Origin of the sequence: Sabulicella rubraurantiaca, from assembly GCF_017355885.1 — a bacterium.
Classification (GTDB): domain Bacteria; phylum Pseudomonadota; class Alphaproteobacteria; order Acetobacterales; family Acetobacteraceae; genus Roseococcus; species Roseococcus rubraurantiacus.
Window position 1 is genome coordinate 56126 of sequence record NZ_JAFEUU010000011.1, and the last position, 57122, is coordinate 113247.

The window sequence follows — 57122 nt, forward strand, 5'->3', positions numbered from 1 at the left end:
TCCGGCGCCTGCCGCCCCGGCCGCTGCCCCCGTCGTCGTGGCCGAGGCCCCGCGCCCAGTGCCAGCGCGCCCCGCGCCAGAGGCGCCACGCGCCGATGCCCCGGCCGCGCCCGTGCTGGCCGCCGCGCCGGCCCCCGCCCCCGCTCCGGTTCCGGCCGCTGCTCCGGCCCCCGCGCCCGCCCCGATGGTGATCGCCGCCACGCCGGAGGCACCCCGCGCCGCGCCGCGCGTGGCTGATCCGATCCGCCCCGTCCGCGCCGAGATGCCGGTCGCCGAGGCGCCGCGCGCCGCCCCGCGCCGCGCCCGCACGGAGATCGCCCGCACGGATGTCGCCTCCCTGCCATCCGTCACCAGCGCCAGCCAGCCGCCGCGCCCGGCGCAGCCGCCGGTCATCCACACCCCGGCCTCGCCGAACTCGGCCATTCCGCAGCCCGCGTTCCGCACCGCCATGGCCGCTCCGGTCCAGGCCAGCGGCTCGCTGATCGGTGGCGGGATGGCCCTGCCCCCGCCGGTGCCCTTCGGCCGGTAAACCGTGACGCACCTCCCCCCACCTTCGCCGGACGCCGCCCCCCGGGGCCGCCCGGAGGCGCCCCTGCCACCGCAGGAGAGCGCCTCGCGGGCCCTGGTGCGCGTCGCCCCGGGCGAGGCGCTCATGCGCACGCGCATGAAGGGGAGGCTGTTCGTCGCCGCCGCAGGCTTCGGCCTGCTGTTCACCGCGGTCGGGCTGAAGCTGACCGACGCCACCGTGCTGGACCCGGCGGCCTCGCGCATCGCCACCGCCCCTCGCTCCGCCCCCGTGTCCGAAGCACCAGTCGCGCGGGCCGAGATCACCGACCGCAACGGTGAAGTGCTGGCGGTGACAGTGCGCGGCACCGCGCTCTACGCCCGCCCGCCGCAGATCGACGACCCGCGCGCCGTGGCGGACCAGCTTGTCCGCATCCTGCCGCACCTGGACCGGGATCGCCTGGTGCAGCGCCTCTCCCCGCCCCGGCAGTTCGCCTACATCGATCGCTTCATCACGCCGCGCCAGGAACAGGCGATCAACAACCTCGGCATCCTCGGCCTCTACTTCGAGACCGCCGAGCGCCGCACCTATCCGCGCGGCCGCGATGCGGCCCACGTGCTGGGCGTGGTGGACGTGGACGGGGTGGGCATCGCCGGCGTCGAGAAGTGGTTCGACGAGCGGCTGCGCGTGTCCCGCGCGCCCCTGCGCCTGTCCATCGACATCCGCATCCAGCGCGAGGTGCGCGAGGCGCTGGACTGGGCGATCGGCCGGTTCAACGGCATCGGCGGCGCGGCCATCATGATGGATGTCCACACCGCCGAGGTGCTGGGCATGGTGTCGCTGCCGGACTTCGCCGCCTCCGACCTCGCCCAGGCCCCGGCGGAGCAGCGCTTCAACCGCGCCGTCACCGGCGTCTACGAGCCCGGCTCGACCTTCAAGCTGCTTACCTCCGCCATGGCGCTCGACCTCGGGACGGTGCAGCTGCATTCAGGCTTCGACGCCTCGCGCCCCATCCGGATCGGGCGGCACACGATCAACGACTTCCGCGGCAAGAATCGCTGGCTCGCCCTGCCGGAGATCATCGCCTACTCCTCGAACCTCGCCACTGCCCACATGGCGATGACAGTCGGGCCGACCCGGCACCGCGAGTTCATCGGGCGGATGGGGCTGCTGCAGCGCCTCACGGTGGAACTGCCCGAGGCGGCGGTTCCCCTCGCGCCCTCTCAGCGCAACTGGCGCGACGTCAACACCATGACGATCGGCTTCGGCCACGGCATCTCGGTCACGCCGCTGCATGTCATCACCGCGACCAGCGCCCTGGCCAATGGCGGCATCCTTCGCCAGCCGACCGTCCTCGCCCAGCCCGAGGGGGCGGAGCGCGAGGGGGTGCGCGTGATCTCCGAGCGCACCTCGGAGCAGATGCGCCGCCTGATGCGCGTGGCGGTGACGGATGGCTCCGCCCGCTCCGCCGAAAGCCCCGGCTACTTCATCGGCGGCAAGACCGGCACGGCGCAGAAGACCAATGACCGCGGCGTCTATATCGAGAACCGCCGTATCTCCGCCTTCGTCGGGGCCTTCCCGATGAATGCGCCGCGCTATTCCATGTACCTCATGGTGGATGAGCCGAAGCCCCGCGCCGACACGGGCGGCTTCGCGACGGCGGGCGTCGTCGCTGCCCCGACCGCGCGCCGCGTGCTGGAGCGCACGGCCCCCATCCTTGGCATGGTGCCTGAGATCGAACGGCAGCAGCAGATCCAGTCCACCATCGCCCTTCCCCTCCAGCCGGGCCGTCCGGCGGCGCCGCGCATCCAGCCGGCCGCGCAGTCCACACCCACACCTCGCCCAGCTCCGACCCTGGCGCCCCGCCCCGCCGTGCCGCCGGGCTTCGAGCCCGGCCAGGCCCCGCTGCGCCGCACCGATGCCGGCGAAGGGGTGGCGATGCCACGCCTCGTCATTCACGGGCTCAGCCCCGAGTCCGGCCGTGCGGCTCGATGATCTGCTCGGCTGCGGTGTCGCGGTTCCCGAAGCGGCGGCGGATGCGCGCTTCGCCCGCCTGACGGCCGATAGCCGAGACGCCGGACCCGAGACCGTCTTCTTCGCCCTGCCCGGCAGCCGCCATGACGGCCGCGCCCATATCGGCGGCGCGGTGGAGCGCGGCGCCGTCGCCGTGGTCGCACCGGAGGGAACCACCTGGCCTAAAGGCGTCCCGGCGCGCCCGCTGCTCCTCGCCGCTGATCCGCGCCGGGCACTCGCGCTTGCAGCCGCGCGGCTGACGCCGGGCCAGCCAGAGTATGCGGTCGCCGTCACGGGCACCAACGGCAAGACCAGCACCGCCGACTTCCTGCGGCAGATGGCGGAGCTGGCCGGGCACAAGGCCGCGTCGCTCGGCACGCTCGGCCTCGTCGCGCCCGCCTTCCCGCCGGGTCCTTCGCTCACCACGCCCGACCCGGTCACGCTGCACGCGACGCTCGCTGCCCTCGATGGTGCCGGGGTGACGCGGCTCGCCATGGAAGCCTCGTCGCACGGGCTGGACCAGCGGCGCCTGGACGGGGTGCGGCTTGCGGGAGCCGGCTTCACCAACCTGACGCGTGACCACCTCGATTATCACGGCTCCCTGGAGGCCTATCGCGACGCCAAGCTGCGGCTGTTCGACGCCCTGCTGCCGCAAGGCGCCATCGCCGCTGCCGGCGCGGGCATGGACGCGGAAACGCGCGAGGCGCTGCGGGCGGTCGCCACGCGCCGCCGCCTCGAATGGCGGGAAGCGGCCGTGGAGGATTGGCGCCCCCTGCCGGATGGGCAGGTGGCTCGCATCGCGGGGCGCGAGGTGGAGCTTCGCATCCCTGGCCGCTTCCAGGCGGAGAATGCGGCGCTGGCCGTTGCCCTCGCGCCGGCCCTGGGTCTCTCGGATCCCCTCGGCTTGCTGCCGCGCCTCACGGGGGTGCGGGGGCGGATGGAACTGGCCGCCACCCTGCCCAATGGCGCCGCCATCTTCGTGGACTACGCCCACACCCCCGACGCGCTGACCCGCCTCCTCGCCGCGCTGCGCCCGCACGTGGCTAAGGGCGCGCGTCTGCATGTGCTGTTCGGCGCTGGCGGCGACCGCGACCCCGGCAAGCGCCCCCTGATGGGCGAGGCTGCCGCGCGCGGCGCCGACCGCGTCTGGATCACCGACGACAATCCGCGCTCGGAGGACCCGGCCACCATCCGTCGTGCCGTGCTGGAAGGCGCGCCCGGCGCCGTCGATGCCGGCGCGCGGGAAGCGGCGATCGCCCGCGCCCTCGAAGCCCTCGGCCCCGGCGATGTCCTGGCCGTGGCCGGCAAGGGGCATGAGCAGGGCCAGACCATCGCGGGCGTCACCCTTCCCTTCGACGATGCCGAGGTGGTGCGCCGCCTTGCCGGAGCACCCACATGACCCCCCTCTGGACCGCCGCCGAACTGCGCGAGGCGACGGGCGGGGCGTGCGACGACACGCTCTCCGCGACCGGCATCTCCATCGACACCCGCACCGTCCAACCGGGCGATCTCTTCGTGGCGCTGCGGGCGGAGCGCGACGGGCACGACTTCGTCGCCCAGGCCTTCGCCGCGGGCGCCTCCGCCATGGTGGATCGCGACGTGCCGACCGGGCCCACGCTGCGCGTGGCCGACACCCTGGCCGGGCTGACGGCACTGGGCGCGGCCGGGCGGGTTCGCTCCTCCGCGCGGGTGATCGGCGTCACGGGCAGCGTGGGCAAGACCACCACGAAGGAGATGCTGCGCCGCGCCTGCGCCGGCCTCGGCCCGGCCCATGCGAGCGCGGCGAGCCACAACAACCACTGGGGCGTTCCCCTCACCCTGGCCCGGATGCCGCGCGAGACGGCATGGGCGGCGGTGGAGATGGGGATGAACCACCGTGGAGAGATCGCGCCGCTGTCGCGCCTCGCCCGGCCGCATGTCGCGGTGGTGACCAATGTGGGCACGGCACATATCGGCCACCTCGGCAGCCAGGAGGCCATCGCGGAGGAGAAGGCCGACATCGCCGCCGGCCTCGTGCCCGGCGGCGTGGCGGTGTTGCCGGCCGAGAGCTTGCATTTCGCACGCATGTCCGAGGTCGCAGGCGGGCACGGCGCCCGCGTCATCGGCTTCGGTGAGGGGCCGGAATGCGAGGCGCGGCTGCTGGACTTCAAGGGCGAGGAGGCTTCCTCCACCGCGCTCTTCTCTCTGTCCGGCCGCCACGTGACGCTATCCCTGGCGCAGCCTGGGAAGCACATGGCGTTGAACGCGCTGGCCGCCCTCGCCGCCATCCAGGCGGCGGGCGGTGATGCCGGTCTGGCCGCGGCGGCGCTGGAAGGCTTCGGCGCCGGGGCCGGGCGCGGCGAGATGCGGCGCATCTCCACCCCAGATGGCGGCGTCGCCCTGCTGCTGGACGAAAGCTACAACAGCAGCGACACGGCCTTGCGCGCTGCAGTCGGCGTGCTGGCAGCGCAGAAGGCGAAGCGGCGCATCGTCGTGCTGGGTGACATGCTGGAAATGGGAAGCCACGGCCCTGCGTTGCACGAAAACCTCGCCCCGGAGGTCGCTTCGCACGCTGATCTGGTCTTTGCCTGCGGCCCCTTGATGAGCCGCCTCTTCGCTGGCATCCCCCCCGCGCGGCAGGGCTTCTGGGCGGAGACGTCCGAGGCTCTCGCGCCCCGGCTCGTGGCAGCGTTGCGCGACGGGGACGCCGTTCTGGTCAAGGGCTCACTCGGCATGCGGATGGCGGCGGTCATCCGCGCGCTGGATGCTGCCGGTGGGAAGGCTTCCGCATGATTCCGCTGCTTCTCGGCCCCTTCGCCGAGGAATTCATCCTGTTCAACCTGACGCGCTACATCACCTTCCGCGCGGGCGCCGCCTGCATGACCGCGCTCGTCCTGACCCTGGTCTTCGGCCGCCCCATCATCGCCTGGCTCCGCACCTTCCAGCCCGCCGGCCAGCCCATCCGGGAGGACGGGCCGCAATCGCATCTCCTCACCAAGAAGGGCACGCCCACCATGGGCGGGGTGCTGATCCTGTTCTCGCTCACCCTGTCCTTCCTGCTCTGGGCCGATCTGCGGAACGGCTTCGTCTGGCCGGTGATGCTGGTCACGTTGGGCTATGGCGCGATCGGGTTCATGGATGACTGGCTGAAGGTGACCAAGCGCAACACCAAGGGCGTGTCGGGGCGGCAGAAGCTGATCGCCCAGGGGCTGATCGGCCTGGGTGCGGCCATCTGGTTCTGCATGCTCCTGCCCGCCGGGCTGGAGGACACGCTTGCGGTGCCGATCTTCAAGCAGGTGCTGATCCCCTTCGGCATCCTGTTCCCGCTCGTCGCCATGTTCGTGATGATGGGCGCCTCCAACGCCGTGAACCTGACGGACGGGCTGGATGGCTTGGCCATCGTGCCGGTGATGATCGCGGCCGCCGTGTTTGCGCTGATCGCCTACCTCGTCGGCAACCGCATCTTCGCCGACCACCTCCAGCTGCACGGCGTCCCGGGCGCGGGCGAGCTGGCGGTGATCTGCTCGGCGCTCATCGGCGCCTCGCTCGGCTTCCTGTGGTTCAACGCGCCGCCGGCGGCGGTCTTCATGGGCGACACGGGCTCGCTCTCGCTGGGCGGCGCGCTGGGCGCGGTCGCGGTCGCCACGAAGCACGAGATCGTGCTGGCCATCGTCGGCGGGTTGTTCGTGGTGGAGACTCTCTCCGTCATGATCCAGGTCTTCTGGTTCAAGCGCACCGGGCGGCGTGTCTTCCTGATGGCGCCGCTGCACCACCATTTCGAGAAGAAGGGCTGGGCCGAGCCCACCATCGTGATCCGCTTCTGGATCATCGCCATGGTGCTCGGGCTGGTCGGCCTCTCGACGCTGAAGATCCGATGATGCCGTTCGCGGGGCAGCGCGTGGCGGTGGTGGGGCTCGGCAAGGCCGGGCTGCCTGCCGCGCGTCGCCTCGTCGAATGGGGCGCGGAGGTGACGGCCTGGGATGACAGCGAGAAGGCGCGCGAAGAAGCGCGCCGCGTCGGGCTTCGCATCGCTAACCCGGCGGAGCGCTTCGCCTTCGACGTGCTGCTGCTCTCCCCGGGCATCGCCCATCGCCTGCCCCGCCCGCACAAGGCGGCCGAGGCGGCGCAGGCGGCGGGCGCGCCCATCCTGTCCGAGATCGAGTTCCTGTTCCGCGCCGTCCGCCATGCCGGGTCGCGTGCGCGCTTCGCCGGCATCACCGGCACCAACGGCAAGAGCACGACGACGGCGCTGCTGGCGCATATCCTGGAGAGCGCGGGGAGGAAGGTCGCGGTGGGCGGCAATCTCGGCCCGCCCGCTCTCGGCCTGCCTATCCTGAGTGATGACGGCATCTACGTGCTGGAAATGTCCTCCTACGCGCTGGAGCGGCTGGACCGGACGCATTTCGACGTGGCCTGCCTGCTGAACCTCACGCCCGACCACCTGGACCGGCACGGCGACATGGCGGGCTATCGGGCTGCCAAGGCGCGCATCTTCGCGCATCACGGGCCGGGCGACGTGGCGGTGCTGGGCCAGGGCGATGTGCTCACTGCCTCGTTCGCGGAGGAAATCCCCTCGCGCGTCATTCCGCTCGGACCGGGCGGGGTGTGGTGGGAGGGACGCATCCTGCGCGACACGGCGGGCCCAATCACCGACCTCACCGAGTGCTCCACCTTGCCGGGCGATCACAACGCCCAGAACGCGGCAGCCGCCTGCGCCATGGCGATGGAGCTCGGCGTGCCGCGCGACGCGCTGGCGGTGGGGCTGCGGAGCTATCCCGGCCTGACGCACCGTCAGGAGGTCGTGGCGGAGCGCGACGGCATCCTGTTCGTGAATGACAGCAAGGCCACCAACGCCGACAGCACCGAGAAGGCCCTGGCTTCCTACGGGCGCGTCGTCTGGATCGCGGGCGGAGAAGGCAAGGAGGGTGGGATCGCCCCCCTCGCGCCGCTTTTCCCGCGCATCGCCCACGCGCTGCTGATCGGGCGCGACGGCCCCGAATTCGCCGCAACCCTCGCATCGCATGGGGTCGCGCATGAGGTGGTGGGCACGCTGGAGGCGGCGGTGCCCCGCGCCATGGCGCTCGCGAAGCGCGGCGACGTGGTGCTGCTCTCCCCCGCCGCGGCCTCCTGGGACCAGTTCACCGGCTTCGACGCGCGGGGCGACCGCTTCCGCCAACTCGTGAGGGAGGCACTCGGCTGATGGCCGTCTCGCGCAACGACACTTCCGTGCTAGGCCGCTGGTGGTGGAGCGTGGATCGCTGGACCCTGGCGGCGCTGCTTTCCCTCGTGGCGATCGGCTACGTGATGATGCTCTCCGCCAGCCCGGCGGTCGCGGAGCGCATCGGCGCCTCCTCCCGCCACATGTTCCTGGCGCGGCAGGTCATGTACTCGGTCCTCGCCGTGGGGGTGATGGTGGCGGTGTCGCTGCTCTCGCCACGCTGGGTGCTGCGCCTCGCCATGCTGGGCACGGTGGGCGCGCTGGCGCTGACCGCGATGACGCTGGTCGTGGGCACGGAGATCAAGGGCGCGCGGCGCTGGATCTCCCTGCCCGGCATGTCCTTGCAGCCCTCGGAGTTCCTGAAGCCCTGCCTCGCCGTGGTGTGTGGATGGCTGATCGCCGAGGGCAAGCGGACGCCGCGCTTCCCGGGCCTCGTGGTGTCCTTCGTGCTGATCGGGATCGTGGCGGTGCTGCTGAAGCGCCAGCCCGATATCGGCATGCTGGCGGTGATCGTCGCCGTGTTCCTCGCCCAGGTCTTCGTTTCCGGCATCAACCTGTTCTGGGTGATGGTGGGCGGCGTCGGCGTCGTCGGGCTGGGCGTGCTCGCCTACACGCTGCACGGGCACGTCCGGATGCGCATCAACCGCTTCCTCTATCCGGAGGCCCACAGCAACTCCGACGGCGACTTCCAGATCCGCATGTCGCTGGAAGCTTTCGGCAATGGCGGACTGCTCGGGCGCGGCCCAGGCGAGGGACGTGTGAAGGACGTGCTGCCCGACGCCCATGCGGACTTCGTCTTCCCCGTGGCAGCGGAGGAGTTCGGCCTCGTCGCCTGCCTCGTGATCCTGGGCATCTTCGCCTTCGTGGTGCTGCGCGGCCTCCTGCGCCTGTGCGAGGAGCGCGACATCTTCGTCTCCCTCGCCGCGGCGGGACTGCTGACCCAGTTCGGGCTGCAGGCCTTCATCAACATGGGGTCCTCGCTCCGCCTCATCCCGACCAAGGGGATGACGCTGCCCTTCGTGTCCTATGGCGGCTCCTCCGTCGTCGCGCTGGCGCTGGGCATGGGCTTCCTTCTGGCCCTGACGCGGCGGCGTATCTCGCGGATGGAACCGGGTACATGATCGCCATCGCGGCCGGGGGCACAGGAGGCCACCTCTTCCCGGCCGAAGCCCTGGCCGCCGAGCTGTCCGCGCGTGGCGAGCGCATCGCGCTCTTCACCGATGCGCGCTCAGCCGCCTTCGACAGCCCTGCCTTCGCCCAGGCCGAGCGCTTCGTCCTGAAGGGCGGTGGGGTGGCAGGGCGCAGCGCATGGCGCGCCGCCCAGGGCCTCGCCCAGCTTGGCCAGGGGACGATGGTGGCACGCGGCCTGCTGCGCCGGTTGGAGGCGCGGGCGGTGGTGGGGTTTGGCGGCTACCCGGCCATCCCGCCGGCCATCGCCGCGTTGACGCTTCGCAGCGCCCGGCCCGTGCTGGTCATCCACGAGCAGAATGCCGTGCTGGGCCGGGCCAACCGGTTTCTCGCGCCGCGCGCCGATGCCCTCGCCCTCACCTATGGCGAGACGGCCAAGGTGCCGGCCGGCGCGAAGCCGCATGTCGTGGGCAATCCGGTGCGACCCGCTCTCGCCGCCCTGGCCGGGCACGGCTACGAGGCGCCGCGCGAGGGGGCGATCCGGCTGCTCGTCACCGGCGGATCGCTTGGCGCGCGGGTCTTTGCCGACACGGTGCCCGCCGCCATCGCCTCCCTGCCCGAAGCCCTACGCCACCGGCTGATCGTCACGCAGCAATGCCGCGCCGAGGACCTCGAGCGGGTGCGCGCCGCCTATGCCGGCACCGGCATCCCGGTCGAATTGTCGCCCTTCTTTTCCGACATGCCGCGCAGACTGGCGACGGCGCATCTGGTGGTGGCGCGGGCCGGGGCCTCGACCTTGGCGGAACTGGCGTGCGCCGGGCGTCCCGCGCTGCTGGTTCCCTTGCCCTCGGCCATCGACGACCACCAAGTGGCCAATGCCCGTGCCCTGGCCGGTGCCGGAGCGGCGCGCGTGCTGCCCCAGGCCGAGATGGATGCGGGCGCCTTGTCCAGCCTCCTTTCGACATGGCTGCTTGCGCCGGAAAAGCTTGCCGCAGCCGCCCGAGCCGCGTCATCCCTCGCCCGCCCACAGGCGGCGCGCGACCTCGCCGACCTCGTCCTTGCCCTCCTTCGCCGGAAAGCCTCCTGAGATGCGCGCATTGCCCCTGTCCATCGGCACGCTCCACTTCGTCGGCATTGGCGGGATCGGCATGTCCGGCATCGCCGAGGTGCTGCACAACCTCGGCTATTCCGTGCAGGGCTCCGACATCGCGGAGGGCTACAACGTCGCCCGCCTGCGGGAGCGCGGCATCCCCGTCCATGTCGGCCATCGCGAGGAGAACCTCGGCGACGCGCAGGTGGTGGTCGTTTCCACGGCGGTGAAGAAAGACAACCCGGAGGTCCAGGCCGCCCGCAAGCGCCTCCTCCCCGTCGTGCGCCGCGCCGAGATGCTGGCCGAGCTGATGCGCCTGAAATGGGGCATCGCGGTGGGCGGCACCCACGGCAAGACCACCACAACCTCCCTGATCGCCTGCGTGCTGGAGCAGGCGCGGCTCGACCCCACCGTGATCAATGGCGGCATCGTCAACGCCTATGGCGGCAACACCCGCATGGGCACGGGCGAGTGGATGGTCGTGGAGGCCGATGAGAGCGACGGCTCCTTCCTGCGCCTGCCCGCCACGGTCGCCGTCGTCACCAACATGGATGCCGAGCACCTGGACCACTGGGGCACGGAGGAGGCGATGCGCGACGGCTATGCGCAGTTCGTCGGCAACATCCCCTTCTATGGCTTCGCCGTTCTCTGCATGGATCACCCAGGCGTGCAGGCGATGATTCCCAAGCTGGACCGGCGCCTCGTGACCTACGGCTTCTCGCCCCAGGCCGATGTGCGGGCGCAGAAGCTGCTGACCGACCGTGCGGGCGCCACCTTCGAGGTGACGGTGCAGGACCGCGCCACTGGCCGCTCGCGCACCATGAAGCCGTTCCGCCTGCCGATGCTCGGCCAGCACAACGTGCAGAACGCGCTGGCCGCCATCGCCGTGGGCGTCGAGATGGAAGTGCCGGAGGACGTGATCCGCCAGGCCCTGGCCGGTTTCAAGGGCGTGAAGCGTCGCTTCACCCGCGTGGGCGAGGCGGGCGGCATCGCGGTGATCGACGATTACGGCCACCACCCGGTCGAGATCGCGGCCGTGCTGAAGGCGGCGCGACAGGCCGGGGCGCGCGACGTGATCGCCGTCGTGCAGCCGCACCGCTATTCGCGCCTGAAGCAGCTCTTCCCTGAGTTCTGCACCTGCATGAACGATGCGGGCACCGTCATCGTCGCCGATGTCTATGCCGCTGGCGAGGCGCCGCTGGAGGGCATGGACAAGGATGCGCTGGTGGAAGGACTGCGTGCGCGCGGCCACCGCTCCGTCGTTCCGCTGCCCGAGCCCGACGCCCTGCCCGAAATGATCAACGCCATCGCCAAGCCCGGCGACTTCGTGGTCTGCCTGGGCGCCGGCAACATCACCACCTGGGCCCATGCCCTGCCGGCACAGCTTTCCGAGTTGCAGGCGAAATCCGGGCGGCTCGTGCCGCTCAAGCGCGCATGAGTGGGGTTCTCACCCTTCCGGCACTGCGCGGACGGCTGGACGCGGGCGCACCGCTCGGCCCGCAGACCTGGTTCCGCGTCGGCGGCCCGGCGGAGTTCCTGGCAAAGCCTGCCGATGCGGAGGACCTGGTCGCGTTGCTGGCCGGGCTCGACCCTGCGACGCCGCTCACGGTGATCGGCGCCGCCTCCAACCTGATCGTGCGCGACGGTGGCGTGCCTGGGATGGTGGTCCGCCTGCCGGCACGCGGCTTCGGTGCCATCGCGGCGGAAGCGGACGGTATCGTGGCTGGCGCCGCGGCGCTGGACGTGACCCTGGCCGAGCACGCCGCTGCCGCCGGCCTCGCCGGGCTGGAATTTCTGTGCGGCATCCCCGGCAGCGTCGGCGGCGCCGTCGCCATGAATGCCGGCGCCTACGGCACCGAGGTCAAGGACGTGCTGGATTGGGCCGAGGTCGCGACGGCGCGGGGCGTCGAGCGCCTGCCCGCTTCTGCCTTCCGCTTCGGCTATCGCCATGCCGCGCTGCCGGAGCGCGGAGTTGTCACCCGCGCCCGATTCCACGCCGCGCCGGGTGACGCAGCCGCGATCGCCGCCCGCATGGCGGAAATCCGCGCGGCGCGAGAGGCCTCACAGCCTGTCCGCGCCCGCACCGGCGGCTCCACCTTCCGCAACCCGGAAGCCGGCAAGGCCTGGGCGCTGATCGACTCGGCCGGCTGCCGGGGTCTCACGCGCGGGGGCGCGATGGTGAGCGAGAAACACGCGAACTTCCTGGTCAACACGGGCGGCGCCACGGCGGCCGAGATCGAGGGACTGGGCGAGGAGGTGCGCGAACGAGTGCTTGCCCATTCGGGCGTGGCACTGCATTGGGAAATCCGGCGCATCGGGGTGGCGCAATGAACACGGTGGCGGTGCTTTACGGCGGCATCTCGGCGGAGCGCGAGGTGAGCCTTTCTTCTGGTCGGCAGATCGTGGCCGCGCTGCGCGAAGCGGGCTTCGCCGTCGCGCCGATCGAGGTCGGGTCAGATCTTTCCGCAACCATCGGCGCGCTCCAGGCGGCGAGGCCGGACGCGGTGTTCAACGCGCTGCATGGGCGCTTCGGCGAGGATGGCTGCATCCAGGGCGTGCTGGACTGGATGGGGCTGCCCTACACCCATTCCGGTGTCCGCACCTCCGCTGTCGCCATGGACAAGTCGGCCGCCAAGGCAGTGTTCGAGGCGCATGGCCTGCCTGTCGCCGCGCACAAGGTGGTTTCCCCAGAGGAGTTGGAGGAGGCGGATCCCCTCCCCCTCCCCTATGTGGTGAAGCCGGTGGATGAGGGCTCCTCCGTCGGCGTGTCCATCCTGCGCGAGGGCGACAACCGGCGCCGCGAGATCGCCCGCGGCTGGCGCTTCGGCCCGCGCATCATGGCGGAGCGCTTCATCCCGGGGCGGGAGCTGACCGTGGCGGTGATGGGCGACCGTCCCCTCGCCGTGACGGAGATTGCCACCGACAACCAGTTCTACGACTACGAGGCAAAGTATGCCGATGGCGGCTCGCGCCATGTCCTGCCCGCCCGGATCCATCCTGAGATCGAGGCGGAGGCGAAGCGCGTGGCGCTCGCGGCGCACCGGGCGCTGGGCTGCCGCGGCGTGTCCCGTTCCGATTTCCGCTACGACGACACAGAGGGGGAGCCGGGCAAGCTCTTCCTGCTGGAGGTGAACACCCAACCCGGGATGACGCCCACCTCGCTGCTGCCGGAACAGGCGGCGCATCTGGGCATCCCCTTCCCGTCCTTGTGCCGCTGGATCGTGGAGCAGGCGCGCCATGGCGCGTGAGCCCAGCGCCGCGCGGCCGCGCCTGGCGGCGGAATCGCGCCAGCGCGCGGCGGCCAAGGCGCCGCAGCGCCCGTCGCGCCTGCGGCTGTGGCTGCGGCGGCGACGCAACTGGCTGAAGGGCGCGGGCATCGCGACCCTTGCCGTGGGTGGGCTGGGCGCGCTGTCGCTGGGCCTCATCGCCCTGGACCCGGCGGCGCGGCTGCGCGACGCGGCGCATCACCTCGCGGCGCTGGGGCGCGGTCCGGGCCTGTCGGTGCAGGAGATCCGCATCGAGGGGCGCGAATTCACCCCGCGCGAGGCGCTGCTCTTCGCGCTGCGGACGCAGCCTGGTGAGCCGATCCTGGATTTCGATCCCCATGCCGCGAAGCAGCGGCTGGAGGAGATCGCTTGGGTGGACGAGGCGCATGTGGAACGCCGCCTGCCCGGCACCGTGCTGGTTCGCCTCGTCGAGCGGCGCGCCTTCGCCATCTGGCAGAAGGATGGCCGCTTCTCCGTGATCGACCGCGAAGGCCGCGTGATGGCCTCGGAGCGGCTGGAGGCCTTCGGTCCCCTGCCGCTCGTGGTCGGCAACGGGGCGGAGCGCCACGCCGCAGCGATGATCGACCTGCTGCGTGGAACGCCCGAGATCGGCGAGCGCGTGCAGGCCATTATCCGCGTCTCCGAGCGGCGCTGGAACCTGCGCCTGCTCAATGGCGCCGACATCCTGCTGCCCGAGGGGCATGAGGGCGCTGCCCTGACCCGCCTCACCGAGCTGCACGCGCGCGACAAGCTGCTCGACCGGCCGCTCGCCTCGGTCGATATGCGCCTGCCGGACCGGCTGGTGCTGCGCCCCATGCCGAACGCCGCGCCCACCCCGGCGGCGACAGCAACACCCGCCGCTCCGAGCCGGTCGCCACGCGGATGAAGGATCTCGTTCGCTTTCAGCCCCAGGCGGCCGAGCCGCCTGCGCGCTCTCGCCGCCTCGGCCCCGCGCGCTCCGGACCTTTTGGGGTGCTGGATATCGGTTCCTCCAAGGTGGTCTGCCTGATCGCGCGCATCGAGGGCGACGGCGTCCCGCGTGCCCTGGGCTTCGGCTGGCAGAAATCGCGCGGCGTGAAGGCCGGCTCCATCGTGGACATGGAGGCGGCGGAGCAATCCATCCGCGCCGCCGTGGCCCATGCGGAGGAAATGGCCGATCACCTGCTGAACGGGGTGATCACCAACCTGTCCTGCGGGCAGCCGGAAAGCCGCGTCCACAACATCCTCTGGCCGGTGGGCGGGCGCGCCGTCACCGATGGCGACCTCCGCTCCATCCTCGCGGAAGGGGTGCGCCGCACCGCCTCGGAGGGGCGGGAGGCGGTGCATGCCTTCCCTCTCGGCTTCCAGGTGGATGCGACGGCCGGCGTCGAGGATCCGCGCTCCATGGTGTGCGACACGCTCTCCGCCCGGCTGCACGTGGTGGATGCGGCAAGCCACGCCCTCGCCAATCTCGGCGTGACCCTGCATCGCTGCGAGCTGGAAGCGGAAGAGATGGTCAGCGCCCCCTTCGCCGCTGGCCTCGCCACTCTCGTCGAGGATGAGCGCGAGATGGGCGCCGTGGTGGTGGAGATGGGCGCGGGCACGACCAGCCTCGCCGCTTTCGCCGAGGGGCGCCTGACCCATACGGCGCAGCTTCCGGTCGGCGGCTGGCAGGTCACGAACGACCTGGCCCGCGTGCTGTCCACCCCCATCGCCCATGCCGAGCGGCTGAAGACCATGCACGGCTCCGTCCTCGAATCCGCCGAGGACCGGACGGAGCTGCTCTCCATCCCGCAGGTGGGCGAGGAAGAGGACCAGATCGCCCGCGTCCCGCGCGAGATGGTGGTGCGCATCATCCGCCCCCGGCTGGAAGAAACTTTCGAGCTGCTGCGCGACCGGCTGGATGGCTCCGGCCTGCCGCTGGAGCTGCGGCGGCGCATCGTGCTGACCGGCGGCGCGTCGCAGCTGATCGGGGTGCGGGAGCTCGCGGCGCGCATCCTGGGCCGCGAGGTGACGGTGCGGCTGGGCCGGCCGCGCATGGTGCGGGGGCTGCCGGAAACCGCATCCGGCGCCGGTTTCTCGGGCGTGGTCGGGCTGCTGGCATGGGCCGCGGGCGAAGGTCGCCCCTTGTGGGACCTTGCGCCCGGCCCCGTCCCGCGCGATGGGGTGATGGCGCGCCTCGTTCGATGGGTCCGGGAGCGTTTGTGATTCTTCCGGGGGTCGGGAGTTTCACTAGGGAAGACCCGACTCGACACAGGTTCTATCCTGGGGGTGAGGAGAGACAGGCATGACGCTGAACCTGACGTTGCCCGTGACACAGCACACGGATTTCTCGCCCAGGATCGCCGTCATCGGCGTGGGCGGCGGCGGAACCAACGCCGTCAACAACATGATCGCCCTTGGCCTGGACGGGGTCGAGTTCATCGTTGCCAACACCGATGCCCAGGCGCTGGTGAACAGCCGCGCCGAACGCCGCGTCCAGCTTGGCCCCCACCTGACTCAGGGTCTGGGCGCCGGTGCTAAGCCTGAGATCGGCCGCGCCGCCGCCGAGGAAGCGACGGACGAGCTGGCCCGCCATCTCGAGGGCTGCCACATGGTGTTCGTCACCGCCGGCATGGGCGGCGGCACCGGCACTGGTGCGGCGCCCGTCATCGCCCGCATGGCGCGCGAGCGCGGCATCCTCACCGTCGGCGTCGTCACCAAGCCCTTCGACTTCGAGGGCCCGAAGCGCAGGCGCGCCGCCGATGCCGGCCTTGAGGAGCTGCAGCAGTTCGTGGACACGCTGATCGTCGTCCCGAACCAGAACCTCTTCCGCATGGCGAATGAGCGCACGACCTTCGCCGAGGCGTTCAAGATGGCCGACAACGTCCTCTACATGGGCGTGCGCGGCGTGACCGACCTGATGGTCAACCCCGGCATCGTGAACCTGGACTTCGCCGATATCCGCACCGTGATGGCGGAGATGGGCAAGGCCATGATGGGCACGGGCGAGGCCGAGGGCGACGACCGCGCCGTGAAGGCGGCCGAGGCGGCGATCAGCAACCCGCTGCTGGAGGACACCTCCATGCTCGGCGCCAAGGGTGTGCTGATCAACATCACCGGCGGCCTCGACATGACGCTGTTCGAGGTGGACGAGGCGGCGAACCGCATCCGCAAGGAAGTGGACGAGGAAGCCAACATCATCTTCGGCTCCTCCATCGACGACACGATGAACGGCCGCATCCGCGTCTCCGTGGTCGCCACGGGCATCGATGTCGCGAGCGCCGCCGCCAGCGCCGGCCCGCGCCTCGCCGTGGTGAACGCTGCGGCTGCCGCGCCGGCTCCGACGCAGCGCCCCGCCGCGCCGGTGGCACCCGCCGCGCGTCGCCCGGCCCCCGGAATGGCGGGTATGCTTCGCCAGGCCGCCGCGCCAGTCGCGCAGCCCGTCGCGCAGCCCCTCCCCTATGTGGAGGAGCAGCCGATGCCGCATCCGGTTCCGGTGGCCGCGCCGCCCGTGTCCATGGAAGCGCCTGCCGCCGCTCCGGCGCCGGAAGTGCCGGCTGCCCTTGGCGGCGGGCTGCGCGGGCTGTTCCGCTCGGTTACCGGCCTTGCGCCCATGAAGCGCCCGGTCGAGCCTCAGCCCCAGGCGCCGCGTGCCGAACCGGCAGTGGAGCCGCGCGCCGCCACACCGCGCCCGGTCGCTCAGCCAGATGAGAACGGCCTGGACATCCCAGCCTTCCTGCGCCGTCAGAGCAACTGAACCGCCATCACGGCGCCTTCGCGCGGCCGCCCCGGAGACGGGGCGGCCGTTTGCATGTCGAGGCCAAGGAAATGTGGTCAGAATGGGGCAGTAAAACGCCCGCAATTGGCTTCTGAATCAACGGCTTACATCGAAACATGAAGAAACAACGCTTGACTGGCCTTCGCGGGTGCGAGGTGCCATCTGAGCGACGTAGCGACACGGCGCGGGGGGCGTCTTGTCACTCATCTAAGGGGATTTCGTATCGCATGGATGGTTTCGCACAGCTTCCGCTCGGCCGTCGCCGGCGCCTTGCCGCCAGCATCTCGTGCCGTGGCGTGGGCCTGCACAGCGGGGCGTCCATCACCCTGACGCTGCGCCCAGGCCAGCCCGGCCAGGGCGTCGTGTTTCATCGCACCGACATCGACGTCACCATTCCCGCCCGCCACGACCACGTGGTGGACACGCGGCTCTGCACCGCCCTCGGCCTGCCCGGCCAGAGCGAGGCCCGCGTGGGCACGGTCGAGCACGTGATGGCCGCCCTGGCCGCTGCCGGCATCGACGATGCGGTGGTGGAGCTGGACGGTCCGGAAGTGCCGATTCTTGACGGTTCGGCCGAGCCTTTCCTCTTCCTGATCCAGTGCGCCGGCACCACGGAGCAGCCCGGCACGCTTCGCGCCATTGAGGTGCTGAAGACCGTCCGCGTGCAGGACACGCAGGGCGGCTGGGCCGAGCTGGAGCCGGGCGACGAGCCCTTCTTCGACGCCGCCCTGTCCATTGAGTTCGCCGGCACAGCCATCGGCACGCAGCGCTTCTCGCTGCGCGTCACCGCTGACAGCTTCCGCGAGGAACTGGCCAATGCGCGTACCTTCACTCTCGCCGAGGAGGTGAACCACCTCCGCTCGCTTGGCCTGGCCCAGGGCGGTGGGCTGCACAACGCGGTGGTGGTGGACGGGCCGCTGGTGCTGAACCCGGGCGGTCTGCGCCGCCCCGACGAGTTCGTGCGCCATAAGCTTCTGGACGTGGTGGGCGACCTCGCCCTTGCCGGGCATCCGATCCATGGCCGCTTCACCGGCCACCGCTCGGGCCATGCGCTGAACAACCAGCTGCTCCGCGCCCTTTTCGCCGACCGTTCGGCGTGGCGCTTCGCCGGCGCCGCGATCCCGGCGGCCGAGACGCGGATTCCCGTCGCCGCCTGAGCGGCGCCGGTCGAGGGGGCGGGGCCGCCCCCTCGCGGCGGGCGCGTTCCGTGGTATGCAGCGCCCCGAAGGAGCCATGCCCGACCTCATGACCATTTCCTCGCGCCCGCTTCTGCTGCTGGCTGTCCTCCTGCCCCTCTCTGGCTGCGGCGTGACGCAGTGGGACGGCTCGATGGGAAGCTTGTTCCGCGAACGGTCAGCCACCGCCGGCATCGTGGACCGCTCGCCCGAAGGCCTCTACGCCGCGGGGATCGAGGCGCTCCAGGCACAGCGCTATCCCCAGGCCGTCGAGATCTTCGACACGCTGGAGCGCGAGCATCCCTTCTCTACCTGGGCGACCAACGCGAAGATCATGGGCGCCTATGGCGAGTACATGCGCAACCGCTACACCGAGGCAATCGGCGGGCTGGACCGCTTCATCCAGCTTCACCCCTCGCATCGCGACGTGGCCTACGCCCAATACCTGCGCGCCCTCGCCTATTATGAGCAGATCTCCGACAGCCAGCGCGACCAGCGCGGAACGGAACTGGCAATGACGGCACTGCAGGAAGTGGTGAACCGCTTCCCCGACACGGCCTATGCCCGCGACGCAAGGCTGAAGATCGACCTCGCCCGCGACCACCTCGCCGGCAAGGAGATGAACATTGGCCGCTTCTACCAGCGCCAGGGGCTGTTGAACGCCGCGATCGGCAGGTTCCGCCGCGTGGTGGAGGACTACCAGACCACCAACCACGTGCCGGAGGCGCTGCACCGCCTGACCGAGATCTACACCGCCCTCGGCCTGAGGGACGAGGCGCGGCGCACCGCGAGCGTGCTTGGCCACAACTTCCCCGGCTCGACCTGGTATCAGGACAGCTACGCCCTGCTGACGCCGGGCGCCCTGCCCGCACCGCAGGACCGTCCGGGGATGTTCCGCCGCGCCTGGAACACCATCTTCTGAGGATGACGCCGCGCCGCAGGGCATAGCCCCATGCTCGCCTCCCTTTCCATACGCGACGTGGTGCTCATCGAGCGCCTGGACCTGCAATTCGGTCCGGGCCTTTCGGTGCTGACCGGCGAGACCGGCGCCGGCAAGTCCATCCTGCTCGACAGCCTCGGCCTTGCGCTGGGGATGCGGGCGGAGGCGGGGCTGGTGCGCGCCGGCCAGTCCCAGGCCAGCGTCGCCGCCGTGTTCCTGCCGCCCGCCGCCCATCCCGCCCACGCCATCCTGGCCGAGCAGGGCATGGAGGCGGAGGAAGCCCTGGTGCTGCGCCGGGTCGTGCAGGCCGATGGCCGTTCGCGCGCCTTCATAAATGATCAGCCCGTCGGGGTGGGCCTGCTGCGCCGTATCGCCGCGACGCTGGTGGAAGTCCAGGGCCAGCACGATCAGGTCGGCCTTGCCGATCCTTCCACCCATGGCGCGCTGCTGGACGCCTTTGGCGGGCTGGAAGCGCAGCGCGGCAAGGTCGCCGCCGCGCACCGCGCCTGGAAATCCGCCGAGGCGGCGCTGCGCGAGGCGGAGGAGGCCGTGGCCGCCGCCCTGCGCGACGAGGAATGGCTTCGCCACGCCGTGGAGGAGCTTTCCACCCTCGCCCCTGAGGAGGGCGAGGAGGAGACGCTGAGCCAGGAGCGCACGGCCCTGCAGCAGGGCGAACGCCGCAACGAGGCCATCGCCGCCGCCCTGTCCGAGCTGCAGCCGCGCGACCGCCGCAGCACCAACCCCGCCGCCGCGCTCCGCAACGCCGCCCGCGCGCTGGAGCGCCTGCCCGGCGCACCGTCGCAGAAGGACACCGCCGAGGCAGCGCTGGCCGCTCTCGCTACCGCCATGGACGCGTTGGCGGAGGCCGAGCAGCAGCTGGAGCGCCTCGCCGCCGATGCCATGCCGGACCCGCGCCGGCTGGAGGTGCTGGAGGATCGGCTGTTTTCCCTGCGTGCCGCCGCGCGCAAGCACGCCGTGCCGGTGGTGGAGCTTCCCGCCCTGTTGGAGACGCTGCGCGGGCGTCTCGCCGCGCTGGATGCGGGAACGGAGCGCGTCTCGGCGCTGGAGGCGGCGCGGCGCGAGGCGCGCGAGGCCTATGCCAGCGCTGCCGGCGCCCTGACCGCCGCGCGGCACGACGCCGCCCGCAAGCTGGAGAAGGCGCTGGCGCGCGAATTGCCGCCGCTCAAGCTCGACCGCGCGCGCGTGGTGATCGAAATCCTCCCACGCGAGGAAGCCGCCTGGGGGCCGGACGGTCAGGACCGGGTGACCATGCTGGTGTCTACCAATCCCGGCCAGGCGCCCGGCGCGCTGATGAAGATCGCCTCGGGCGGCGAGTTGTCGCGGCTGATGCTGGCGCTCAAGGTCGTGCTGGCGCGCGGCTCGCCGGTGCCGACCCTGGTCTTCGACGAGGTGGATGCGGGCATTGGTGGCGCCACGGCGGCCGCGGTGGGCGAAAGGCTGCAACGCGTGGCCGAGCGGCTGCAGGTGCTGGTCGTCACCCATTCGCCGCAGGTCGCGGCGCGCGGGGCGCATCATCTGCGCGTCGCCAAGGCGGTGCGCGGCGAAGCGGCGGAAACTCGAGTCACACCCCTGAAGGCCGAGGACCGACGCGAGGAGATCGCCCGCATGCTGGCCGGCGAGCGCGTCACGGAGGCTGCCCGCGCCGCCGCCTTGGCGCTGCTGGAAGGCGCGGCGTGATCCGCCCGGCGTGTGCTGGAGAGGAAGCGCAGGTCGCGGCCCTGATCAACGCGATCAACAGCCTGGACGGCCTGCCCCCGACGCGGCCGATGACGGCGGAGATCGTCCGGCGCGACCTGCTTGGCCCCGAGCCCAAGGCGCTGCTGCGCGTGGCGGAGTGGGACCGCGCCCTGGTGGGCTTCGCCACGGCGGGTTTCGTCTATGACGCGGAGCGCCAGGCGGATGCGCTCATGCTGCTGGACCTCTACGTCGAGCCTGCCGCGCGCCGACGCGGGTTCGCGCGCGGCCTGATGGCCGCCCTCGCGCGGGACGCGAAGCGCCATGGCGCGGGCTGCCTGTGGTGGGGCGTGGATGAGGGTGACGACGAGGCGCTGGTCTTCTACCGCTCCATCGGCGCGCGGAGCGAAGGCCTCTTCAGCGGCGAGATCGTGGAGGGCGTGGCTCTGGACCGGCTGGCGGAACTGGCATGAGCGAGACGACCGAAGAAGCGGCGGCGGAAATCGAGCGGCTGACCGCCGAGATCCGCCACCACGACAAGCTCTACTACGAAAACGATGCACCAGAGATCAGCGACGCCGAATACGACGCGCTGATGCGCCGGCTGAAGCAGCTGGAGGCGGAGCATCCGTCCTTGCTTCGCCCGGACAGCCCGACCCAGAAGGTCTCCGGCGCGCCGAGCGAGGGCTTCGCCAAGTCGCGCCATCTGGCGCCGATGCTGTCGCTCGACAACGCCTTCGGCGAGGCGGATTTCGCCGAGTTCGAGGCGCGCATCCGCCGCTTCCTCGCCCTACCCGCCGACACGGCGCTGCCCTTCGTGGCGGAGCCGAAGATCGACGGCCTCTCGGTGAACCTGCTCTACGAGGGCGGGCGCTTCGTGAAGGGCGCGACGCGCGGCGACGGCACGGTGGGCGAGGACGTGACGCAGAACCTCCGCTCGCTGAAGGATCTTCCTGACGCCCTCCCGCCCCCCTTCCCCGCCCGCATCGAGATCCGCGGCGAAGTCTTCATGGACCGCGAGGATTTCCACGACTTCCGGAAGGCCCAAGCGAAGCTGGCGGAGGAGCGCGAGGCGCGGCGCGAGCGCGGCGAGAAGCTGGGCCCCGCCGTACCCGTCCCGGTGAACCCGCGCAACGCTGCCGCCGGCTCTCTGCGCCAGCTCGACCCGGCCGTGACGGCGACGCGCCCGCTCAAGCTCTTCGCCTATGCGATGGGCGAGGCTAGCGAGGCCCCGGCCAAGACGCATTGGGAATGGCTGGAATGGCTGCGCGCCAAGGGCTTCACCGTGAACCCGCTTTCGGAGCGGATCAGCGACGCCCCCGCCTTCCAGGCGCGCATCTCCGCCGAGCGGCCGCGCCTCGCCTATGAGATCGACGGCGTGGTCTACAAGCTGGATCGGCTGGACTGGCAGCGGCGCCTGGGCTTCGTCGGTCGGGCGCCGCGCTGGGCCATCGCCTGGAAATTCCCGGCCGAGCGCGCCACTACCACGCTCGAGCGGATCGAGATCCAGGTCGGGCGAACCGGGGCGCTGACGCCGCGCGCGGTGATGCGCCCTGTGCCCGTGGGCGGCGTCACCGTCACCCACGCCTCGCTGCACAACGAGGACGAGATCCGCCGCCTCGACGTGCGGCCGGGCGACCGAGTGGTGATCCAGCGCGCGGGGGACGTGATCCCGCAAGTGGTGGAGGCGCTGCCCCCGACGGAAGGCGAGCGCGGCCCGCCCTATGACTTCCCCGGCACCTGCCCGGCCTGCGGCTCCCACGCGGTGCGCCCGCCCGGCGAGGTGGTGCGGCGTTGCACCGGCGGGCTGATCTGCCCGGCGCAGACCGTGGAGCGGCTGAAGCATTTCGTTTCCCGCCGCGCCATGGACATCGAGGGGCTGGGCGAGGAGCGCATCGCCCTGCTGCACGAGAAGGGCTGGCTCTCCTCCCCAGCCGACATCTTCCGCCTGCCGGAGCGCGAGGCCGATCTCCGCACCCTCGAAGGCTGGGGCCAGCTCTCCATCCGCAACCTGTTCCGCGCCATTGAGGGGCGGCGGGTCGTTCCCTTTGAGCGCTTCCTCTTCGCCCTCGGCATCCGCCGCATCGGCGAGCAGAACGCGAAGCTCCTGGCCCGGCACTATGGCGACGTGGCGCGCTGGCGCACCGCCATGGAAGCGGCGCGCGTGGTGGGCAGCGAGGCGCGGGAGGAACTGGGAGCCATCGTCGGCATCGGCCCGGCCATCGCGCAGGAGGTGGTCGAGTTCATCGCCGAGCCGCGCAACAACGCGGCCCTCGATGACCTGCTGCGCCATGTGACGCCTGAGGCGGCGCAGGCGGGGGGTGACGGGCCCTTCGCCGGCAAGTCCGTGGTCTTCACCGGCAGCCTGGAAACCCTGTCCCGTGCCGAGGCGGAGGCGAAGGCCGAGGCGGCGGGGGGACGCATTGCCAAGAGCGTCTCCAAGAAGACGGATTTCGTGGTGGTGGGCGCCGATGCCGGCTCCAAGGCCGCCAAGGCCGCGGAGCTGGGCGTGACGGTGCTGACCGAGGCGCAGTTCCTGGAAATGTGCGCGCCGTGAGCCCGAAGCTGGTCGAGGTCACGCCGCCATTCCGTGCCTTCCTCCAGCGCCAGGGCATCGAGCTTTCCCACGCAACGCAGCGCCTGCATCCGCATGCGGAGTTCGAGGCGCCCTGCGTCATCCAGGCCGCCATCCCGGACTGGCACATGGTGCGGGTCGGCGCGATGACCGGCATCTATGGCGGCAAGCTGGGACATTCGCGCGTCGGCCGCTTCTGCTCGATCGCGCCCGAGGTGGACGTGGCCTCCGACCAGCATCCGACGGACTGGCTCTCCACCTCCATGGTACAATACGTGCCGGACGTGCATGGCTGGGACAGCTTCCGCTCGGCGCGCGGGCACCCCAGGCAGGCGCCCTTGCGCCCCTTCAACAGCAACAGCCCCGTCTCCATCGGCCATGACGTATGGATCGGCGCGCGGGTCATCCTGCGCTCCGGCGTCACGATCGGCGATGGGGCGGTGATCGGCGCGGGTTCCGTCATCACGCGGGACGTGCCCGCCTTCCATGTCGTGGCCGGGATACCGGCGCGTGTCCTCCGCCCACGCTTCCCCGAAGCGGTGATCGCAAGGATGACGCGGCTGCGCTGGTGGGAGCATGACGTGCTCTCCCTCGCCGGGCTCGATTTCCGCGACGTGAACGGCGCGCTGGACCTGATCGAGACGGCGCTGGAGGCGGGGCGGCTGCCCCCGCTCCCGGCACGGGCACTGAGCATCACGGCGCTTCACGCCCAGTGGCTGGGCGAGGGCTGAGCGCAACCAGTTTCGCCGCCGCGCGCTCACCCGGCATGCGCGCCCTTCTCCTTCCCTTCCTCCTCCTCGCCCTCCCCGCCGCGGCGGAGGACACGACCCGCATCGGCCGGGTGAACACCGCCCTGACCAATCTAGGCCTGACGCGGTCGCATCAGGTGGTGGTGGAGCGCTTCGGCGACCCGGCGATTCCCGGCGTGTCCTGCTATGTCTCCCAGGCGCGCACCGGGGGGCTGTCGGGCATGGTCGGCCTGGCGGAGGATCCGGCGCGCTTCGCCCTGTCCTGCGTCGCCACCGGCCCCATCACCCTCCCCGAGAATGTCCGGCGCGGCGAGCGCGGGGAGCAGATCTGGGAAGCCTCGACCAGCCTGTTCTTCAAGGAAACGCGCGTCCACCGCTTCGTGGACGAGGCAAATGGCGCGCTGGTCTACCTCGCCTGGTCCACCCGGCTGGTGGAGGGGTCACCGCACAACGCCCTGGCGGTGGTCCCCTACCAAACCACCCCGGCCCCCCGCTAGGCTGGGTGGCTTCTCGAGGAAACCCCCATGGACAAGATCACCCCCCTGTTCACCGCCAAGGCCACCGCACAGGGTGGCCGCAACGGCACGACGCGCGCAGAGGATGGCACCATCCAGGCGACGCTTTCCGTGCCCAAGGCGATGGGCGGCCCCGGCAAGGAAGGCGCCTCGACGCCTGAGCACCTCTTCGCGGCCGGCTATGCCGCCTGCTTCGGTGGCGCCATGGATTTCGTCGCCAGCCAGCAGAAGAAGAGCGCCAAGAACGCGAAGGTGACCTGCTCCGTCTCCATCGGCCCGCGCGAGGGCGGCGGCTTCGGCCTGTCCGTCGTGCTGCATGTGGAGGATCCCTCGATCCCGACGGCCGAGCTGCAGGCCATCGCCAACGAGGCGCACGAGAAGATTTGCCCCTACAGCCACGCGACCCGCGGCAACGTGGACGTCAAGCTCGAGGTCGTGGGTGGGTGATTCGCCCGGCGGGCTCGCCCCGCCGAATGCGACGCGCCAAGGCGCCTGGGAAAAGCTGGAGATCGGACGCGAGGGCTTCACCCTCGCCGGCTGGGCGCGGCGGGAGGATGGAACGCCTCCCGTCGCCTTCGAGCTCGGCTGGGACCGTCATCGGGTGCAGATCCAGCTCCCTCCCCAGGGGCCCGAGGCGCATGGGCGTGCCATCGGCTTCGAGACGCTGATCGGCATGCCCTTCGACCCGCACGAGGACTGGTCCTCCGCCGCGCTTTCCGCCGTTTGGGCGGATGGCGACCGCCTCCCCCTTCCGCCTACGCCGGCGCTGGAGGAGGCGCTGTTCCGCTTCTTCCGGTTCGAGGATTTCCAGTCCTTCCAGCTCCTGTTCCAGAACCCGGCCTTCCGGGTGAACGACCCGCTGCTGCAGGCCCACGGCGCCGCCCGGGCGCTGAGGATTGCCGGGGATGATGTGGATTTCCGCCTCGCCGGCACGATCGTCGCCCTCTACCGCGCCATCGAGGAAGGCAGCTTCCGGCGCGAGGAGGCCGAACGGCTGATCTCCCTCTGGCAGGAGCAGCAGGCGGGGCTGGGAGCGGAAGCCAAGGGGGCGCGGCTGCGATGGGTGACGTCCACGCACCTCGCGGCCGGCTATGCCGCGCTGGCCTGGGGCGACCTTTCCCGCGCACGGGCCGAGTTCACTGCGGTGACGGGCTTCGCCGACCGGCTGGAAACCTGGCCGCAATTCCTCTCCAACCTCGGCATCGCCACGATGATCGCCGCGCTGCTCGCGCATGACGCGGGCGAGCACGCCGAAGCCGCCCGTCTGCTGGAGGATGCGGAGCGCATGTATCCGCGCGGCGTCGCGCCACTGCAGATCTGGAACTTCCACATGTTCGAGGAGCTGCGGTTCGCGCTGCATGTCTGGCAGCGCTGCTTCGTCCTGAAGAAGATCCTGGAGCGGGAGGCGGCCGCGCACATCCTCCCGCCCGGTTCGAAGGTCGCGCTCAGCGAGATGTCCGCCACCATGCGGCGCCTCGTCGAGCGGGGGCTGGTGCGCGACATGGTGGTGGCCGCCCCGGGCTGAGGACGGCTCAGCCCAGCTTCGTGCATTCCTCTTCCAGCCAGGCGCGGTCCGCTTCATCCAGGGCCGGCCCGACCTCGCGCAGCACCCGCGCCTGGTAGGCATCCACCCAGTCGCGCTCCGCCTCGGTCAGCATGGACGGCACGATGAGGGCGCGCGCATAGGGTGCGAGGGTCAGCGTCTCGAATTCGAGGAAGTTCTTGCGCTGGTCCGGGCGGCGCGGCGCCTCGCGCGCCAGGAGCAGGTTCTCGATGCGGATGCCATAGGCGCCGGGCAGGTAGAAGCCGGGCTCGTCGGACAGGATCATGCCGGGGCGCACCGGGATGGGCTTGGCGGCGCGCGAAATGCTGACCGGCCCCTCATGCACCGACAGGAAGGCGCCGATGCCATGCCCGGTGCCATGGTCGAAATCGAGGCCCAGATCCCAGATCGGACGTCGCGCGATGGCGTCGATATGCGGCCCGGCCACGCCTTCCGGGAAGCAAAGCGTCGCCAGGGCGATGTGGCCGCGCAGAACGGCGGTGTAGCGGGCGCGCAATTCCTCCGGTGCCGGGCCAGGGCCGGTCCAGAGCGTCCGGGTGACGTCGGTCGTCCCTTCCGGGTACTGGCCGCCGCTGTCGATCAGGTAGCACTCGTCCGGCCGGATGACGCGGTCGGTCTCCGGCGTGGCCCGGTAATGGACGATGGCGCCGTTCTCGCCAGCGCCGCTGATAGCTGGGAAGCTCTCCCCGGCGAAGCCCGGCACGTCCCGCCGGAAGTCGAGGAGCTGCGCCGCGGCCGCCATCTCCGTCAGGCCGCCCTTCGGCGCCTCACGCGCCATCCAGGCCAGGAAGCGCGACAGGGCCACGGCGTCCTTGCGCTGCGCGACCCGGGCGCCTTCCTGCTCCACCTCGTTCTTGCAGGCACGCGGCAGGCGGCAAGGATCGTCCCCCGGCACGAGTTCCGCCCCCGCCTCGCGCAGCAGGTCGAGGAGTCGCGCCGGGGTGGCGTCGGCATCCACGCGGACGCGCTTCCCGGCGAGGCGGTGCAGCGCCTCGGGCAAGGTGACGCGGTCAGCCACCGAGACGCCGTTGCCCAGATGCGCCCGCAGCGCCGCGCCGACGCGCTGGGGGGCGTGGAGGAACAGTCCGGCGCTCGCGTCGTCGCGCAGCAGGGCGAAAGCCAGGGCCATCGGCGTGTGGGCGAGGTCGCCGCCGCGCAAATTCAACAGCCACGCGACGGAATGGGAGTCGGCGAGCAGCGCCGCATCGGCACCGAGGTCATGCGCAAGGCGTGCCCTCTTCGCCTCCGCCGCCTCTCCCGCGAACTCCACCCCATGCGCGCGCAGCGGCGCCGAGGGAAGTTCCGGCCGGTCTGTCCAGATCGCGTCCAGCGGGTTCTCCGGCAGGGGAACCAGGGTGATGCCCGCTTCGACGAAAGGCTTCAGCCCCCCTTCCGAGTGCAGCCAGGGATCGTAGCCGATGCGGGCGTTTGGCGCCTGAGCCTTCAGCCACTCGGCCGGCGGCTCCTCGGTGAGGTGCCGGCGCTCCCACAGAGCAGGATCGGTCTGGGCGGCGGCCTGGGTGGTGTAGCGCCCATCGGTGAAGAGCACCGCACGGTCGCGCAGCACGACCGCCATCCCGGCGCTGCCGGTGAAGCCGGAAATCCAGGCCAGACGCTCGCCGGAGGGCGGGACGTATTCGCCCAGATGCTCGTCGCTGCGCGGGACCAGGAACCCGTCCACCCCCGCCGCTTCCAACCGTGCCCTCAGAGCGTCGAGCCTATGCTTCATCTGCGCTTCACACATGTGTCCACAAGATGACATGCACTCCACGCATAGGAGTCGCATGGGCTTCGCACAACCGCAAGGCCGGGTTCCGCTCTACATCTTGCCTGCACCGGCGGCGAGGCCGCTGGGCCAGAAACGAAAGCTAAGACAATGAATTCCCGCATCACCCCAGCCGAAGCCGCGCTGCTGATGCCCGCCATCCCCCAGAGCCCGAGCGCACGCCGCATCGAGTTCCTGCTCGCCGACGCGCGCCGCGCCCGCGACGAGGAGCTCGTGCGCCGCATCCTCGGCTTCTTCCGTGGCCTTGGCCGCATCATCGCCGCGGTCCGCCACCGCCACGAGACGGTGCGGCAGCTTCGCGCCCTGTCCGATCGCGAGCTGGCCGATATCGGCCTGAACCGCGGCAATATCGGCGCTGCCGCCGCCCAGGCCGTGCCCCTGCCGGCCAATGACGGCGCCTCGGAGCGTCAGGCGGCCTGAACTGACACCCGCGCCGGGCGCATGACGCGCCCGGCGTTCTTGCGTGTTGCGGGGGGCTCGGGCGTCCCGCAGCATCCTTCCCATGTCGCGCACCGCCCTCTGGGTGGCCATCATCTCGGCGGCCGCCACCTCCTCCATGGCCATGGGCATCCGGCAGACCTTCGGTCTGCTCCTCTTGCCGCTTTCGGCAGAGCATGATGTCGCGCCCTGGGCCTTCGGCTTGGCCGTCGCGCTTCACAACCTCGTCTGGGGCCTCGCCCAGCCCGTCTCGGGCGCCATGGCCGACAAGCACGGCGCAGGCCGGGTCATGGCCTATGGCGGGCTGTTCTACCTCGTGGGCTGCGGCCTGCCGGCGCTGTTCCCTTCCAACACGACGATTCTGATCGGCGTCGGGCTGCTCACTGGCCTCGGCGTCGCGAGCGCGGGCACGGGCATGGCCCTGGCTGCCATCGGCCGTCTCGCCCCGCCGGAGAAGCGTGGCGAATACATCGGCATCGCCTCGGCGGGCGGCTCGCTCGGCCAAGCGGCGATGGTGCCGATCGTGTTCAGCGCGATCGGCTGGTTCGGCGCTGCTGGGGCCATGATGACGTTGGCCATCTCCGCCCTCGTCATCATCCCCATCGCGCGCAACATCGAGTGGCGCCCGGCGCCGCGCGCCCCGGGGGCCGTCGCCCCGGCGGGCCTTGCCGGGCTGCCGGCCTTGGCACGGAACGCCCTGGCCGACCGCGACTTCGCCCTGCTGACCGGCGGGTTCTTCGCTTGCGGCTTCCAGCTGGCCTTCCTCACCACCCACCTTCCCTCGCACATCGCGCTGTGCGGCCTGCCGCCCGCCCTGGGCATGACGGCGCTGATGCTGATCGGACTGTTCAACATCCCGGGAAGCTGGTTCTGCGGCTGGCTCTCCTCCCGGGTGAAGCCGGAGAACGCGCTCGGCTGGATCTACCTGCTCCGCACCGTCTCCATCGCCCTCTTTGCCTTCGCCACGCCGACGGAGTGGGGGACGATGATCTTCGCGGCGGTGATGGGCTTCGTGTGGCTCGGTACCGTGCCGCTGACCAGCGCGGCCATCGCGCGGCGCTTCGGCGTCAGCAACCTCGGCGCGCTGTATGGGGTGTGCTTCTTCTCGCACCAGATCGGCGGCTTCCTGGGCGCGGGCGCGGGGGCGGTGCTCTACAGCGCCTCCGGCTCCTATGCCGTGTTCTGGCCGGTCATGGTCGCGGTCGGGGTGCTGGCCAGCGTCCTGAACTGGATGGCGAAGGCTCCGGGCCAACGCGTGGCCGTCCCCGCCTGACGCCTATTCCTGCCAGAAGGCGACGCGGTCCGCCTCGAACACCGCGCAGGTGAGCCTGCCGCCGGGATAGACCGCGCCCGTATCCAGGTTGATGCGGTTGGCCAGCACCTCCGGCATGCGGTCGCGCGTCGGGGTGTGGCCATGCACGATCACGGCGCCGTGATCGGCCGCGCTGTCCAGGAAGGCGCGCCGGATGCAGAGCATGTCCTCGCGTGACTGGGCATCCAATGCGACGCCCGGCCGGATCCCCGCATGAACCAGGAAATACGGTCCGACTCGGTGCGACAGCGCAAGCTGCGCCATGAAGTCCCGGTGCCGCTGCGGGATGCCGCTGACCCAGCTTTCGCGCGGGGACAGGCTGCTGATGCCCCAGCTGGCCAGCGCCTCACGCCCGCCGGTGTAGAGCCAATCCGTGCAGGCATGCCCGGCCCCGTCCAACGCCGCATTCGCGGTTTCCTCATGATTGCCCATGAGGTTGATGACCGGACAGGCGGCAAAGCCCATCGCTGCGTCCAGGCAGCCGGCGCTGTCCGGCCCGCGGTCGATGAAGTCGCCCAGATGCACCAGCACCGCGTCGGCGCAGGGGCGCGCTGCCAGATCCTCCGTGACCCGCGCATGCAGCGCGCGCAGCCGCGCTGCGCAGCCATGGGAATCGCCGATGGCGTAAAGGCGCCGCCCCGGCTCCAGCCGCGCGGGGGCTTGGAGCCATTCCATCAGCGGGCGGAGGCGCTTGCCTCGGAGCGGGTGGCGCCGACGCGCTGCGCCAGGGCGGCGGCCATGAACTCGTCCAGCTCGCCATCCAGCACGGCGGCGGGATTGCCCTTCTCCACCCCGGTCCGGAGATCCTTCACTAGCTGATAGGGCTGCAGCACGTAGGAGCGGATCTGGTGACCCCAGCCGATATCGGTCTTGCCGGCCTCGGTCGCCTCGTTGATCGCCTCACGCTTCTTCAGCTCCAGCTCATAGAGCCGGGCCTTCAGCATGTTCATCGCGATCTCGCGGTTGCGGTGCTGCGAGCGATCCTGGGTGGAGGCGGCGACGATGCCGGTCGGGATATGCGTGAAGCGCACGCCCGATTCCGTCTTGTTGACGTGCTGCCCGCCGGCGCCCGAGGCGCGGAACGTGTCGGTCTTGAGGTCGGCCGGATTGACCTCGATCTCGATCTTGTCGTCGATCACCGGGTAGCAATAGACCGAGGCGAATGAGGTCTGCCGCCGTGCCGCCGCGTCGAAGGGGCTGATGCGGACGAGGCGGTGCACGCCGCTCTCCGTCTTCAGCCAGCCATAGGCATTGGGGCCGGTGACCTGGATGGTCGCGCTCTTGATGCCGGCCTGCTCGCCATCCGACTGCTCGGTGAGCGTCACCTTGTAGCCGCGCGCCTCGGCCCAGCGCATATACATGCGCAGCAGCATCTCGGCCCAGTCCTGGGCCTCGGTGCCGCCGGCCCCGGCATTCACCTCCAGATAGGCGTCGTTCGGATCGGCCTCGCCGGAGAGCAGGCTCTCGATTTCGCGCCTTTTCGCCTCGGCGGCGTAGCGATGCAGGTCGGCAATGGCAGCGTCCACCGTCGCCTCGTCGCCCTCGGCCTCCGCCAGCTCGATCAGCTCGAAGGCGTCGGCCACCTCGCGCTCCAGCTTCTGGACGCCTTCGATCTGGTCGCTCAGCCGGTTGCGCTCGCGCATGACGCGCTGCGCCTCATCGGCCTTGTTCCACAGGTCGGGATCCTCGGCGCGAGCGTTCAGCTCCGCGAGGCGGGCGGTGGCGGCATCCCAGTCAAAGATGCCTCCTCAGCAGGGACACCGAAGCGGTGATCTGCTCTTGCAGCGATTGGGCGTCAGCACGCATGGGACGCGCTCAATACAATCCGCCCAATCCGGTGTCCACCTGCTGCGCCGCCGCGGCGCTGCTGGCGGACGGCATCATGCCGCCGATCGGCGCGCTGGCGCTGTTCTCCGTGCCAGGGCGGAAGGCCTCCATGATGGTGCGGCCACCATCGGTGTTCACGCGCACCAGGGCGACGCCGGGCGGGGCACGGAAGGGCACGGCCGGGCTGTCGCGCAGCGCCGCCGCCACCACGTCGCGGAAGATCGGCGCGGCGTTGTTGCCGCCCGTCTCCCCGTTGCCCAGCGAGCGCGGCTCGTCGTAGCCCAGCCAGACGGCCACCACGATATCCGGGGTGAAGCCGACGAACCAATTGTCGCGGTAGTCATCCGTGGTGCCGGTCTTGCCGGCCACGGGGCGGTTCAGCCCCTGGGCGGCGCGGGTGCCGGTGCCGTGCTGCGCCGCGCCCTGCAGGATGCTCACCATCTGATAGGCGGCGATCGGGTCGGCGATCTGGCGGCGATTATCGGTGACCCGCGGCGGACCGGCTTCCGGCCCCCTGTCGCAGCCCTCGCAGCCGCGCGCGGCGTTGCGCCACACCACCCGGCCGCGCTGGTCCTGCACGCTGTCGATGAAGGAAGGCTCGACGCGCCGCCCGCCATTGACGAAGGCGGCATAGGCGGCGGCCTGGCGCAGCACCGTGGTTTCACCCGCGCCCAGGCTCATGGCGAGGTAGCGCGGCATGTTGTCGATCACGCCGAAGCGGGCCGCCGTCTCGCTCACTTTGTCCATCCCCACCTCCTGCGCGATGCGCACGGTGACGAGGTTGAGCGAGCGTTCCATCGCGTTGCGGATGGTGACGTAGCCATTGGTGTTGCCGCTGTAGTTGGCCGGGCGCCAGATGCCCTGCGGCGTCGCCACCTCCACCGGCGCATCCAGGAAGCGCTGGTTGGGCGGAATGCCCGCCTCCAGCGCCGGCAGGTAGACGAAGGGCTTGAAGGAGGAGCCGGGCTGGCGCAGCGCCTGGGTGGCACGGTTAAACTGCGAACGGTCGAAGCTCCACCCGCCCGACATCGCCAGGACGCGGCCCGTGTTGGGATCCAGCGCGACGATGGCGCCCTCCACCTCCGGCACCTGGCGCAGGGAGAGGCGCTCCGGACGGGCCGGATTACGACCCTCGGCGGGACGGCCGGGATCGACCTCCACCAGCACCACGTCGCCGGGGGCTACGATGTCGCTCATCCGGCGCGGCGCCGGGCCCAGGCGGTGCGGCTCGCCCGGGCGGCCAGGCGTGACCGGCCGCGCCCAGGCGAGATCGGTGAATGGCAGCGTGCCGGTGCGGGCCTCGGCGGGGGCGCGCGGTCCCGAGCGCTGGACCCAGCCGAGCCGCGCCTCGTTGGGACGCACCTCCAGCACCACGGCGCGGCGCCATTCGGGCAGGAGGCCCGGCGTGGGCGGCAACGCGTCCAGCGCCGGCAGCCACTCCGTCGGCCCGTGCGCGATGCGCGCCACCGGGCCGCGCCAGCCGCCGCGGCGCCGGTCATAGGAAAGCAGCCCCTGGCGCAGCGCATTCTCCGTTGCCGCCTGAAGCACGGGGTCGAGCGAGGTGCGGACCACGAGTCCCCCGCCCTGCGTCTGCTCCGCGCCGAAGCGCTGGAGGAGTTCGCGCCGCACCTCTTCCGTATAGTGGCCGCCAACGGGCACGACCTCGGGGCGGCGCACCGGGCGGGCGATGATGGGCTCGGCCTTGGCCGCCGCCACCTCCTCCGCCGTCAGGATGCCGTCCTCGCCCATGCGGTCCAGCACCCAGTCGCGGCGGATGCGCGCGGCGTCGGGGAAGCGTAGCGGGTTGTAGTTGTTCGGTCCCTTCGGCAGGGCGGCGAGGAAGGCCGTCTCGCCCACCGTCAGCTCGTCCAGGGACTTGTTGAAATAGGCCTGGGCGGCGGCGGCGACGCCATAGGCCTGCGCGCCCAGGAAGATCTCGTTCAGGTAGATCTCGAGGATGCGGTCCTTGCTCAACGCCTGCTCGATGCGCAGCGCCAGGATCGCTTCGCGCGCCTTGCGGAGCACCGTGCGGTCGCTGCCCACCAGCATGTTCTTCGCGACCTGCTGGGTGATGGTGGAAGCACCCTGCATGCGGCGGCCGGAGCCGTAATTCTGCGCGAAGAACAGCCCGGCGCGCATCATGCCCATCGGGTCGATGCCGCGATGCTCGCGGAAGCGCTGGTCCTCCGCGGAGATGAAGGCCTGCTGGAGGCGCGGCGGGATCGCCTCGATCGGCACGAAGACGCGGCGCTCCGCCGCCAGCTCGGCCATCAGGCGAGAATCGGCGGTGTAGATGCGGCTCATCTGCGGCGGGTGGTAATCCGCCAGCCAGCGGTAATCCGGCAGGTCAGCCGCGATGGAGCGGTAGAGGCCGAAGCTCGCCACCCCCGCCCCGACCAGCGCCACCAGCGCCACGACCACGGTGAAGCGGACGAAGCCGCCAAAGAGCCCGACGCTGCGGCGCTTCGCCTCCGCAGGTTTGGGCGCAGCCTGCCGGGCATGCGGCCGGTCCTCGGGCACGGCGACGGGTTCATTGGGCAGTTTGGACATGCGGGGGGTTCTAGCACCTTTTCCCCTGCGGAACGCTGCGCGAATTGAGAAGGTTGTCGCGCATGGGCGGCAAGTCTTCCACTGTGGAGAAGAAATGGCCGACCATCTGGCGTCGGGACGAACGATGCTGCTATGAGCCGTCGCTTCCGGGGGCTTTCTGGAGAGAAGATAATGGCTTGGAAGGGCGTGGCGCTGGCCTTGGCTGGCGCAATCGGGCTTTCGGCGCCGGTGTCGGCGCAATCTCTGACCATGGCAGTCGGCGCGCCGGTGACGTCGCTCGACCCGCATTTCCATCAGCTTTCGCCCAACAACGCCGTTGCGGGGATGGTGTTCGACCGACTGGTGAACACAGATGGCCAAGCCCGCCAGGTGCCAGGCCTTGCGGAGAGCTGGTCCACCGTCGCGCCCGACACCTGGGAATTCAAGCTGCGCCGTGGCGTCCGCTTCCACAACGGCAATGAGTTCACCGCCGAGGACGTGGCCTTCACCTTCCGCCGCGTCCCCAACGTGCCGAACTCGCCCTCCTCCTTCACCGCCTTCGTCCGGCCGATCCGCGAGGTGCAGGTGGTGGACAGCCACACGATCCGCCTGCGGACCGATGGCCCCTACCCCCTGCTCCCGCAGGACATGACCAACATCTACATCCTCGACCGCGAGACGCACGAGAACGCGACAACTGAGGATTTCAATTCCGGCCGCGCCGCAGTCGGCACCGGTCCGTTCCGCGTCGTGACCCATCGCCTTGGCGACCGGATCGAGTTCGAGCGCAACGACGAGTATTTCGGCGACAAGCCGCACTGGCAGCGCGTGAACTATCGGATGATCGTCAATGACAGCGCACGCACGGCCGCGCTGCTTGCCGGCGACGTGGAGTTCATCGACCAGGTCCCCACGGCCGACCTCAGCCGCCTACGCCGGGATGACCGCGTGCACATGAGCGAGGTGACTGGGCTGCGGATCATCTACCTGTCCCTGGACCATCCGCGCGAGGAGGCCTCGCCCTTCATCACGGACAACAACGGCCAGCCCCTGCCGCGCAACCCGTTGCGCGACGTGCGGGTGCGCCGCGCCCTGTCCATGGCCATCGACCGCCAGGCCATCGTGGACCGGGTGATGGAAGGCGCCGCGACGCCGTCGGGCCAGTTCTTCCCGCCCGGCATCTTCTCCTACGTGCCGGACCTCCCGGCGCCGCGCTTCGACGCCGAGGGCGCCCGCCGCCTGCTGGCCGAGGCCGGCTTCCCGCAGGGCTTCCGCATCACCCTGCACGGCCCGAACGATCGCTACCCCAATGACGGGCGCATCATCCAGGCCATCGGCCAGATGTGGACCCGCATCGGCGTGCGCACCGCCGTCGAGGCGCAGCCCTGGACCACCTTCGTCGCCCGCGCCGGGCGGCAGGAGTTCAGCGCCTTCCTGATCGGCTGGGGCTCGAACCCCGAGGGGTCGCACCCGCTCCGCAACCTCATCGCCACCTTCGACCGCGACCGCGGCTGGGGCGCCTCTAACCGCGGACGCTACTCGAATCCGCAGGTAGATGCGCTGCTGACCGAGGCGCTGCGCACCATCAACGATGGGGAGCGGGAGCAGATCCTGATCCGCGGCCAGCGCATGGCGCTCGAGGATGTCGCGATCATCCCGCTGCATATCCAGACCAATATCTGGGCCATGCGGCGCCACCTTCGCCACGAATCGCGCGCCGATGAGCTGTCGCGCGCGCAGGATGTGAAGCCCGCACGATGACCGTCTACCTGCTGCGGCGGCTGCTCCAGTCGCTCCTCGTCCTGGTCGCCATGAGCGTGATCGTCTTCGTCGGCGTCTACGCCGTGGGCGATCCGGTGGAGATCCTCATCTCCCCCGATGCCGACCAGTTCGAGCGGGAGCGCGCGATCCGCGCCCTCGGCCTCGATCTGCCGCTGTGGCAGCAGTACCTGGTCTTCGTGAAGAACGCCCTCCAGGGCGACCTGGGCCGCTCCTTCGTGTTCAGCGAGCCGGCGCTGCAGCTCATCCTGCAGAAGATGCCTGCGACCATGGAGCTGGCCTTCGGGGCCATGTTCATCTCCATCCTCATCGGTCTGCCGCTCGGCCTCTATGCCGGGCTGAAGCCCGAAAGCCCGGGGGCGAAGGTGATCATGGCCGGATCCATCCTCGGCTTCTCCCTGCCCACCTTCTGGGTCGGGCTGATGCTGATCATGGTCTTCGCCGTCCAGCTGGGCTGGCTACCCTCCACCGGGCGGGGCGAGACGCTGTATGGCTGGTCCTTCCTCACGGCGAATGGCCTGTCCCATTTGCTGCTGCCGGCCATCAACCTCGCCCTGTTCAAGATCAGCCTCGTCATCCGCCTCACCCGCTCGGGCGTGCGGGAGACGATGCTGATGGATTACGTGAAGTTCGCTCGCGCCAAGGGCCTGTCTCCGGCGCGCGTGACCTATGTGCACGTGTTCAAGAACATCCTGATCCCGGTCGTCACCGTGGTCGGGCTGGAGCTGGGCTCGACCATCGCCTTCTCCGTCGTGACGGAGAGCGTCTTCGCCTGGCCGGGCATGGGCAAGCTGATCATCGACAGCATCAACGTGCTCGACCGGCCGGTGATCGTCGCCTACCTGCTGATCATCGTCCTCATGTTCATCGTCATCAACCTCGTCGTGGACATCCTCTACTCTGTCCTCGATCCGCGGGTCCGTCTGGAGGGCCAGGCATGAGCGACGTCACGCTCGACAAGGCGCCTGTCGCGCCGCGGGAGGAAACTCCCTTCCGCCGCTTCGTTTCCGAGTTCATGTCCAGCAAGATCGCCGTGGGCGGGTTGCTGGTCTTCCTGGTCATCGTCGTGGTCGCGCTGCTGGCGCCCTGGATCGCGCCACAGAACCCCTATGACCTCGGCCAGATCGACATCATGGACGGGCGGCTGGAGCCCGGCGAGGTCGGCGCCAGCGGCATCACCCATTGGCTCGGCACGGATGACCAGGGGCGCGACATGCTCTCCGGCATCATGTACGGGCTGCGGATCTCGCTGACGGTCGGCGCCGGCTCCGCGCTGATCGCCTGCCTCGTCGGCGCCTCGCTCGGGCTGCTCGCGGCCTATGCGGGCGGGCGCACCGACACCGTGATCATGCGCCTCGTGGACCTGCAGCTTTCCTTTCCGACCATCCTGGCGGCGCTGATGATCCTGGCCTTTCTGGGCAAGGGTATCATGAACGTCGTCATCGCGCTGGTGATCGTGGAATGGGCCTATTACGCCCGCACGGTGCGCGGCTCCGCCCTGGTCGAACGGCGGCGCGAATACATCGAGGCGGCGCAGTGCCTTGCCCTGCCGACGCGGCGCATCCTGTTCCGTCACCTCCTGCCCAACTGCCTGCCGCCGCTGATCGTGGTCGGCACGATCCAGGTGGCCCGCGCCATCGCGCTGGAGGCGACGCTGTCCTTCCTCGGCCTCGGCGTGCCTATCACTGAGCCCTCGCTCGGCCTGCTGATCGCCAATGGCTACGAGTACATGCTGTCGGGCAAGTACTGGATCTCCTTCTATCCCGGCGTCGCGCTGCTGGTGACCATCGTCTCCATCAACCTGATGGGCGACCACCTGCGCGACGTGCTGAACCCGAGGCTCAAGAAGTAAGATGACCGCCACCCTCGAGGTCTGCGACCTCAAGACCCATTTCTTCACCCGCGCCGGGGTCGTGAAGGCCGTGGACGGGGTGTCCTTCACCGTCGGGCGCGGCAAGGTGCTCGGCCTCGTCGGCGAATCCGGTTCGGGCAAGTCGGTCACCGGCTTCTCGATCATCGGCCTTGTGGATCCGCCGGGCCGCGTCGTGGGCGGTCAGATCCTGTTCCAGGGGCGGGACCTGGCGAAGATCAGCGAGGAGGAGATGCGGCAGCTTCGCGGCAACCGCATCGCCATGATCTTCCAGGACCCGATGATGACGCTGAACCCGGTCCTGCGCGTGGACACGCAGATGATCGAGACGGTTCTGGCGCACGAGAAGGTGGACCGCGAGTCGGCCCGCCAGCGCGCCCGCGACGCGCTGGGCATGGTCGGCATCCCCTCCCCCGAGGAGCGGCTGAAATCCTATCCGCACCAGTTCTCCGGCGGCATGCGCCAGCGCGTCGCCATCGCCATCGCGCTGCTGCACCGCCCGGAACTCATCATCGCGGATGAGCCGACCACGGCGCTGGACGTCACCATCCAGGGCCAGATCCTGGCCGAGGTGCAGAAGCTGGCAGCCAATACCGGCACCTCGCTGATCTGGATCACGCATGACCTCTCGGTCGTCGCCGGCCTCGCCGACGACATCGCGGTCATGTATGCGGGCCGCATCGTCGAGGAAGGGCAGGTTTCCAACGTGCTCGATGCGCCGCTGCACCCCTACACGGTCGGGCTGATCGGGTCCGTCCCCTCGCGCAACAAGCGCGGGGAGCCGCTGCGGCAGATCCCGGGCATGACGCCGTCCTTGCTGAACCTGCCGGCCGGCTGCGCCTTCCGCTCCCGCTGCGCCCGTGCGGACGAGGTCTGCCTGAAGGAGCCGGCGCTGTTCGACCTCCGCCCCGGGCAGCGCGCCCGCTGCTTCCACCCCCATCTGGAGGAGGTCGCGGCATGAGCGCCGTCCTCGACCAGCCGGTGGCTAACAAGGCCGCCGACACCCCCATCATCGAGCTGCGCGACCTGTCGCGCCGCTTCGAGAAGAAGCTGGACTTCGCCGGCAAGCTGGCGAAGCGCCTCGGCGCCCCGGTGCGCGAGGAGACGGTGCATGCGGTGGACCGCGTGAACCTCTCCATCCGCAAGGGCGAGGTGGTCGGCCTCGTCGGCGAGTCGGGCTGCGGCAAGTCCACGCTCGGCCGCATGGTGGCCGGCATCATGCCCCCCTCCGAGGGCAAGGTGCTGTGGCGCGGTCGGGACGTCCGCAGCCTGGGCCCGGCGGAAGCGCGCGAAGCCAAGCTTCGCACGCAGATGATCTTCCAGGACCCCTACGCCTCCCTGAACCCGCGCATGCGGGTGCAGGACATCGTGGGCGAGGCGCCGCGCGTTCACGGCATCGTCTCCGGCCGCGACTTCGACTCCTACGTGGACGACCAGATGCGCCGCGCCGGCCTCGATCCGGCCTTCAAAAAGCGCTACCCGCATCAGTTCTCCGGCGGCCAGCGCCAGCGCATCGGCATCGCCCGCGCCCTGGCCGTGAAGCCCGAGTTCATCGTCTGCGACGAGGCGGTGGCCGCGCTGGACGTGTCCATCCAGGCGCAGATCCTCAATCTCTTCATGCGGCTGCGCGAGGAGCTGGACCTCACCTACCTGTTCATCTCCCACGACCTGAGCGTGGTGGAGCACCTCTCCGACCGCGTGGTGATCATGTATCTCGGGCGCGTGGTGGAGCAGGCGCCGGCGGAGGAGGTGTTCAGCAAGCCGAACCACCCCTACACCATCTCCCTCCTGTCGGCCGTGCCGCGGATCGAGGCGCGCAAGCGCGCCTTCACCACGGTGCAGGGAGAGATCCCCTCCCCGCTCAATCCGCCGAGCGGCTGCCACTTCCACCCACGCTGCCCGCACGCGCATGAGCGCTGCAAGCTGGAGGTGCCAGCGCTGAAGGAGATCGCGCCGGGCCATTTCTCGGCCTGCCACCTCAACGACCGGGCGTGACGCCGCCCTTTTTCGCGCAATGGGAATCCGCCGCGCTGGTGGCGGATTTCCTGGCCGGCTGGGACGCGGCGACCGACCCGCTCTGGGCAGAATCCGGTGCGGAGAGCGCCGCGGAATACGCCACCTGGGCCTCTCACCTCTGCGGAATGGCCTGCCTGAAGATGGCGCTTGCCGCGCGGGGCGAGGTGCACCGCATCCACGAGCTGCGCCGCGCGGTGCAGGCGCGCGGTGGCTACGTGGTGGACGGCGAGGCGATCCACGGGCTGATCTATGCCGGCGCCGTCGCCTTCCTGCAGGAACGGGACATCCCCGCCCGGATCGTGCTCGACGAACCGACGGAGGACATCCCAGCCAAGCTGGCGGGCGGACGGCTCTTCATCGCCTCCGTCCACGCTTCCATCCGCCGGCCGGATACGGAGCCGCCCCAGCGCGGCGGGCATCTTATCCTGGTCTTCGGATTGGATGAGGCCGGGCGGCTGCGCTTCCACAATCCCTCCGGCGACACCGAGGAAACGCGGCGCGACGTGCGGATGGGGATTTCCACATTCTCGCGCTTCCACGCGGAACGGGGCATCCTCATCGGCTGAAACGTCCACGGCCGAACGCCCCTCGATGAAACGCCCCGATTTGGCGCTGGTCCTTGCGACGGCGCTGACCCAGACCCTTGGTTGGGGCACGCTGTTCATCCCTTTCGCCCTGGTGGTGCAGCCGATGGAGGCGGATCTCGGCTGGTCACGCGCGCTTCTGAACGGGGCCTTTACCCTCGGGCTGCTGGTAGCGGGCGCGCTGGCCATCCCGGTCGGCCGCCACGTCGACCGGAAGGGCGGCAAGCTGCCGCTCGTCGGTGGCGCGCTGCTGGGCGCGGCGGGGCTGGCGCTGTGGTCCATCGCGACGCATCCAGTCGTGTTCTACCTCGCCTGGGTCGTGATCGGCTGCGCCCATGCCACGGCGCTCTGGACGCCCGCCATGGCGGTGGTGGTGGCGCAGGCGCGGGAGCCGATGCGCGCCATCACCCTGATCACCTTCCTCACCGGCTTTACCGGCACGCTGTTCATCCCCTTCACTGCCGCTCTGGTCGAGGCGCTGGGCTGGCGCCATGCGCTGCTGGTCCTCGCGCAGGTGGAATGTCTCTCGGCCGCAGTCGCCTGGTGGCAGTTCCGGGCCGCCCCCGCCCGAGTCGCCTCGCCCCTGCGGGGCGGCGGGCTGCGCGCGGCGCTGCGTCGCCCGGCCTTCTGGGGCCTCGCCATCTGCTTTGCCTGCCACGCCTTCATCGGCACGGCGATGGGTGCGCACCTCGTGCCGCTGCTGCGCGAGTCCGGCTTGCCGGAAGCGAGCGTCATCCTGCTCGCCGCGCTGCACGGCCCCTTCCAGGTCGCGGCGAGGATCGGGCTGTTCCTGCTGGGGACGCGCGCCTCGACGCAGGTGGTGGGGGTGATCGCCACCTGGCTGCTGCCGCTGGGGCTGCTCTGGCTCGCCCTCGCCCCGGCAGAGTTCACCGCGCTGCTGCCCTTCGTGCTGTTCTGGGCCATGGCGGATGGGCTGCTCACCATCATCCGCTCCGCCGGCACGGCGGAGATCCTGGGGCGCCAGGGATACGGAGCGGTGACGGGCGCCCTCAGCCTGGTCTCCGTGGGGCCGCGCGTGGCGGCGCCCATCCTGGTCGCGCTGATCTGGGAGGCGCAGGGCGGCTATGGCGCCGTGCCCTGGCTGCTGGCCGCGACCGGAGCGGCCGCGGCGCTGGCCTTCCTCTACGCCGTCAGGCGGAAGGAAGCCGCTTCCTGAGTTCGTGCTTCTGGATCTTGCCGGTGCTGGTCTTGGGCAGCTCGGCGAAGACCACGCGCTTCGGCGCCTTGAACCCGGCGAGGCTGGCGCGGCAATGCGCGATCAGCTCGGCCTCGCTCGCCTGCGCGCCCGGCTTCAGTTCGACGAAGGCGCAGGGCACCTCGCCCCATTTCTCGTCGGGCTGGGCGACCACCGCGGCGACCGCGACGGCGGGGTGCTTGTAGAGCACGTCCTCCACCTCGATGCTGCTGATGTTCTCGCCGCCCGAGATGATGATGTCCTTGGAGCGGTCGCGGAGCTGGATGTAGCCATCGGGGTGCCGCACCGCGAGGTCGCCGGAATGGAACCAGCCGCCGGCCAGGGCGGCGTCGGTGGCCTTCTTGTCCTTCAGATAGCCCTTCATCACCACGTTGCCGCGCAGCATCACCTCGCCCATCGTCGTGCCGTCGGCGGGGACGGGCGTCATGGTGGCGGGATCCATCACGTCCAGCGCCTCCAGCGCCAGGTAGCGAACCCCCTGCCGCGCCATCAGCCGCGCTTGGTCGGAGGCTGGAGCGTCGTTCCATTCCTGGTGCCATTCATTGGTGACGGCGGGGCCATAGACCTCGGTCAGGCCATAGACGTGCAGCACGCCGAAGCCATTGGCGCGCATCGCCGCCAGCACCGCCTCCGGCGGCGGCGCGCCGGCGACGACGAAGGTGACGGGGCCGACCGGGGCCGGGCGCTCCGCCTCGGGCACCTGCAGCAGTGTGCTCATCACGATGGGCGCGCCGCACATGTGGGAGACACGTTCCTGCGCCAGCAGCGCCCACATGGCCGGGCCGCGCACCGCGCGCAGGCAGACATGGGTGCCCGCCATGGCGGTGATGGTCCAGGGAAAGCACCAGCCATTGCAGTGGAACATGGGCAGCGTCCACAGATAGGACGGGTGCCGGCCCATCGCCGCCGACAACACGTTGCCCACCGCCAGCAGATGCGCGCCGCGATGGTGGTATACGACGCCCTTGGGCTTGCCCGTGGTGCCGCTGGTGTAGTTCAGCGCGATGGCGTCCCACTCGTCGCGCGGCATCTCCCACGCGTAATCCGGCGAGCCCTCTTCCAGCAGCGCCTCGTAATCCACCCCGCCAAGCGTGTCGTCCGACGGTGCCTCGGCGTCGTTGAACTCGATCACCAGCGGCTGATTCTTCGACTGCGCGAGGGCGGCGCGCAGCACGGGCACGAATTCGCGATCCACGATCACCGCCTTCGCCTCGCCATGGTCGAGGATGTAGGCGATGGTCGCCGCGTCCAGTCGCGTGTTGATCGTGTTCAGCACGGCACCCGCCATGGGCACGCCGAAATGCGCTTCCAGCATGGGCGGGATGTTGGGCAGGATCGCCGCCACCACGTCGCCGCGCCCCACGCCCCGCTGCCGAAGCGCATCGGCCAGGCGCACGCAGCGGTCACGCGTCTCGCGATAGGTACGGCGCGTCGCGCCATGCACCACGGCGGTCTGGTCCGGGAACACAGCGGCCGAGCGCTCCATGAACAGGAGCGGCGTGAGCGGCTGGAAATTGGCCGGCGTGCGTGGCAAGTCGTCGATCATCAGCGATCCGTCCAGTTGGGGGCGCGCTTTTCGAGGAAGGCGCCGATGCCCTCCTCGGCATCCGCCGCCATCATGTTCTCCACCATCACCTCCCCCGCCGCCTCATAGGCGGCCGCGAGGTCGAGGCCGCTTTGCCGGTTGAACCCGGCCTTGCCCATGCGGATAGCGACGCCGCTGCGCCCGGCGATGCGCGACGCCATCTCCAGCGCCGCCGCGCGCGGATCGGCCTCCACCCGGTTCACAAGGCCGATCTGCATCGCCTCCTCCGCCGCGACGAAGCGGCCGGTGAACAGCATCTCGAGCGACGCCTTGCGGCCGACGGAGCGGGACAGCGCGACAGCGGGGGTGGAGCAGAACAGCCCGATCTCCACCCCCGGCGTGCAGAACTTCGCGGTGGGTGCGGCGATGGCCATGTCGCAGGCCGCGACCAACTGGCAGCCGGCGGCGGTGGCGATCCCCTCCACCGCGGCGATGACGGGGACGGGATGCTCCGTCACCGCCCGCATCACCTCGCCGCACAGGGCCATGGTGCGGGCGAAGAACTCGCGGCCGCCATCGGGCTGGCCCCGCGCGGCCGTCATCTCGCGCATGTCGTGGCCGGCGCAAAAGGCCGGACCCTCGGCAGTCAGGACGATGCAGCGCGCATCCTCCGCGTCGCGCAGCGCCGCGCGCAACGCCTCCAGCATGGCGAGGGACAGGGCGTTGCGCTGCGCTGGCCGGTCCAGCACCAGCAGCGCCACGCCGTCATTGCGCCGTTCCGTGCGGATCATCGCGACAGCACCTCGCTGATCTCGTCGAGGATCAGCGGATCGTCGATCGTGGGCGGAACGGTGTACTTCTCGCGGTCGGCGATCTTGCGGATCGTTGCGCGCAGGATCTTGCCTGAGCGCGTCTTGGGCAGGCGCGGCACCACCCGTGCCTCCTTGAAGGCGGCCACCGGCCCGATGCGCTCGCGCACCAGGGCGACGAGTTCGCGCGCCACCTCCGCCTCGCCCCGATGCACGCCGGCCTTCAGCACGACGAGGCCGAGCGGCGCCTGACCCTTCAGCGCATCCGACGCACCCACCACCGCGCATTCCGCGACATCGGGATGGGAGGCCAGAACCTCCTCCATCTGCCCGGTGGAAAGCCGGTGTCCGGCGACGTTGATGATGTCGTCGGTGCGGCCCATGACCCAGACGAAGCCTTCCTCGTCCACGATCCCGGCATCCGAGGTGTCGTAGAAATGCGGGAAGGTGGAGAGATAGGCTTGGCGATAGCGCTCCTCCGCATTCCAGAGCGTCGGCGCGCAGCCCGGGGGCAGCGGCAGGCGAAGCGCCAGCGCGCCCTGCTGCCCACGTGGCACCTCATTCCCCTGCGTGTCCAGCGCCGCCACGTCGTAGCCCGGAGAGGGACGGCCGCCCGAGCCGGGGCGCGGCGCGAAAAGCCCGTATTCGCGGAACCCGGCGGTGATGGGCCAGCCCGTTTCGGTCTGCCACCAGTGATCCACGACCGGCACGCCCAGCTTCTCCGTCGCCCAGACAGCGGTGGCCGGGTCGCAGCGCTCGCCGGCCAGGAACAGAGCCTCCAGCCGCGAAAGGTCGTGGCGCTTCATCATCGCGCCGTCCGGATCTTCCTTCTTGATGGCGCGGAGAGCGGTCGGGGCGGTGAACATCACCTTCACCCCGTGATCGGCGCAGACGCGCCAGAAGGTGCCGGAATTGGGCGTGCCCACGGGCTTGCCCTCGAACATCACGCTCGTCACGCCCGCAAGCAACGGCGCGTAGACGATGTAGGAATGGCCAACCACCCAGCCCACGTCGCTTGCGGTCCAGAACACGTCGCCGGGCTTCAAGCCATAGATCATGGAGATGGAGCGGTGCAGCGCGACGGCGTGGCCGCCATTGTCGCGTACGATGCCCTTGGGCTTCCCGGTCGTGCCACTGGTGTAGAGGATGTAGAGCGGATCGGTCGCCGCCACCTCCACGGGAGGGTGCGGCCGACCCGAAGCTTCCTCCGCCGCGAAGTCGAAGTCGCGGCCTTCCTGCATCTCGGCCTGCGCCTGTTCGCGTTGGAGGATGACGCAGAATTCCGGCTTGTGCGGCGAAAGGCCGATCGCCGCATCCAGCAGCGGCTTGTAGGCGACGACGCGCCCAGGTTCGAGGCCGCAGGAGGCCGCGACCACCGCCTTGGGCGTAGCGTCCTCGATGCGTGCCGCCAGCTCGGCCGCCGCGAAGCCGCCGAACACCACCGAGTGGATGGCGCCCAGCCGCGCGCAGGCCAGCATGGCGATCGCCGCCTCAGGCACCATGGGCATGTAGATGATGACGCGGTCGCCCCTGGTGACGCCGCGCGCCGCCAGCGCGCCCGCCAGCTTCGACGTGCGCTCCAGCAGTTCCGCATAGGTGAAGTGCCGCACCTGTCCGGTCATCGGGCTGTCCCAGATCAGCGCGACCGTGTCGCCGCGCCCTGCCTCGACATGGCGGTCCAGCGCGTTGTGGCAGGTGTTCAGCCGCCCATCGGGGAACCAGCGTCCGAAGGGGCCCTGGCCGGGGTCGAAGGCGGTCTTGGGGAAGCGTGTCCAGGCGATGCCGCGCGCCGCCTCCATCCACCAGCCCAGCGGATCGCGGCGCCACTCGGCATAGGCGTCGTCGTAGCGTGACATCGGGCGCCTCCTTCGGTCGTTGGAAGCGAGATTAGGCTTCGGGCCATGGGCTTGCCAGCCCTTCGGACGGCGCGGACAATCGGCGCATGAGGACGCGCTTTGCCGCCCTGCCGGGCAATCTGCGCGGCGCCATCCTGATGTCGCTGGGCGCCATGGTCTTCGCGGCCGAGGCTCTGTTCATCCGCTGGATGAGCGATCGCGGCATCCCCACCGCCACCCAGGTCCTGTTCCGCGCCGCCGGGCAACTGGCCTGGGTGACGCCGCTGATCCTCACGCGCGGGCTTGCGCTGTTCCGGACGGATCGCCTGTTCATGCACCTGCTGCGCGGCATGTCCTCCGTGCTGACCTGGGGGCTCTACTTCATCTCCTTCACCCAGCTCTCGCTCGCGGCGGCCACGGTGCTGTCCTTCACCAACGTGATGTTCACCACGATTCTGGCGCGGCCCGTGCTGGGCGAACGGGTGGGCGCGGCGCGCTGGGCCGGCACGTTGCTGGGCCTGCTGGGCGTGGCCGTGATGCTGCGGCCCGGCACCGACCTGCCGCTGGGCGGCGCGCTGGTCGCGCTGGGCGCGGCGCTGACCTGGTGCGGCATCACCCTCACCTCCCGCATGCTGGCGCGTACGGAGCAAACCGGGACCATCGTGGCCTGGGTCGGGCTGGTGACGACCGCCTTCACCCTGCCATTCGCTCTTGCCACCTGGCAGCCGCTCGGCGCTGCGGATTTCGCCATCCTCGTCTTCTTCGGCCTGTTCACCCCCGGCATCATCTGGTTGCTGACCGAGGCGCTGCGCGTCGGCGAGGCGAGCGCCGTCGCGCCCTTCCAGTATCTGCGCCTCGTCGTCATCGCCGGCTTCGGCTGGGCGGTGTGGGGCGAGGCGCCGGATGGCTGGACCTGGCTGGGCAGCGCCGTGATCCTGTCCGGCGCGGTTGTGATCACGATCGCGGAGGCGCGGCGGAGGTGACGCTTGCCCTCCAGGCGCTGCCCCTCGCACTGCTGCTCGTCCTGCTGGGAACGGGGCGCGCCGGACCGGTCGCCGCCTGCCTCGCCGCGCTGGCGGCCAGCCTGCCCGCCCTGGCCCTGACGCTGGACGGGCCGGTGCTGCCCTTCCTGCTCGCCGAGACGCCGCGCGCCGCCTGGCTCGCCCTGCAACCGCTGGCGATCATGACGGGAGGGCTGCTCTTCCACGCCGCCGTGGAACGCGAGGGCGATGCGGCGCTACGCACGGCCAGCCCCGCGCGCATCTATGCCGTCACCTTGCCGCTCGGCGCCTTCCTGGAAAGCGTGACCGGCTTCGCGGTGGGGGCGGTCTTCGCCCTGGCGGCGCTACGCCGAATGGGGCTGCGCGGACCGGTGGCCGTCGCGCTGTCGCTTCACGCGCTGGTTCTGGTTCCCTGGGGAGGGCTGGGTCCTGGCACAGCGCTCGGCGCGGCGCTGGTTGGCGTTTCCGCACAGGATTCTGCCTCCCTTTCCGCCTGGCCCAGCGCCGCCTGGGTGGTATCGCTGGCGCCGGTGCTGTGGTCGCTGCAGGCTCGTGCCGCGCAGAAGCCGCCGCCGCGCGAGGCGCTGGTGCAGGCGCTCGGCCTCCTCGCCATCGGGGCGGGGCTGGTGCTGTGGCATCGCATCCTGCCGTTCGAGGTGGTGGGAATTGCTGCCACCGGGCCCGTCGCGACCTGGGCGCTGTGGCGCGCCGACCCGCCGCGCGACATCCGGGCGGCGATGGGCGCGGCTTGGCCCTATTTGCTGCTGACCGCCTGCCTCCTCCTGTCACGCGCTATTCCCGGCGCGCCGACACTGCACCCCTTCCCCGACCTGCCCTCCTTCCCCCTCACCCATGTCGCCGTGGTGCTCTGGGCGGTGTCGCTGGCGCTGCTGCTGGCGCGCGGGAAGATTGGGCGCCTTGCCGCGGCGCTGGCGCGGGCGCGGCGCCCTGCCCTCACCCTATTGCTCTACGTGGTGTTCGGGCGCTGGCTGGCCGGGGGCGGGGTGGCGGCGGCGCTGGCCGGGGCATTGGCAGGCGCGGGGGCCGCCTTCGCGGTGGTTCCGATGGGATTCCTGGCGGGCTTCGTCACCGGCAGCAATGTCGGCTCCAACGCCGCGCTGATGCCGGTCCAGGCGGCGCTGGGCGCGGCGCTGGGCTGGCATCCCCTCGTCGCGCCGGCGCTGCACAACTACGCCGGCGCTTCGGGCGCCGGCCTCGCCATCGCGGGCACGGCGATGCTTTGCGCCCTGGACGGCGCCGCGCGACCGGGGCAGGTGTGGAAGCTGGCGCTGCCCATGGCCGGGCTGGCGCTGTTATGGGGAACCGTCGCGATGCTGGCATGGCGTTGATGTGGGACAAGGCCGAACGCGCGCTGCGCCGCGACCCTTTGCTGAAGCCGCTGATCAAGCGCATCGGCCCCTGCGCCCTCGTGCCCCAGCAGCGCGAGCCCTACGAGGCGCTGGTGCGCGCCATCGCCCACCAGCAGGTGCATGGGCGCGCCGCGGAGGCGATGCTGAACCGTTTGCTGGCGCTGCATCCGGGCGAGGCATTTCCGCCCCCGCGCTTCGTGCTCGACCTGCCAGCCGAGGCGCTGCGCGGCTGCGGCTTCTCCGGATCCAAGGTCGGCGCCATCCGCGACATCGCGGAGAAATCCGTGGGCGGCCTCGTGCCCACGCTGGAGGAGGCCGCGCGCCTACCGGACGAGGCGTTGATCGAGCGGCTGGTGGCGATCCGCGGCGTCGGGCGATGGACGGTGGAGATGCTGCTGATCTTCACCCTCGGCCGGCCGGACGTGCTGCCGGTGGACGATTTCGGCGTGCGCGAAGGGTGGAAGATCCTCACCAAGGCGGAGACGCAGCCGAAGCCGAAGGAGCTTGCTGCGATCGGCGCTGCCTGGGGGCCATGGCGCTCGATCGCCGCCTGGTATCTGTGGCGCGCGGCGGATGAAGGGAAGAAGGTGAAGGCGCCGTCGCCGTAGCGCACCGCCCCGTCAACAGGACGGTCGTGATGGAACGCGCAGGGAAAGGGGGCGAGCACCGCCCGCCCCCTCGGCGTCTCAGCCCCGCGCGGGCTTCACGCCCATGGCCACCGTGCGCTCATCCATGCGTGCCTGGTAGGCCAGGCCGCGCCGGGTCGCCCAGGTGTGATTGAGCTGCACCAGCGGCATGATCGGCACTTCGCGCTCCGCCCAGCGCACGCAGTCCTGCAGGGCGCGCTCACGCTGCTCGTCGTCAATGATGGCGATCGCCTCCGACACCTTGCGGTCCAGCTCGGGCGAAGAGAAGCGGCCGGAGTTGGAGGCGCCGGTGCGGCGCTGCGCGTCGTAGGTCATCATGATGTTGGTGAGCATGTAGCCCGCCTCCGCCGTCACCGAGCCCCAGCTCGTCAGTCGCATCGCGAATTCCTGGCGTGCGGAGCGGGCGGAGAAGGAAGCCCAGGGCAGCGCGTCCACCTGGGTCTGCACGCCGATGCGCGTCCAGAACTGCGCCACCGCCTGCGCGATGCGGCTGTCATTCGGGAAGCGGTCATTCGGCGAGTGCAGCGTCAGGCGAAAGCCTTGCGGGAAGCCGGCCTCGGCCAGCAGGCGGCGGGCGCCCTCGATATCCTGCTGCACCACGCGCACGTCGTCGGCATAGGAGAAGACGCCGGGCGGCAGCCACTGGCTCGTCGCGGTGGCCTGCCCCTCCATCACGCGCTCGGCGATGGCCTGGCGGTTGATCGCCATGTTCAGCGCCTGACGCACGCGCACGTCGTGGAACGGATTGCGGGCCAACGGCTGGCCGTTGTTGTCCGTCACGCCCGGAGGGCTCTCCTGCCGGGAGAAGTCAGCCATCAGGTAGACGACGCGCAGCCCCACCGTCTCGCTCACCGCCACGCGCGGCTCGCGCTTCAGCCGCGCGAGGTCGGAGGAGGAGACCTGATCCACCATGTCGAAGTCGCCGGCCAGCAGAGCGGCGGTGCGCGCCGCGTCATTGGCGACGAAGCGGTAGGAGACGCGGGCCCAGGGCTCCTTCTCGCCCCAGAACTCCTCGTTGCGGACCAGCTCCGTACGGTCGCCGGGGCGGTAGGAGGAAAGCCGGTAGGCGCCCGTGCCGATTGCGGCGCGGCCGGTGTTGTAGTCCTCGGTCGAGGCGCCCTCACCCACATGCTTCGAGATGATGAAAATCGAGGCCATCTCGGTGGGCAGGATTGGGTTCGGATAGTGGGTGCGGAAGCGGATCGTGTGCCGGTCCACCACTTCCGTCCGCTCGATGGAGCGGAGGAAGCCGCCGAAGCCGCCCGGGGAATTGGGCACGTTCGGCGCGCGCGTCACGGTGAAGGCGACGTCCTCCGCCGTGAAGTCGCGGCCATCGTGCCACTTCACGCCCTCGCGCAGCTTGAACTCCCAAAGCTGCGGCTCCACCGCGCGCCAGGAGGTGGCGAGGCCGGGAACGAGCTTCGCGTCGTGGGTGCGCTCGACCAGCGTGCCGAAGATGTGCAGGGCGAGGGAGGAGTTGGGCGCCGCGTTGAAGAAATGCGGATCCACGGAGGTGATGGAGCCGCCGGTCGCGATGGTGAGGTTCTGGCCACCAGCTTGCGCCAGGACCAGGGACGGCGCGGCAAGGGCGCCCGCGGCACCAAGGCCGAGGGCGCGGCGCGAAACGTGCATGCTCAATGGACTATCCTTCCCGGAACGAAACATGGAGCGGTTGTTAGCCGCTCCCGCCCCGTCAGGCCAGGGTGCGGCGGCCGATGAAGGCGTTCACCGCCTCGGCCAGCGAAGCGGCGACGCGGGCGCGGTGGTCGTCGCGGCGTAGGGCCGCCTCGTCCCCCGCGTTGGACAGGAAGCCGCACTCCACCAGCGCCGCTGGCACGTCGGGCGCCTTGAGCACGACGAAGCTCGCGCGGCGCAGGGGCTGGTTCAGCAGTGGCACGCCGCCATCCAACGCATTCACCGTGAGCCGCGCAAGGCGCTCCGACCCCGCCCGCGTTTCCTGGCGCATGAGGGAAAGCAGGATGCGCTGCACTTCCGGCGTGACGGAGGGCAGACGCAGCCCCCCGGCGCGGTCGGCCAAATTCTCCCGCCGCGCCAGCGCCGCCGCCAGCGGATCGGTTGCCGTCTCGCTCAGCACGTAGACGGAGGCACCGCGCACCGAAGGCTGGCCGGGCGGCAGCGAGTCGGCATGGATGGAAAGCAGCAGCGCCGCGTCCCGCTCGCGCGCGAACTCGACGCGCTGGCGCAACGAGACGAAGACGTCGCGCGAGCGCGTCATCGCCACACGCACCCGGCCCTGCGCCTCCAGCTGGCGGCGCAGTTGCTGCGCGATGGCCAGCGTGATGCGCTTTTCCTGCGTGCCGGCGCGGCCGATGGCGCCGGGGTCGGAGCCGCCATGGCCGGGATCGAGCACGACCAGGGGCAGGCGCGCACGGGATGAGGATTGTGCCGACGCCAGAGACGGCGTCGCAAGAAAAGCGAGAAGAAGGCTCCGGCGTCGCAGCAAGGTCACCATTCCGCGTACCCCCCCGAGCTCGCGAGCTGTCGCTTCTACCGCTCGGGGCGTTGTGAATCCAGTCATACGGATGGATGCCAGGAATGACGAAACGGGAGGGTTTGCGACGCGTTGCATCGCCTCGAACCAAGGGGTGAATGAATGCTTCAGGGAATGGCGACCAAGCTGGATGCGTTGAGCCGGAAGCTGCGCGGGCAGGCGCGCCTGCTGCGGCGAGATCCACAGGCCTTCGCCTCGAACCTGATGCAGTACACCCACCCGGCGCTGTTCGAGGAGCGCCTGGTGGACATCATGAACCCGGTCCCCCTGCATGTGCGCGTGGACCCGTCGCTGACCGGGAAGCGGCTGAACGTGCTGAACCCCACCCTCAGCGAGCAGGGGATGACCGGGGGGCCGAACACGATCCTAAACCTGGCCGTCCGAATTGCGCGCCGAGGCATTCCCGTGCGCTTCGTCACGACCATCCCCGGGGGGCGGGGCGTCAGCGAGGAATGGCTGCGCGCGCATGCGGAGGCACTGGTGGGTGGGGAAGTGCCGCCGATCGCGCTTGCCCCGGCAACCGACCCAGCTTCTCCCCTCGCCGTGGGTCCGGACGAGATCTTCATGGCCACGCATTGGACGACGGCGCAGCAACTGAAGCCGGTGCTGCCGCAGATGCGGTCCCGGCAATTCCTCTACATGCTCCAGGAATTCGAGGCGGGGTTCTATCCGTGGTCCAGCAATCACGCCCTCGCCCTCGAGACCTACACGATGGATTTCTGGCCGGTGGTGAATGAGGGGCTGCTGGCTGAGTATTTCTTCGAGCACCGCGTCGGCCGCTTCGCCGAGCCGGGCTTCCGCGAGCGCGTCACCACCTTCGAGCCAGCCATCGAGCGGCGCGTCTTCCACCCGCCCGAGGCTCCGGAGGGGAACCGGCCGCGACGGCTCCTCTTCTACGCACGGCCCAGCAATCACCGGAACCTGTTCGGGCTGGGGCTGGAGGCGCTCCGTCGCGCCTCGGCCGATCCGGCCCTGGCGGGCTGGGAGATACTGGCCATCGGCGGACGGGGCGGGGTGCCGACCCTGCCGCTGTCCGGTGGGCATTCGCTGGTCCCGACGCCCTGGCGCGGCTACCTGGCCTATGGCGACCAGTTGCGGGAGGCGGACGTGCTGCTGGCGCCCATGCTCTCGCCCCACACCGGCTACCCGGCGCTGGAGATGGCGGCGACGGGCGGAATCGCGGTCACCAATGCCTTTGCCGGCAAGACGGTGGGCGTGCTGGAAGCGCTCTCCCCCAATATCGTGGCGACGGAGGCCACGGTGGAGGGACTCGCGGAGGGCTTGGTCCGCGCCGCGCGGCGTTCCCAGGCGGGGCGCGGGCGGAACCAGGCGATCAACCTCCCAGAGGATTGGGCCGAGACGCTCGACCCTGCCGCGGAGCGCCTCGTGGGCATCCTTCACCGGCTGGGGAAGGACTGAACGGGCGCGCCTTGCCCTCCCGGGCGCTGGTGCTATGGTAAAGCGCCCCAGCGACCGGTGCTGCGGCAAGGCATGGAGCCTCGCGCGTGGAAGCCGCCTGGACGCGGCGCACCGCTGGCCCGCCTTGCCCCCGTGCCCGCGGTGCAGTGCCGCTCCCCTGGCTCGTCCCGGTTCCGGCTTGCCGCAGGTCGCCCGCCCCTAGGAGGGCGCGCATTCGCGGGGGTTCGCCATTGGGCGCGCCGCCCCGCCGCCTGCGATTGCAGGGACACGCGGCGGCCGCGCCCCCGGAACGAGGAAAGTCGCTGCGTGTCTCAGACATCGCCGCCGATCGGCCCCCGCCCGGACTCCCTCTCCTTCCCTTTCCGCCGCCGGCCGATGCGCCTTCCGCCCCGCCGCGGCGTGGAGTTCCCCTTCCATGACCAAGCGCATGCTGATCGACGCGGCACACCCGGAGGAGACCCGGGTTGTCGTGATGGACAATTCCCGCGTCGATGAATTCGACCTCGAGGCCGCGAACCGCCTCCCGCTGAAGGGCAACATCTACCTGGCCCGCGTGGTCCGGGTGGAGCCTTCCCTCCAGGCTGCCTTCGTCGAGTATGGCGGCAACCGCCACGGCTTCCTCGCCTTCGGCGAGATCCACCCCGACTATTACCAGATCCCCGTCGCCGATCGGCAGCGGCTGATCGAAATGCAGGAGGCCGAGGCCCGCGAGGAGGCCGAGGCCGAGGCCCGCGAGGAGGAGCGCCGCTCCCAGCGTGAGGCCGCCGCCGCCGAGGCCCGCGCCGCCCGCCGCGCAGCGGCCGAGGCCGTGACGGGGAACGACGCCGCGCCGGCCGCGGAAGACGACACGCCCGCCCTGCCCGGCCCCGACGCCGCCTTCCCCGCCGAGGAAGCGGCCCCCGACACCGAAGCGCTTTCCGCCGAGCTGGACGCCGAGGCCGCGAGCCGCGCCGTGGGCGATGTGGAAGCGGGCGATGCCGAATCCGACGAGAATGGCCGCGTCGAGCTCCTCCCCTCCGAGGACTCCCCGCCCCCCGAGACGATCGGCGAGGAAACGAACGGCGAGAACGGGGAGAGCAGCGAGGGTTCCGACGAGGAGTCCCGCCCCCGCCGCCGCGAGGCGCCGCGCTTCCTGCGTAACTACAAGATCCAGGAAGTGATCCGCCGTCGGCAGATCCTCCTCGTCCAAGTCGTGAAGGAGGAGCGTGGCAACAAGGGCGCCGCGCTCACCACTTACATCTCTCTGGCCGGCCGCTTCTCCGTGCTGATGCCGAACTCGCCGCGCGGCGGCGGAGTGTCGCGCAAGATCACCTCCTCCACCGACCGGCGCCGCCTGCGCGAGGTGATCGAGGAGCTGGAGATGCCACGGGGCATGTCCCTGATCGTCCGCACGGCGGGCGCCCAGCGCCCCAAGGCGGAGATCCGGCGCGACTGCGAGTACCTGCTGCAGCTCTGGGACAACATCCGCACCCGCACCCTCGCCTCCACGGCGCCGGCGCTGATCTACGAGGAAGCGGACCTCATCAAGCGCGCCATCCGCGACGGCTATGCCCGCGACATGGACGAGATCCTGGTGGAAGGCGACGAGGCCTACATCCAGGCGCGCGAGTTCATGCGGATGCTCATGCCGGAGCACCTGCGCAAGATCCAACCCTACCGCGACGGCACGGTGCCGCTCTTCGCCCGCTACTCGGTCGAGACTCAGCTGGATGCGATGCACGAGCCGACGGTGCAGCTGCGCTCTGGCGGCTACATCGTCATCAACCAGACCGAGGCGCTGGTCGCCATTGACGTGAACTCGGGCCGCGCGACGCGCGAGCGCAACATCGAGGACACGGCCCTCAAGACCAATCTGGAAGCGGCGGAGGAGATCGCCCGCCAGCTTCGCCTGCGCGACCTCGCGGGGCTGATCGTCGTCGACTTCATCGACATGGACAGCAACCGCCACAACGCGATGGTGGAGAAGCGGATGAAGGAGGCGCTGCGCCACGACCGCGCGCGCATCCAGGTCGGTCGCATCAGCCATTTCGGCCTGCTGGAGATGTCCCGCCAGCGCCTGCGCCCCTCACTGAACGAGACGGCCTTCATCACCTGCCCGCATTGCCTCGGCCGGGGCACGGTGCGTGGGCTGGAAAGCAGCGCGGTCGCCGTGCTGCGCGCGGTGGAGGAGGAATGCGCCCGCCGCCGCGCCGCCGAGGTCACGGTGCATGTCCGCAGCGCCGTCGCCCTTTACCTTCTGAACAAGAAGCGTGAACGACTGAACGACATCGAGGCGCGCTGGGGCGTTTCCGTCATCTTCGAATGCGACGACACGCTGCACGGCGCCGAGACGCGCATCGAGCGCTCCCGCGCTCCGGCCGCGCCACCGCGTGAGGAGGAACGTCCTGCCGCGATCCGCATGGACTATGCCGCCGATGCCGAGGAAGGCGAAGATGAGGCGGAGGAAGCAGGCGAGCGCGAGACGTCCGAGGCGGGCGATTCCGAGGAGCGCTCCCGCCGCCGCCGCCGCCGCCGCCGGGGCCGCCGCGAGGGCGGCGAGGCCCAGCCTTCCAACGAGCGGGAAGGCCAGGCCTCCGAGGAGCAACCGGCCGAGGCAGGGGACGTTCAGCCCGAGCAACCGGAAGGGCAGGACGTGGCCGAGGAACCGACCACAACGGAAACCGAAGAAGAGCGGTCGCGCCGCCGCCGTGGACGCCGGGGCGGACGCCGCCGGCGCGAGGACGGTGCACCGCCCGAGGCACAGGCCGAAGCCGTGCAGGCCATGGAGGTCGTGCATCGCTCCTATTCCGGCCCCACCCCCGCCGATCCCTTCGCCGGGCATGAGGACCACCTGATCGCTGCGATGGAGGCCGCCGAGGCCGCTGCTGCCGAGGCCCTGACCCCACGCCAGCCGGAACCGGTGGTGATGCCGGAGAACGCAGCCTCGCCCGCGCCGGAGGAACCGAAGGCCAGCGAGACCCCGGCCAAGGCCGCCGCGCCGGAACCGCAGCCTGCGCCCTCGCCCGTCCCTGCCGCCGAGGCCGCGGAGCCGGCAAAGGCCGAGGTGACGATCGGCCCGGCCATCCAGCCAAAATCCGTGGAGGAGCTGGCCACTTCGCCCCGCCGGGGCGGCTGGTGGAAGCGCTGAGGTGACGGAGGAGCCGCCGGTCCTTATCTCGCGAGAGGGTCCGGTCGTCCATGTCACCCTGAACCGCCCCGCCCGCCGCAACGCCATTGGCGGCGGGATGGGCGAGGCGCTCGACGCGCTGATCGAGGAGCTTCGCGGCGACAGCACCGCCCGCGCGGTGGTGCTGCGCGGCGCGGGCGGTCATTTCTGCGCCGGGCTCGACCTCACGGAGGTCGCGGCCTCGCCGGAAGCGCAGCAGGCGCGCAACCGCGCCATCGGAACGCGCTACCTGGCCTTGTCGGAGTTGCCACAGGTGGTGATCGCGGCAGTGGAGGGCGCGGCGCATGCGGGCGGGCTCGGCTTCGTCTGCGCGGCCGACATCGCATTCGCCGCTGCCGATGCTCGTTTCGCCGCGCCCGAGGCCCGGCGCGGCTTGGTCCCGGCCCAGATCCTGCCCTGGCTGGTCCGCCGGATGGGGCGGCCGCAAGCGGCGCGGCTGGTGCTGGAGGGCTCGGTGATCGACGCCCCTGCCGCCTTCCGCATGGGGCTGGTGCATGAGATCGCGCCGGACCGTGCCGGGCTGGACTCGCTGGTCGCCACCTCCCTGCGCGAGGTGACGCAGGGCGCCCCCATCGCCCTAGCGGAGACCAAGGCCCTGCTGCGGGCCCTCGGCCCCGTCTCGCCGGAAGGCTATGCAGAGGCCGGCGCCGCCGCCTTCGGCCGCACGGCCAATGGTCCCGAGGCGCGCGAGGGCATCGCCGCCTTCCGCGAGAAGCGGAAGCCGAACTGGGCCTGATCCGCCGGTTTTCCTCGCCTTTCCGCGCAGCATCGCCCTAGCCTCCCCAAACCAGGGAGGAAATGGAATGCGCTTGCTGACGCTCGTCTTGACGCTGGCCGCCCTCGCCGTGCCGGCGCGGGCTCAGGCGCCCATCACCCTTGTGGTGAATTTCGTCGCCGGCGGGCCGTCCGACCTGATGGCGCGGCTGATGGCGCCCGAGCTGTCGCAGCATCTCGGCGTCCCGGTGGTGGTGAAGAACTCCGTCGGCGCAGCAGGCACCATCGGCGCGGCGGAGGTGGCCCGCGCCCGGCCGGATGGGCAGACCCTGCTGCTTTCGCCCGTGGGCGCCATGGCCGTGCAGCCGCATTTCCGGCGCGACCTGCCCTACCGCCCCACGGACCTCGTCGGCATCTGTCAGGTCGCCGACACGCCGGTGGTGGTGATGGCCGCGCCCAATGGCCCTGCCACGCTGCGGGAAGCGCTGGCCCGCGCGCGGGAGGCAGGGGCCGGGTTCAACTACGCCTCGACCGGGCCGGGTTCCATCCCCCACATCGCCACGGCCGACATCGCCCGGCGCGCCGGAATCGGCATGACGCACATCCCCTTCCGCGG

General features: G+C 70.8%; 48 protein-coding genes (2 of these 48 running past the window's edge). 39 read left to right on the plus strand and 9 right to left on the minus strand.

Features of this window, described 5'->3' with window-relative positions; genetic code table 11:
* The 23 genes from ftsL to JTJ31_RS17685 form a co-directional block, all read left to right on the plus strand.
* On the plus strand, nt 1–529 hold the 3' portion of the coding sequence (gene ftsL, locus JTJ31_RS17575) for a cell division protein FtsL (RefSeq protein ID WP_207540036.1). 383 nt of this gene lie to the left of the window's left edge; the window shows 529 of its 912 coding nt (coding positions 384–912); its start codon lies off the left edge, out of view; it ends in the stop codon at nt 527–529.
* A gap of 3 nt (nt 530–532) precedes the next feature.
* On the plus strand, nt 533–2500 hold the full coding sequence (locus JTJ31_RS17580; protein WP_207540037.1) for a peptidoglycan D,D-transpeptidase FtsI family protein: 1968 nt from the start codon (nt 533–535) through the stop codon (nt 2498–2500).
* Nucleotides 2424–3917, plus strand: coding sequence for a UDP-N-acetylmuramoyl-L-alanyl-D-glutamate--2,6-diaminopimelate ligase (locus JTJ31_RS17585; protein ID WP_207540038.1), 1494 nt, complete (start codon nt 2424–2426; stop codon nt 3915–3917). The genes JTJ31_RS17580 and JTJ31_RS17585 overlap by 77 nt, the downstream gene beginning before the upstream one ends.
* A complete protein-coding gene (locus JTJ31_RS17590) occupies nt 3914–5290 on the plus strand; it encodes a UDP-N-acetylmuramoyl-tripeptide--D-alanyl-D-alanine ligase (RefSeq protein ID WP_207540039.1) in 1377 nt (458 codons plus the stop codon). Before JTJ31_RS17585 ends, JTJ31_RS17590 begins: the two co-directional genes overlap by 4 nt.
* Nucleotides 5287–6375, plus strand: coding sequence for a phospho-N-acetylmuramoyl-pentapeptide-transferase (gene mraY, locus JTJ31_RS17595; RefSeq protein ID WP_207540040.1), 1089 nt, complete (start codon nt 5287–5289; stop codon nt 6373–6375). Before JTJ31_RS17590 ends, mraY begins: the two co-directional genes overlap by 4 nt.
* Nucleotides 6372–7697: a UDP-N-acetylmuramoyl-L-alanine--D-glutamate ligase gene (gene murD, locus JTJ31_RS17600; protein ID WP_207540041.1), complete on the plus strand. Its 1326-nt coding sequence runs from the start codon at nt 6372–6374 to the stop codon at nt 7695–7697. The genes mraY and murD overlap by 4 nt, the downstream gene beginning before the upstream one ends.
* Nucleotides 7694–8836, plus strand: coding sequence for an FtsW/RodA/SpoVE family cell cycle protein (locus tag JTJ31_RS17605; protein WP_408015431.1), 1143 nt, complete (start codon nt 7694–7696; stop codon nt 8834–8836). Before murD ends, JTJ31_RS17605 begins: the two co-directional genes overlap by 4 nt.
* Nucleotides 8833–9930 (plus strand): undecaprenyldiphospho-muramoylpentapeptide beta-N-acetylglucosaminyltransferase, encoded by a 1098-nt coding sequence (gene murG / locus JTJ31_RS17610; RefSeq protein ID WP_207540043.1) that lies wholly within the window; start codon nt 8833–8835, stop codon nt 9928–9930. Before JTJ31_RS17605 ends, murG begins: the two co-directional genes overlap by 4 nt.
* Before the next feature lies 1 nt (nt 9931).
* Nucleotides 9932–11371 carry a UDP-N-acetylmuramate--L-alanine ligase gene (murC, locus tag JTJ31_RS17615; RefSeq protein WP_207540044.1) on the plus strand — a complete coding sequence of 480 codons (1440 nt, stop codon included), beginning with the start codon at nt 9932–9934 and terminating at the stop codon, nt 11369–11371.
* Nucleotides 11368–12264 carry a UDP-N-acetylmuramate dehydrogenase gene (gene murB / locus JTJ31_RS17620; protein ID WP_207540045.1) on the plus strand — a complete coding sequence of 299 codons (897 nt, stop codon included), beginning with the start codon at nt 11368–11370 and terminating at the stop codon, nt 12262–12264. The genes murC and murB overlap by 4 nt, the downstream gene beginning before the upstream one ends.
* Nucleotides 12261–13181, plus strand: coding sequence for a D-alanine--D-alanine ligase (locus JTJ31_RS17625; RefSeq protein WP_207540046.1), 921 nt, complete (start codon nt 12261–12263; stop codon nt 13179–13181). Before murB ends, JTJ31_RS17625 begins: the two co-directional genes overlap by 4 nt.
* Nucleotides 13171–14085: a cell division protein FtsQ/DivIB gene (locus JTJ31_RS17630; RefSeq protein ID WP_207540047.1), complete on the plus strand. Its 915-nt coding sequence runs from the start codon at nt 13171–13173 to the stop codon at nt 14083–14085. Before JTJ31_RS17625 ends, JTJ31_RS17630 begins: the two co-directional genes overlap by 11 nt.
* Nucleotides 14082–15386: a cell division protein FtsA gene (ftsA, locus tag JTJ31_RS17635; protein ID WP_207540048.1), complete on the plus strand. Its 1305-nt coding sequence runs from the start codon at nt 14082–14084 to the stop codon at nt 15384–15386. The genes JTJ31_RS17630 and ftsA overlap by 4 nt, the downstream gene beginning before the upstream one ends.
* A 79-nt stretch (nt 15387–15465) precedes the next feature.
* Entirely contained in the window at nt 15466–16917 is a 1452-nt protein-coding gene (ftsZ, locus tag JTJ31_RS17640; protein WP_207540049.1) for a cell division protein FtsZ, read from the plus strand.
* A gap of 248 nt (nt 16918–17165) precedes the next feature.
* A complete protein-coding gene (gene lpxC, locus JTJ31_RS17645) occupies nt 17166–18095 on the plus strand; it encodes a UDP-3-O-acyl-N-acetylglucosamine deacetylase (RefSeq protein WP_207540050.1) in 930 nt (309 codons plus the stop codon).
* A 76-nt stretch (nt 18096–18171) separates the two neighbouring features.
* A complete protein-coding gene (locus JTJ31_RS17650; RefSeq protein ID WP_207540051.1) occupies nt 18172–19035 on the plus strand; it encodes an outer membrane protein assembly factor BamD in 864 nt (287 codons plus the stop codon).
* A gap of 30 nt (nt 19036–19065) precedes the next feature.
* Nucleotides 19066–20751: a DNA repair protein RecN gene (recN, locus tag JTJ31_RS17655; RefSeq protein WP_207540052.1), complete on the plus strand. Its 1686-nt coding sequence runs from the start codon at nt 19066–19068 to the stop codon at nt 20749–20751.
* The gene (locus JTJ31_RS17660) at nt 20748–21221 is read left to right on the plus strand and encodes a GNAT family N-acetyltransferase (RefSeq protein WP_207540053.1); all 474 of its coding nucleotides are present in this window, start codon (nt 20748–20750) and stop codon (nt 21219–21221) included. Before recN ends, JTJ31_RS17660 begins: the two co-directional genes overlap by 4 nt.
* A complete protein-coding gene (gene ligA / locus JTJ31_RS17665; RefSeq protein WP_207540054.1) occupies nt 21218–23305 on the plus strand; it encodes an NAD-dependent DNA ligase LigA in 2088 nt (695 codons plus the stop codon). The genes JTJ31_RS17660 and ligA overlap by 4 nt, the downstream gene beginning before the upstream one ends.
* On the plus strand, nt 23302–24054 hold the full coding sequence (locus JTJ31_RS25215) for a CatB-related O-acetyltransferase (RefSeq protein ID WP_328805768.1): 753 nt from the start codon (nt 23302–23304) through the stop codon (nt 24052–24054). Before ligA ends, JTJ31_RS25215 begins: the two co-directional genes overlap by 4 nt.
* Before the next feature lie 35 nt (nt 24055–24089).
* Complete coding sequence (locus JTJ31_RS17675; RefSeq protein ID WP_207540055.1) at nt 24090–24569, plus strand: CreA family protein; 480 nt, start codon at nt 24090–24092, stop codon at nt 24567–24569.
* 27 nt (nt 24570–24596) lie between these two features.
* Nucleotides 24597–25034: an organic hydroperoxide resistance protein gene (locus JTJ31_RS17680; protein ID WP_207540056.1), complete on the plus strand. Its 438-nt coding sequence runs from the start codon at nt 24597–24599 to the stop codon at nt 25032–25034.
* Nucleotides 25027–26112: a hypothetical protein gene (locus JTJ31_RS17685; RefSeq protein WP_207540057.1), complete on the plus strand. Its 1086-nt coding sequence runs from the start codon at nt 25027–25029 to the stop codon at nt 26110–26112. The genes JTJ31_RS17680 and JTJ31_RS17685 overlap by 8 nt, the downstream gene beginning before the upstream one ends.
* Nucleotides 26113–26119: 7 nt before the next feature.
* Here JTJ31_RS17685 and JTJ31_RS17690 read toward each other — a convergent pair whose 3' ends face one another.
* The gene (locus JTJ31_RS17690; protein ID WP_236020385.1) at nt 26120–27880 is read right to left on the minus strand and encodes an aminopeptidase P family protein; all 1761 of its coding nucleotides are present in this window, start codon (nt 27878–27880) and stop codon (nt 26120–26122) included.
* 147 nt (nt 27881–28027) lie between these two features.
* Here JTJ31_RS17690 and JTJ31_RS17695 point away from each other — a divergent pair, with 147 nt between their 5' ends.
* Complete coding sequence (locus JTJ31_RS17695; RefSeq protein WP_207540059.1) at nt 28028–28357, plus strand: DUF1127 domain-containing protein; 330 nt, start codon at nt 28028–28030, stop codon at nt 28355–28357.
* Between the two features lie 82 nt (nt 28358–28439).
* Entirely contained in the window at nt 28440–29648 is a 1209-nt protein-coding gene (locus tag JTJ31_RS17700; RefSeq protein WP_207540060.1) for an MFS transporter, read from the plus strand.
* A 3-nt stretch (nt 29649–29651) separates the two neighbouring features.
* On the opposite strand, the gene JTJ31_RS17705 is transcribed toward JTJ31_RS17700, so the two are convergent.
* The 3 genes from JTJ31_RS17705 to JTJ31_RS17715 form a co-directional block, all read right to left on the minus strand.
* Nucleotides 29652–30362, minus strand: a complete 711-nt coding sequence (locus JTJ31_RS17705) for a metallophosphoesterase (RefSeq protein WP_207540061.1) — start codon at nt 30360–30362, stop codon at nt 29652–29654.
* Nucleotides 30362–31493 (minus strand): peptide chain release factor 2 gene (gene prfB, locus JTJ31_RS17710; RefSeq protein WP_207540062.1). Its coding sequence is split into 2 segments (ribosomal slippage): nt 30362–31423 and nt 31425–31493, totalling 1131 coding nucleotides; the frame shifts between segments, so codons are not numbered across the junction. The genes JTJ31_RS17705 and prfB overlap by 1 nt, the downstream gene beginning before the upstream one ends.
* Before the next feature lie 9 nt (nt 31494–31502).
* Nucleotides 31503–34064, minus strand: a complete 2562-nt coding sequence (locus JTJ31_RS17715; RefSeq protein WP_207540063.1) for a penicillin-binding protein 1A — start codon at nt 34062–34064, stop codon at nt 31503–31505.
* A gap of 171 nt (nt 34065–34235) precedes the next feature.
* Between JTJ31_RS17715 and JTJ31_RS17720 the strand changes: the two genes are divergently transcribed.
* Genes JTJ31_RS17720 through JTJ31_RS17750 form a run of 7 tightly spaced genes read left to right on the plus strand, consistent with a single transcriptional unit; the run spans nt 34236 to nt 41469 of the window.
* On the plus strand, nt 34236–35804 hold the full coding sequence (locus tag JTJ31_RS17720) for an ABC transporter substrate-binding protein (RefSeq protein WP_207540064.1): 1569 nt from the start codon (nt 34236–34238) through the stop codon (nt 35802–35804).
* A complete protein-coding gene (locus JTJ31_RS17725) occupies nt 35801–36763 on the plus strand; it encodes an ABC transporter permease (RefSeq protein ID WP_207540065.1) in 963 nt (320 codons plus the stop codon). The genes JTJ31_RS17720 and JTJ31_RS17725 overlap by 4 nt, the downstream gene beginning before the upstream one ends.
* The gene (locus JTJ31_RS17730) at nt 36760–37674 is read left to right on the plus strand and encodes an ABC transporter permease (protein ID WP_207540066.1); all 915 of its coding nucleotides are present in this window, start codon (nt 36760–36762) and stop codon (nt 37672–37674) included. Before JTJ31_RS17725 ends, JTJ31_RS17730 begins: the two co-directional genes overlap by 4 nt.
* Before the next feature lies 1 nt (nt 37675).
* Nucleotides 37676–38653, plus strand: coding sequence for an ABC transporter ATP-binding protein (locus tag JTJ31_RS17735; RefSeq protein ID WP_207540067.1), 978 nt, complete (start codon nt 37676–37678; stop codon nt 38651–38653).
* Nucleotides 38650–39687 (plus strand): ABC transporter ATP-binding protein, encoded by a 1038-nt coding sequence (locus tag JTJ31_RS17740; protein ID WP_207540068.1) that lies wholly within the window; start codon nt 38650–38652, stop codon nt 39685–39687. The genes JTJ31_RS17735 and JTJ31_RS17740 overlap by 4 nt, the downstream gene beginning before the upstream one ends.
* Nucleotides 39684–40274 carry a hypothetical protein gene (locus tag JTJ31_RS17745; RefSeq protein WP_207540069.1) on the plus strand — a complete coding sequence of 197 codons (591 nt, stop codon included), beginning with the start codon at nt 39684–39686 and terminating at the stop codon, nt 40272–40274. The genes JTJ31_RS17740 and JTJ31_RS17745 overlap by 4 nt, the downstream gene beginning before the upstream one ends.
* Before the next feature lie 25 nt (nt 40275–40299).
* Nucleotides 40300–41469, plus strand: a complete 1170-nt coding sequence (locus JTJ31_RS17750; RefSeq protein ID WP_207540070.1) for an MFS transporter — start codon at nt 40300–40302, stop codon at nt 41467–41469.
* On the opposite strand, the gene JTJ31_RS17755 is transcribed toward JTJ31_RS17750, so the two are convergent.
* From JTJ31_RS17755 to JTJ31_RS17765, 3 genes are read right to left on the minus strand one after another with little or no spacing between them, the layout of a single operon-like run.
* Nucleotides 41444–43054: an acyl-CoA synthetase gene (locus JTJ31_RS17755; RefSeq protein WP_207540071.1), complete on the minus strand. Its 1611-nt coding sequence runs from the start codon at nt 43052–43054 to the stop codon at nt 41444–41446. The two genes, JTJ31_RS17750 and JTJ31_RS17755, sit on opposite strands and share 26 nt — an antisense overlap.
* Nucleotides 43054–43824 (minus strand): enoyl-CoA hydratase, encoded by a 771-nt coding sequence (locus tag JTJ31_RS17760; protein WP_207540072.1) that lies wholly within the window; start codon nt 43822–43824, stop codon nt 43054–43056. The genes JTJ31_RS17755 and JTJ31_RS17760 overlap by 1 nt, the downstream gene beginning before the upstream one ends.
* Nucleotides 43821–45698, minus strand: a complete 1878-nt coding sequence (locus JTJ31_RS17765) for an AMP-binding protein (protein ID WP_207540073.1) — start codon at nt 45696–45698, stop codon at nt 43821–43823. The genes JTJ31_RS17760 and JTJ31_RS17765 overlap by 4 nt, the downstream gene beginning before the upstream one ends.
* 86 nt (nt 45699–45784) lie before the next feature.
* Here JTJ31_RS17765 and JTJ31_RS17770 point away from each other — a divergent pair, with 86 nt between their 5' ends.
* The 3 genes from JTJ31_RS17770 to JTJ31_RS17780 are packed head-to-tail and all read left to right on the plus strand — an operon-like array spanning nt 45785 to nt 48656.
* Complete coding sequence (locus JTJ31_RS17770; protein WP_236020388.1) at nt 45785–46660, plus strand: DMT family transporter; 876 nt, start codon at nt 45785–45787, stop codon at nt 46658–46660.
* On the plus strand, nt 46657–48027 hold the full coding sequence (locus tag JTJ31_RS25220) for an L-lactate permease (protein ID WP_207540074.1): 1371 nt from the start codon (nt 46657–46659) through the stop codon (nt 48025–48027). The genes JTJ31_RS17770 and JTJ31_RS25220 overlap by 4 nt, the downstream gene beginning before the upstream one ends.
* Nucleotides 48027–48656, plus strand: coding sequence for a DNA-3-methyladenine glycosylase family protein (locus JTJ31_RS17780; RefSeq protein WP_236020389.1), 630 nt, complete (start codon nt 48027–48029; stop codon nt 48654–48656). The genes JTJ31_RS25220 and JTJ31_RS17780 overlap by 1 nt, the downstream gene beginning before the upstream one ends.
* 78 nt (nt 48657–48734) lie before the next feature.
* Here JTJ31_RS17780 and JTJ31_RS17785 read toward each other — a convergent pair whose 3' ends face one another.
* On the minus strand, nt 48735–50327 hold the full coding sequence (locus JTJ31_RS17785) for an ABC transporter substrate-binding protein (protein WP_207540105.1): 1593 nt from the start codon (nt 50325–50327) through the stop codon (nt 48735–48737).
* A gap of 61 nt (nt 50328–50388) precedes the next feature.
* Nucleotides 50389–51159, minus strand: a complete 771-nt coding sequence (locus tag JTJ31_RS17790; protein ID WP_236020390.1) for an N-acetylmuramoyl-L-alanine amidase family protein — start codon at nt 51157–51159, stop codon at nt 50389–50391.
* 162 nt (nt 51160–51321) lie between these two features.
* Between JTJ31_RS17790 and JTJ31_RS17795 the strand changes: the two genes are divergently transcribed.
* The 4 genes from JTJ31_RS17795 to JTJ31_RS17810 all read left to right on the plus strand — a co-directional run.
* On the plus strand, nt 51322–52626 hold the full coding sequence (locus tag JTJ31_RS17795) for a rhamnosyltransferase WsaF family glycosyltransferase (protein ID WP_236020391.1): 1305 nt from the start codon (nt 51322–51324) through the stop codon (nt 52624–52626).
* A 415-nt stretch (nt 52627–53041) separates the two neighbouring features.
* Nucleotides 53042–55753: an Rne/Rng family ribonuclease gene (locus JTJ31_RS17800; RefSeq protein WP_207540078.1), complete on the plus strand. Its 2712-nt coding sequence runs from the start codon at nt 53042–53044 to the stop codon at nt 55751–55753.
* A gap of 1 nt (nt 55754) precedes the next feature.
* A complete protein-coding gene (locus JTJ31_RS17805) occupies nt 55755–56528 on the plus strand; it encodes an enoyl-CoA hydratase/isomerase family protein (RefSeq protein ID WP_207540079.1) in 774 nt (257 codons plus the stop codon).
* Between the two features lie 67 nt (nt 56529–56595).
* Nucleotides 56596–57122: the 5' portion of a Bug family tripartite tricarboxylate transporter substrate binding protein gene (locus JTJ31_RS17810; RefSeq protein WP_207540080.1), read on the plus strand. Its footprint extends 403 nt past the window's final position; only the first 527 of its 930 coding nucleotides appear in the window; it begins with the start codon at nt 56596–56598; its stop codon lies off the right edge, out of view.

Coding starts and splice junctions, on each gene's coding strand:
- JTJ31_RS17585 (WP_207540038.1), top strand. CDS start 2,424: ATGCCGGCGAAGGGGTGGCGATGCCACGCCTCGTCATTCACGGGCTCA.
- JTJ31_RS17590 (WP_207540039.1), top strand. CDS start 3,914: ATGACCCCCCTCTGGACCGCCGCCGAACTGCGCGAGGCGACGGGCGGG.
- mraY (WP_207540040.1), top strand. CDS start 5,287: ATGATTCCGCTGCTTCTCGGCCCCTTCGCCGAGGAATTCATCCTGTTC.
- murD (WP_207540041.1), top strand. CDS start 6,372: ATGATGCCGTTCGCGGGGCAGCGCGTGGCGGTGGTGGGGCTCGGCAAG.
- murG (WP_207540043.1), top strand. CDS start 8,833: ATGATCGCCATCGCGGCCGGGGGCACAGGAGGCCACCTCTTCCCGGCC.
- murC (WP_207540044.1), top strand. CDS start 9,932: ATGCGCGCATTGCCCCTGTCCATCGGCACGCTCCACTTCGTCGGCATT.
- murB (WP_207540045.1), top strand. CDS start 11,368: ATGAGTGGGGTTCTCACCCTTCCGGCACTGCGCGGACGGCTGGACGCG.
- JTJ31_RS17625 (WP_207540046.1), top strand. CDS start 12,261: ATGAACACGGTGGCGGTGCTTTACGGCGGCATCTCGGCGGAGCGCGAG.
- JTJ31_RS17630 (WP_207540047.1), top strand. CDS start 13,171: ATGGCGCGTGAGCCCAGCGCCGCGCGGCCGCGCCTGGCGGCGGAATCG.
- ftsA (WP_207540048.1), top strand. CDS start 14,082: ATGAAGGATCTCGTTCGCTTTCAGCCCCAGGCGGCCGAGCCGCCTGCG.
- ftsZ (WP_207540049.1), top strand. CDS start 15,466: ATGACGCTGAACCTGACGTTGCCCGTGACACAGCACACGGATTTCTCG.
- lpxC (WP_207540050.1), top strand. CDS start 17,166: ATGGATGGTTTCGCACAGCTTCCGCTCGGCCGTCGCCGGCGCCTTGCC.
- JTJ31_RS17650 (WP_207540051.1), top strand. CDS start 18,172: ATGCCCGACCTCATGACCATTTCCTCGCGCCCGCTTCTGCTGCTGGCT.
- recN (WP_207540052.1), top strand. CDS start 19,066: ATGCTCGCCTCCCTTTCCATACGCGACGTGGTGCTCATCGAGCGCCTG.
- ligA (WP_207540054.1), top strand. CDS start 21,218: ATGAGCGAGACGACCGAAGAAGCGGCGGCGGAAATCGAGCGGCTGACC.
- JTJ31_RS17675 (WP_207540055.1), top strand. CDS start 24,090: ATGCGCGCCCTTCTCCTTCCCTTCCTCCTCCTCGCCCTCCCCGCCGCG.
- JTJ31_RS17680 (WP_207540056.1), top strand. CDS start 24,597: ATGGACAAGATCACCCCCCTGTTCACCGCCAAGGCCACCGCACAGGGT.
- JTJ31_RS17690 (WP_236020385.1), bottom strand. CDS start 27,880: ATGAAGCATAGGCTCGACGCTCTGAGGGCACGGTTGGAAGCGGCGGGG.
- JTJ31_RS17695 (WP_207540059.1), top strand. CDS start 28,028: ATGAATTCCCGCATCACCCCAGCCGAAGCCGCGCTGCTGATGCCCGCC.
- JTJ31_RS17700 (WP_207540060.1), top strand. CDS start 28,440: ATGTCGCGCACCGCCCTCTGGGTGGCCATCATCTCGGCGGCCGCCACC.
- JTJ31_RS17705 (WP_207540061.1), bottom strand. CDS start 30,362: ATGGAATGGCTCCAAGCCCCCGCGCGGCTGGAGCCGGGGCGGCGCCTT.
- JTJ31_RS17715 (WP_207540063.1), bottom strand. CDS start 34,064: ATGTCCAAACTGCCCAATGAACCCGTCGCCGTGCCCGAGGACCGGCCG.
- JTJ31_RS17720 (WP_207540064.1), top strand. CDS start 34,236: ATGGCTTGGAAGGGCGTGGCGCTGGCCTTGGCTGGCGCAATCGGGCTT.
- JTJ31_RS17725 (WP_207540065.1), top strand. CDS start 35,801: ATGACCGTCTACCTGCTGCGGCGGCTGCTCCAGTCGCTCCTCGTCCTG.
- JTJ31_RS17730 (WP_207540066.1), top strand. CDS start 36,760: ATGAGCGACGTCACGCTCGACAAGGCGCCTGTCGCGCCGCGGGAGGAA.
- JTJ31_RS17735 (WP_207540067.1), top strand. CDS start 37,676: ATGACCGCCACCCTCGAGGTCTGCGACCTCAAGACCCATTTCTTCACC.
- JTJ31_RS17740 (WP_207540068.1), top strand. CDS start 38,650: ATGAGCGCCGTCCTCGACCAGCCGGTGGCTAACAAGGCCGCCGACACC.
- JTJ31_RS17750 (WP_207540070.1), top strand. CDS start 40,300: ATGAAACGCCCCGATTTGGCGCTGGTCCTTGCGACGGCGCTGACCCAG.
- JTJ31_RS17755 (WP_207540071.1), bottom strand. CDS start 43,054: ATGATCGACGACTTGCCACGCACGCCGGCCAATTTCCAGCCGCTCACG.
- JTJ31_RS17760 (WP_207540072.1), bottom strand. CDS start 43,824: ATGATCCGCACGGAACGGCGCAATGACGGCGTGGCGCTGCTGGTGCTG.
- JTJ31_RS17765 (WP_207540073.1), bottom strand. CDS start 45,698: ATGTCACGCTACGACGACGCCTATGCCGAGTGGCGCCGCGATCCGCTG.
- JTJ31_RS17770 (WP_236020388.1), top strand. CDS start 45,785: ATGAGGACGCGCTTTGCCGCCCTGCCGGGCAATCTGCGCGGCGCCATC.
- JTJ31_RS17780 (WP_236020389.1), top strand. CDS start 48,027: ATGTGGGACAAGGCCGAACGCGCGCTGCGCCGCGACCCTTTGCTGAAG.
- JTJ31_RS17785 (WP_207540105.1), bottom strand. CDS start 50,327: ATGCACGTTTCGCGCCGCGCCCTCGGCCTTGGTGCCGCGGGCGCCCTT.
- JTJ31_RS17795 (WP_236020391.1), top strand. CDS start 51,322: ATGGCGACCAAGCTGGATGCGTTGAGCCGGAAGCTGCGCGGGCAGGCG.
- JTJ31_RS17800 (WP_207540078.1), top strand. CDS start 53,042: ATGACCAAGCGCATGCTGATCGACGCGGCACACCCGGAGGAGACCCGG.